The sequence below is a fragment of the Lunatimonas lonarensis genome (genome assembly GCF_000390185.1).
GTDB classification, from domain to species: Bacteria; Bacteroidota; Bacteroidia; order Cytophagales; family Cyclobacteriaceae; genus Lunatimonas; species Lunatimonas lonarensis.
Map to the genome: position 1 here is coordinate 1 of NZ_AQHR01000048.1, position 57,671 is coordinate 57,671.

Here is a 57,671-nt window from a genome sequence, read left to right on the forward strand (position 1 = left end):
TTAGTACCTGTAACTTTTGGTCCAACAAATGGGGAGTATTATAGGTTAAAGGGTGAGTCATTAAACATGCTCGCCATATTTGTCACCTTTCCTACATCCCAACTCCCTATGGGCTGGTTAAAAGAGGAACCCGAAAACATTGACCACATCAACGTAACTTTGCTTACATCCCAGTTTCCGATAGGTTGGTTGAATGGGGTGTTGGTAAACATTCCATACATTTCCGAAACGATGCTAACGTTCCAATACGTCAAAGACTGATTGAATTCAGAGTTGGAAAACATATTTGACATATTTGTCACATTTCCGACATCCCAATTCCCAATAGGTTGGTTGAAAGACGACAATTGAAACAGGGCATTCATATCCGTAACCAAGGAAGTACATAATTTCGTCATGTCAACTCCTTGATTTTTCCGTTGTCTCACCAGTGTGTTGTCAACCGCTTCATATTCAATCCCATTAATAAGCCCTTTATCACCAGGGCTTACTCCCTCACATTTGCAGGTGATGCCGTTTTCGGCTAGATAGAATCGGCTTGTTTTAGTGAATTTAACCATTACGGTCTTTTCTCCATCCACAATAATTCGCATGGGTATATCGCTTCCGCTTAAATCCCCGGCCCAACTATCAAATATCCAACCTTCGGCGGCGATGGGGGAAAGTTCCACGGTAGTACCGTGAGGATAGTCCCTGCCAGCTGGATTGGTAACGATAACCTCCTGCACAGTTCCCTCACCCTCAATGACAATATTGAGGGGATAATTTCTCTTCGAAAAAACGCCCGTTATGCTTTTGTTCGAATTCATCGTGAAGGTCAAAGGGGTTGAGTTCCCACTCGCATCACCCGACCATTGTTCGAAAACCCAATTTGGACTGGGCTGCGGGGTAAGGGTCACGGTTTGCCCCGCGGTGAAGCTGCTGGAAGAGGGAGAAAGGGTAATGGTTCCCCCGTCGGAAGGAGAGGTGGTGACAGATAGGGTATAGGTAGGTGTAGGTTCCCCTGTTTCTGTTTCACAGGAAACAAACGCAGCCAAAAAGAACAATAGAAAAAGGAACTGTGGTTGGATCGTTTTCATACTTGACCGGGAATTTAAATACAACAGGTAGGACAGCCTTCTTTGCTTAAGGAACGTTCAGCCCTAGTTTGCTTCCCCGGTTTTGGGGGAAAGGTCGTAAGGAACTTCCGTTGCGTCTTTTACAACGCCTATGGAGTTACCTTTCGTTTAGCTTAAGAACTCTGTTTACATCAGTTAATACAGCGTAGGCAGTAGGCTCATTTAGACCTCCCGCCAAGGGGATTGCTTTTCCGTTTGACTCCAGATCCACTCTGTAGGAAACATCAATGAGTTTTTGCCTCAGTTGCAAGCCTCTTGCGGTTGAGGCCGGGGCGTGATAGCTTTGATAATTGGAGACAAAGACGTATTGTTCGTCTACGTGATTACGTATAATCAGTCGGTGGATATTGTCCTTAGCATAAAAAACGCCATTGAGTTTTATTCCCTCGGGAGTGACGGAAAATCTGCTGGGTGTTCTATACTGGGTAACGTTTTTGCTGTTTTGGGAAAAATAGATCCAAGCACCTAGTATAGCTGTGGTGGCAAGGCCAAGCAGAAAGTCCAGTGCCCACATGATTAGATAAGGGATGCTAATTGGGATAATTAGCGATTTCAATAAGGAGGGGGCTTTTTCGGGGTTTACGTGGAATGTGGTTTCCCCTGCATTGGTTGATTTTTCGTACGGCATAACTATTGTTCGTTATGGATTTGTGTTGGTTTAAAGACTGGTTCAGTAACCCTTTTCGAAATACTGGGAGTCGAACCATCATCTTCAAAAAAATATCCGAATGCGTAAATATTTTATAATAAGAGCAAATCTAAGTCGTTTAAAAATGCTATCGGCCACCAATATTGGTGGTTTTGGTACTACCGTCTATAAATACGAATTTTTCTTCGGTTGTAAATTGAGTAAAAACCCATCTTCATAAAAAAAGCCAGAATACTACCCGTCCGGAAAAGTTAACGAAGGAGACAGAGCTATTTTAGGGTAACCGTGAGGTTGCCTAGAGTTGGAATCTCCCATTCCCTAAATTACCCTATCCTGGTACCGTTTTCTACCACCCGATCTACACTCAAGAGGGATACTTCTGAATTCATTCCCACCGCGCCCAATACCAGGCATTCACTGCGCATGTTGGCGATTTGTTTTGGGGCAAAGTTGACAACCGCAATTACCTGTTTGCCTATCAACTCCTGCGGATGGTACAGATCTGTGATCTGTGCCGAAGATCTTTTGATGCCCCAGGGGCCAAAATCAATATGCAGTTTATAGGCCGAATTTCTGGCTTCCGGAAACTCCTCCGCAGATATCACCGTCCCAACACGCATCTCTACTCGTTGGAACTCCTCCCACTTCAACGGCAGGTCGTTTGTCATCGTCTTATTCGATTATATCATCTAATCATACCCAATTTGCCGTGGTAACTAGTTGGCACCTATTTCCCTTTAGACTCCCAGAGTTAAGGTTTGTTTCTGTGTTTGCCTATTGCAGGCCACAGCCGCATCCGCTATGGGTAAATCCACGGATATGCTCGTGCCAGGGAAAGGCCTCGTGAAATAGACCGTTTTCCCAATAGAATGCCCCCCTATCCTTTGGTTCATTGCCTATTTCGTTCATGGTCGTGGTATCGTACAGCCTGCCATTTACCATGGTATGGGTGATGGATTCCGAGTGGCGGATATCCTCCAGTGGGTTTTTCTCCAAAACTATCAGGTCGGCCAACTTGCCGGCTTTTAGGGATCCAATGTCATTTCCCATACCGATGTACCTGGCGGCATGGATCGTAGCGGCCCGAAGTGCCTCGTGGTTGCCCATGCCCCCCTGCGCCAAACTCCAAAGTTCCCAGTGGGCGCCCAATCCCTGAAGTTGCCCGTGGGCGCCTAGGTTTACTTTTACGCCTTTTTCGGCAAGTTTGCTTACATAGGTGGACGTAAGTATGTGACCGTTTTCATACTCCTCGTCAGGTACCATGGTACGGTACCGGGAGCGGGCGTCCACCGTCCCCCTGGGGGTAAACTGGAGGAGCTTTTCGTTTTCCCAAACGTTCGTTTTTTGGTACCAATAGTATTCTGCATTTAGCCCTCCGTAATTTACGATCAGGGTGGGGGTATAGCCTACCTCCGTTTGACTCCATAATTCGAGCACATCTTTGTAGACAGGAGCCACCGGTATGTTGTGTTCGATGCCGGTGTGGCCGTCGATGACCATGGTCATGTTATGGAAGAACGTAGATCCTCCCTCTGGTACTACATTTACGCCTAGTTCACGGGCCGCCTGAAGCACCTGCTGGCGCTGGTCGCGTCGGGGCTGATTGTAGGATTTTACAGAAGTGGCTCCAAATGCCTTCGTTCTTCGGACGGACGATCTGGCATCATCTAAGTTGTTTATTACAGCTTTGAAATCGCCATCGGCACCATATAGGATAAAGCCTGTGCTGTAAACTCTCGGGCCGACCAACTTACCGGCTTTTACCATTTCAGAAAGGGTGAACACGGTCTCTGTATTGGCAGAGGGGTCGTGTGCCGTCGTCACGCCAAAGGCGAGGTTGGCGTAAAGCTGCCAGTTCTGCTGCACGGTTAGTCCTTCTCTAAAAGCACCCACATGCGCATGGGCATCTACCATTCCAGGCATAATGGTTTTTCCGCGCATGTCATAGGTTTTGGCATCAGCAGGGGCTTTTACGAGGGAGCTTGGCCCCACAGCCAAAATCTGGTCGCCCTCGATCAAAATGGTGCCGTCTTCGATAACTTGGTCTCCCTCCATGGTGATGATGCGGGCACCCTCCAATGCGATTTTTCCCTTTGGCTTATCCACGGTGGCCCGCAATCCGATGGGAGTTCCCATATCGTCTGAAACAGGTCTTCCTGCACCGGTTGCTTGGAAATCGAAGCGGTCACTGAGCTTTGTGGAGAAATACCGGTTGCCTAAGGTCCAATGGACTGTTTGACTGTCTTTTGACCAATGGAGGTTTATTCCTGCGTCCTTTGTCAATTGGGATACGGGAATGGATTTTGTTTGGTCATCCAAGTCAATGGGTTGCCCATTCATGACCAGTGGTGCTACGTAGGCTTTGTGTAGGTGGATAAAGGCGATCCACTTATTGTCCGGGCTGGGTACCAGTCGGTTTCCGTAGCTGGATCGGACATGAACCCGCTCATCATAGCCATTCAGGTCCAGGCTTTTTAATTCCTTGGTAATGCTGCCGAAAAAGGTGCCGCCCGTTTGATAAAAGATGCGGGATCCATCTGCGGTAAACTGGGGATGTATACCCTCACGGGTCAGCAGTTTGGCCTCAGGGCCATTTGCCTGCATCAGGTAGATGCCGGGGTTCTTTGAAAACGTTCTTCCCTGGTCAAGATTTCCGGGCTCTTTCCGGAATACGATGTGCTTTCCGTCGGGAGAATATGCGGGGGTACGGTAGATACCTTTTTCAGTGGTCAATTTGGATACACTCCCGGATTTTAGGTCGATTTCAGAAACGGTACCTTTGTCCAGGTCGTTCCAGGTAACAAAAAGAAGCTTGGTTCCGTCGGGAGAAAAGTGAGGTTCGGATTCAAAATCCATTTCGGAGGTTAGGCGTTTCGGCTTTCCATTGGGAAGCGCCTTTGTCCATATATAGCCCAAGGCGGTAAATGCGAGCAGTTTTCCATCAGGGGAGGTTACGGCGTGTTTGATCATTTTGGCATCAAAGGAATCCCGCTCGATGGGATGCTCCACGTACACCCGGTCGGCGACCTGAAGGTTCACGTCCACCGTGAAGGGTATGGTGCGATGTTCCAAGGTTTGGGTATTGATCCTTTGTAATTTGCCTTTTGCCCAGATCACAATGTCGCGGCTGTCCGGTAGCCAACTAAAGCCTGGATAGACCCCAAAGATCGCCCAAGCGGTTTGCTGATCGAGGTTAAGCTGTTCATAGACCGGCCATTCCTCTCCACTGGCCAGATCGTGCAGGTAGAGTACCGTTTTTGTGCGTACCCGTTTGATAAAGGCCAGTTTCTTCCCGTCCGGGGATACCTGTGGTCTGGCTGCCCCACCGGGGCCGCCCGTTACTATGCTGGTTTCCCCGGTGTTGAAATCATAGCGTTTGATGACATAGATCTGGTTATTGGGATCCCGATTGTATTCAAATACTCCTCCGGGAGCCATGTCTTCGCTGAAGTACAGGTACCGACCATCTCGGGATACGCTGGGTTCGTTAACATCCTGTTGGTCATTTTTGCGCTTGGTGAGTTGGAGCCCGGGGCCGCCATTGATATGATATTGCCACATCTCTCCGGCACCCAGCGATCGTCCGGAAGTAAAATGTTTTCGCGCGATCAGGTAGTTCCCATCTGGCATCCAGGTGGCATTGTTCAGGAGACGAAAGGTTTCTTTGGTTACCTGTCGGGCCTCGGTTCCGTCTTTTTTCATTACCCAAATATTGTCCCCGCCTCCGGCATCGGAGGTGAAGGCGATCCACTGGCCATCGTAGCTGAACCGGGGCTGGATCTCAAAGGGTAATCCTGTCCGTAGTGGTGTTGCCTTGCCTCCCGAGATCGGAAGGGAGTAAATATCGCCCATCAGGTCGAAAACAATGGATTGGCCATCAGGACTGACATCTAGGTTCATCCAGGTACCCTCATCGGTGCTGAATGCGATCGTTTTAAAACTCCAGTCGCCGGGAGGATTGGCAACGTCCCAATCATTGCTTTCTTGGGCTTTCACGCCAGGCAAGATGCAAAGAAACCCTAAACAAACTAAAGCTTTGAGAAATTTTATCATGACTAATCGGGCAAGTTATCAAGTAAGAAGTCAGGGGTTTTCGGGACTTGGAAAGGTTTTCCTTCTGGTTCCCTCGTACAATTCAAAATGGAGCAAGCGACAATCCAAGGTGCCGTTATAAAACGGTATTTTCCGCTTCGGTTTTAGGCCTATTTTTTTTCCCAAGTCCATATTTCCGGTAAACACCAAACCGGCATACCCTCCACACCGTTGTTTTAGAAAATCGCCGATGCGTTTGTAGGTCTTTTCAAGTTCGTCCAGTTCCCCGAGCCGTTGGCCATATTCGGGGTTCAAAAACACCGCACCTTTTCCCCCCTCGGGGATAGTCGTTTCGGCAAAATCTCCGGATTCAAAGGTTATGAGGTCTTCGACTCCGGCAGTTTCCGCATTCATTCTCGAGGCCGTAATAGCGCGTTCACTGATGTCTGACGCAATGATGGTTACGGGGATTTCCTTTATCTTTAGGTACAGATGTTTCTTGAGTTGCCGGTACGTTTTTTCGTCGTATCCGAGCAAATGCTGAAATGCGTAGTGGTCGCGGTAGATGCCGGGAAACCGATCCGTCGCCATCAGTGCAGCCTCTATAGCAACCGTACCAGCGCCACACATGGGGTTTATAAAAGGGGTGCTCCGATCCCACTCCGAGGCTAGAATGGTGGCCGCAGCGAGGGCCTCCATCATGGGCGCTTTGCCGGGTACCATGCGGTACCCATGCTTCACCAGTGTCTCTCCCGAAGTGTTCAAATAAAGAGAGGCTTGGTTGTTTTTCCAAAAAAGCTGGATTACCGCGCCCTTGTATTCCGATCCAGAATCTGGTCTAAGGTCAAATTTTTCACGGAAGCGATCCACGATGGCGTCCTTAACCGTGACATTTGCAAACATGGGATTGTCCACTGTTTCGTGGTCTACGGTACTGTTCACTGAGAAATACCCGTCCTTTGCCAAGTAGTTTTCCCAAGGCATGGATTTCACCTTGCCGTAGAGATCCTTTATATGATGTAGCGGGAAGTCGATCAAATGGTACAGCACATTGCTTGCCGTTCTCAGATGCATATTCAGCATCATGCAATCGGTCAGGGTGCCGTTCAGGGTGATGCGCGTACGGTAGGTTTCTGTGGGTGTATATCCCAAGCCGACGATTTCTTGTTCTAGGTAAGGGGCAAATCGGTCGAAGCAAGTGACTACGATCTTGCCTTTTCGTTCAAAATCCAACATAAGGCCAAATATACGTCGTTTATTTTAGAAGCTTTTTGATTTTGGCCAACGCAGCAGCGTACTCCTCCAGATTGTTGATGTTTTGAAGCAACGTTTCATCTTCCAGTTCGATGCGGGTTAGGCGCATTGCACTAAGTACACGTTGGGGTGAAAGGTTTCCTTTATTTACCTCCCCTAGAAGAAGGGAATAGGCAGCAGGTTCATAAATGGTGCAGACGGGCTCCGGAAGCCCGCTTGATCGAAGGACAAAGGCCGTTGCCAACATGTCGGGTTTTCTACTACGAACCAATAGCTCAAGAATCTCACGCGTCAAAAAGGGAAGGTCGCAGGCGACTACCAGCCACGCGGAGTCTGGGTGTTGCCCGAATGCAGACAAAATGCCCCCCATTGGCCCCATGCCTGCTCGGGTATCGATGATGGCAGGACGGTTGGCGGTGGGTGGGAGCACCTGTCCTTCCCGGCAAGAGAGGTACACCTCTTCACAAAAAGGGACTAAAAGTTCGCTTACATGCTTCCATTGGGGTTCGTGCCAATAGTGAAGTTGACTTTTGTCCTTTCCCATGCGGGCGCTTTTACCGCCCATCAAAAGCAGGCCGTTTGGTTTAGGTAGCTCGTTTGAAATCACGCTTTCCGCCTGTTTTTTCGGTAAGACCCAATTCTTTGATCAGAATGTCGTGCGAAAAACCTTTGCACATGTCATATATGGTCAGTGCGGCGACCGATGCCCCCGTGAGCGCCTCCATTTCTACCCCCGTCTTACCGGTGAGCGAGACTGTGCAGTGGATCAGTACGCTGGCATCCGACAGGGGATTGATCTGGATCTTGATGTTTTCCAAGGCGAGTGGGTGGCATAGCGGGATCAGATCAGCGGTTTTTTTGGCTGCCATGGTTCCTGCAATGATGGCCGTTTGGAAGACCGGTCCCTTTTTGGTGACAATATCTTTTTCTTCCAACAGCAGCTTCATAATGTCCACTCCCAATACTACCTCGCAGGAGGCGGTAGCCGAGCGCTTTGTTTCTACTTTGCCGCCGACGTCTACCATACTGGGATTCCCGGTTTTTTGGTCTAGGTGCGTGAAGTCTTTGTTGTTGGATTCCATGGTCAATGGGGTCTTTGTTGAAGTTTAGTGAGCGTGCGGGTGACATGCTGGATCGCGGAGGAGATATCATCTTCTGTAGTGCCCCTTCCGAGGGCAAAACGAACACTGGCTTTGCCGATTTCCTCAGGAATGCCCATGGCACGTAGCACATGGGAGGCCCGTTCGGTGATGCTGCTACAGGCAGATCCAGAGCTTACGGAAATTTTTTGATTGAGTGCAATAAGCCAGTGTTTTCCTTCCACTCCTTCGAAAGAAACATTGGTAACGTGGGGCAGCCGGTCGGTGGTACTGCCGTTTACTTGCGTGCCCGGAAGCTTCAGCAGTTCGGATTCCAGCCAATCGCGTAACCGAGCCAGTCGTATGGACTCAGACGGCATGTTCTTGGCGGCAATTTCACAGGCTTTTCCCAATCCCACAATTCCCGGTACGTTCAGCGTACCGCTGCGTAGGCCAAGCTCGTGGCCGCCGCCGGTAATTTGGGCTTGCAAGCGAAGGGGTGGCCGCTGTTTTCGGACATAGAGTGCACCGACGCCTTTTGGTCCGTAAATCTTATGGCCCGATAAGGCTGCAAGGTCAACGGGAAGCGGAGCCAGATTCAGCGGGATTTTCCCAACGGCCTGAACTGCATCTGTCAGGAAGGCCACGTTGTGCTGATGGGCCAGTTCGCCCAATGCTTGGATGGGTTGTAAAACACCCGTTTCATTGTTGGCGGCCATTACCACAAGCAGGGCGGTCTGTGACGTGAAGACCTCAGCCACCTTGTCCAACGGCACGATCCCGTCCTTTTCCACAGGAAGGTAGGTTGCACGAAAGCCCAATGTTTCCATGGATTGGATGGTGTCCAACACCGCAGAATGTTCGGTGGATACCGTGATCACATGATCCCGATTGTCTTCGGATCGTTTTGCCAGCAAAAAGCCACGGATGGCCAGGTTAATGGCTTCCGTGGCTCCACTGGTAAAGATAATTTCGGTGGGTTTTGCTCCGATCAACTGCGCTACCTGTTCCCTCGCCTGTTCTACTGCCTCTTCCGCCAACCACCCATAGGGGTGGTGTTTGCTGGAGGCATTTCCGAACTGGGTTTGAAAATACGGCATCATGGCCTCCAATACTTCCGGGTCACATGGGGTGGTAGCGTTATGGTCCAGGTAGATCGGAAGGTGCATATCGTTTATCTGGTCATGGATTCGGCCATCTGCAAGGCCCTGTAGGCATTTACCACCCCGCCAGTGCGGCTCAGCTTACCAAACGACACGGTTTCCTCGGCGCCAGGCTTATTGACTTCGAGGGCACTCTCATCGTGGACGGTGGATTTGAGGATTTGGCGGATCTGACTGGGTTTCAGCTGGGGGTAGTAGGCGAGTAACAGGGCGGCTACACCGGCCACAGTAGGGGCAGCCATGCTGGTACCGCTGTTTTTCTTGTATTCCCCCCCGGGCATAGTAGAGTAAATATCCACCCCGGGAGCGAAAAAATCCACACCTGTGTTGCTGAAGTTACTGAAGCTAGCAGGAAGGTCTTCGTTGGCCAACCAAGAGGAAGCACCGATTTCAAGCCAGTTGGAAGCCTCTCCTTTTTTCTCATAAAACCGGTTGGGGAAGTTGTTGGTGGGTGTTGTTTCTTTTGAACTGTTGCCTGCCGCATGGACAAGTACCACGCCCTTTCGTTCTGCATATTTGACGGCACGATCCACTGCTTTTTTTCCCGGCGAATAAGACTTGCCAAAACTCATGTTGATGACATGCGCTCCGTTATCTACGGCATATAAAATGGCATTCGCCACGTCTTTGTCACGCTCGTCGCCGTCCGGAACTGCCCGTATCGGCATGATGAGCACATGTTCGGCCACCCCTTTAATGCCGAGGTCGTTGTTGCGGTCGGCGGCAATGATACCTGCCACATGGGTTCCATGGCTTGAGTCCGGTCCGGTAGGGTCGTTGTTTCCGTAATTCCGGTCTTTGTAGTCTTCAGGGTCATCTCCCACGATATGTCTTGGATCAAAGTCTAGGTTGTAGGCGAAGTTCACCTGTGTTTCGAAATGCTGTCGTGCCTCCGCCAACTCAGAAATGACTTCGTTTACGCTCATTTCATCGTCTCGGATATTGTTGAATACCTGCATCAGCATCCCAACCGAGCTTTTCACTTTGCTGTCATCGGTTTCAATTTCCGACAGCTCGGCAGCACCAAAATCGTCCACAGAGAGGTACTCTTTTACGATGTCGGCAGCCTGATTGAACATGCCTTCCATATTTTGGAAAAAATTGAAATTCATTTCGGCTTCTGCCTTATCTGTTTCAAAATTCCGCTGTATACGTTGCCAGTAGGCAAACTCTTTTCGTTGCTTCTTTTTGACGTCGTCCTCTGTCAATCCGCCATAGATAGCCTTTAACCGTACGTATTCCCTGGTAAGTTCGTGTGAATCTTCTGCTACATGGGATCCGTCACTGCCTCCAATGAAATTCCAGCCGTGTACGTCATCCACGTAGCCATTCTTATCATCGTCTATTCCGTTGCCGGGGATTTCTCGGGTGTTAACCCAGATTTTTCCCTGCAAGTCCTCATGTGCTATGTCCACTCCGGAATCGATGACCGCTACTACCACGGTTTGTTTTGGCTGCTTGTTTTTAAGGAATTCATGGGCTTTTTGCGCGCTTGTACCAATAATGCCATCCTCTTGTGGATCCATCAAAAACCAGTCATTGGGGGCCTTGAGGCTATCGGCATGGGTAAAAACGGCCCCTGTAAAGGTGTAGGAATAGGCACTGGCCTGAAAGAAGCAGAGCAAGAGCCCAACAAAAATAGTCAAAGAAAATTTACGCATAGTCGATTGGGATAAATTGAAATAGTGCATGTTTTCGGAATATGACCAATCTAGGATTGGGTAACAATCGCTTTTTGATCAACAGTTGTAAATATGTTTGTAAGGTTTTTGTCTTGCAATATAGGATGCATTTAAAATACATAGCCCATTCTTAATTCAATATTTTCGGCTACGTGGCCGTGTGTTTTCATGGAAGCTCCTGCCCGTAGGTGCTTTGAAAGCCGATATAGAATGGCGTAGCGTTGATAAAACGATTTATCCGGCTGGTAGTTTTCGGGTTTCCGCAAATAGAAGGCCATCCGTTGACTAAAGTCAAAGCGTCCGAAAAGAAAGTGGTGGGCTACAAATACCCCGTGGTTGATCAAATCATCTTTTTCGGTACCTGCGGACAAGCTTTGGTCCCAGGTTCCTTCCCAGCCTCCTCCCAACGCATTGATGCCGGTAACTTTCCGGTAAGCTCCAATGGAGGTCCCCACGGCAGGACTTCGTGTGTTTGCGATTGGATTGTTTTTCATCGTAGCAAAGACCTCCAAGTAGGGATTCCACCTATTATTCAGCTCTTCTGGTAAGTAACCGGGAAATTCGGGGGTTTGGAGGTAATAATAGGCTCCTAAACCAAGCGTGGGGAAGTTCATGCCCCGGTTGGGTTGGCGCTGCCCGCCGTTGGAGATATGGTTGTAGTGGAAGGCGATATTGGCTGACCACTTCTCCGTTAGGGCATACTGGATATGTGGCGATACGAACAGCAAAAAGCTGATGGGAGCTGAGAAAAAGGTGTTTTCGGGGTTTGTGGTTTCGTTGTAAACGCGGTTTAAGTAACTGGCCCCCATTCCGCTGGCAAGGGAAACCTGCCATCGGGCAGCCCGAAACAAAATGGGTTCGAAGGAACCCGCAAGGGTAGTGGCGTGCCCCAGTACGTCCGGATTGCCAAACCGATGATGGGTCAGCCGTAGGCCAAGATAATGAAAGCAATTACAGGCATCCCAGCGTTTTTTGTCAAGGCGCATGCGGTCATATCGAAGACTCAAACCGACGGGGTTGGTTTGGGACACTGGCACTAGGTCAGAGGCGTGCGGAATAATGAATCCGTACTGGGCTTCTGACCCCATCCGGGTCACCGATTGTTGCGCCTGCACCGGCTGAAGTACCCACAGAAGAAAAAGCAACGAAGCGTATTTCAAGGTTGGTATGGTTGGATTTCTCTATCATAAGCACTGATTTGAGGGCGAAAGGTTTCGTTTTGACTGAAAATTATTCCAGTCGGTTCTTGTAATTTTTCCCAATACCAGCTTACTTTGCAGCGTCCTTTTACTTTTAGCGTAGCTGGATTTATACAGAAGAGGTGAGAGACAGGCTCGATGACCCTCTGGCAACCTGGAAAGACCAAGGTGCCAATTCCTGCCGGGAGACCAACATAGGATCCTGGAAATATAAAGTCTATGTATGAAAAAGAACCCCTTTACCATTTCCATTTCCCGCACATCCGAAAAATTTCCCGGTCCATGTTTGGTTTTTCCGTTAATTGACTGACTTGGTCAACGGAACGGGTAATATATTCGTAATTTCGGTAACTTAATGGGGTACTAACTAATAAACCTAAACTCACAAAAACATGTCAAAACAGTATCGATTCGAAACATTGCAGCTTCATGCCGGACAGGAGGCAGATCCAACCACCAACTCCCGTGCAGTGCCTATCTATCAGACAACCTCGTATGTGTTCAATTCGGCGGAACACGGAGCGAATTTATTTGCCCTTAAGGAATTCGGGAATATCTACACCCGGATCATGAATCCAACCACGGATGTGTTCGAGAAGAGACTGGCGGCATTGGAAGGTGGTGTTGCTGCGGTTGCAACTGCTTCCGGTCAGTCTGCCCAGTTTCTTGCCCTCAACAACTTCCTGACAGTTGGCGATAACTTTGTAACCTCGCCTTACCTGTACGGAGGTACTTATAACCAATTTAAGGTTGCCTTTAAGCGCTTGGGCATTGAAGCCCGATTTGCAAAAACCGATAAGGCAGCAGACCTGGAGGCGCAAATAGACGGAAACACCAAAGCGATCTACGTTGAAACAATCGGTAATCCCGAGTTTAACATCCCGGATTTTGAAGCAGTAGCCGCGGTGGCGCAAAAGTACGATATTCCGTTGGTCGTGGACAACACATTCGGAGCAGGGGGCTTTCTGTGCCAGCCAATCAAGCATGGTGCGAATATCGTCACCTCTTCTGCTACCAAATGGATCGGTGGACACGGCACGTCCATCGGGGGAATCATCGTAGATGGTGGAAATTACAATTGGGGCAACGGCAAGTTTCCTCAGTTTTCCCAGCCCTCAGACGGCTACCATGGGTTGGTTTTTTCGGATGTATTTGGCATCGATAATCCCCTCGGACTCCCCAATATCGCCTTTGCCATCCGCGTGAGGGTGGAAGGATTACGGGATTTTGGACCGGCGATCAGCCCATTCAATGCCTTTTTGTTGTTGCAGGGGTTGGAGACACTTTCGCTACGGGTACAACGAACTGTCGACAATGCGCTTGAGATAGCAAAATGGCTCGAAAGCCACCCACAGGTGAAAAAGGTAAATTATCCTGGCCTGGCTTCCAGTCCGTACCACGCAGTGGCCAAAAAGTACCTGGAACATGGCTTTGGCGGGGTTCTGAGTTTTGAAATTGAGGGTGAAAAGGAGACGGCCTCTACCTTCATCAACAACCTGAACCTGATTTCCCATTTAGCCAATGTGGGCGATGCGAAAACGCTGATCATCCAGCCGTCGGCAACTACCCATCAGCAGTTGACCGACGAAGAGCAGCTTGCGGCTGGAGTTACGCCCACCCTATTAAGGCTTTCTTTGGGGATAGAGCATATCGAAGACCTCAAGGACGACTTGCAGGGAGCCTTTGACAGCTTGAAATAATCAAAATGACCAGTCAGCAGTCGAACATATTCAGTGAAATGACCCAAGAAATTTTCAGTTGCGAAGAAGGGCTTATGTTGGAATCGGGGGAGCATCTCCCCCACTTCCAGCTAAGTTACACGACGCAAGGTCAACTCAATCCCGATCAGGACAACGTGGTTTGGGTGCTGCATGCCCTAACCGGCGATGCCAACGCCCATGAGTGGTGGTCCGGATTGATAGGAGAGGATAAATTCTTCGATCCCTCCAAGTATTTCATTGTATGTGCGAATCTATTGGGTTCCTGTTACGGATCTACCCAGCCGTTGAGTATCAATCCGAAGACCGGCGAACCTTACTATTACGATTTTCCAAATCTCACCACAAGGGATCTAGCGGCGTCATTTGATCTGCTCCGTCAGTATCTCGGTCTGGGGAAAATTCACACGCTGATCGGCGGCTCACTGGGTGGGCAGGTTGCGCTGGAATGGGCTTATACCCTGCAAAGACGACTGAAGCACGCCATTATCGTGGCATCGAATGCCAAAGCGTCTCCTTGGATCATCGGCTTTAACGAGTCCCAGCGCATGGCCATTGAATCCGACAGTACCTGGGGACAAAGAAGTACCGACGCCGGAAAGCGTGGATTGGAGGCGGCAAGAGCCATTGGAATGCTAAGCTACCGCCATCCCCAAACATTCATTCACAGCCAAAGTGATACCGAAGAAAAACGTGACAACTTCAGAATCAGCAGTTACCTACGCTACCAGGGAAAAAAACTGGCCAACCGTTTTAATGCGTTTTCCTATTGGGTGCTCAGCAAGGCCATGGATAGTCACGACGTGGGTAGGGGTAGGGGAGGCACAGTCAAGGCGCTTTCCCAAATTCCCTGCAAAGTGCTTGCCGTAGGTGTGGATTCGGACGTACTCTTTACAAGTGAGGAATCCCGCTTTATCAGTAGAAACGTGCCCAACGGCAACTACCGTGAAATTCACTCTATCTACGGACATGATGCTTTCTTGATCGAATTTGAGCAATTGAATTATATTCTCACCTCTTTTTTCTTGGAAAATATAAATTAGACACAAATCCTTCGGTTTGTCATCCATTGTACTTTTAGCGTAGGGTCCCGCAGCCTTTTCGGCCTCCTTCTGCCGAAAAATGAATTTTAGGCGTTTTGCGGTTGTTATGTGATATCAATTCGCTGCGTTTTCCCATGGATCAGACTTCTCTCTCCACCGCTGGATGGAATCTCCGGCAATCTTATGCCAATTTACCGAAGGAATTTTATTCCCATCAGAAACCCGATCCCGTAAAGGATCCCGGGATGGTTCTGCTGAATTCGCCGCTAGCCAGTACGCTGGGCTTGGACTTTGATGATTATGAAGAAAAGGTTCTGGCGAATCTGTTTTCAGGAAATGAGCTGCCTCCGGGGAGCGATCCGATTTCCCAAGCCTACGCCGGGCATCAGTTTGGAAGCTTTACCCTATTGGGAGATGGACGGGCCATTCTGTTGGGAGAACAGGTGACACCTGAGGGTAACTCTTTAGATGTACAGTTAAAAGGTGCGGGGCGTTCGTTGTATTCCCGCAGGGGCGATGGTCGTGCTACCCTTGCCTCCATGCTTCGTGAGTTTTTGGTTTCTGAGGCGATGCACGGATTGGGAATCCCGACCACTCGTTCGTTGGCAGTGGTAACAACCGGTGAACCCGTCTACCGGGAGCAGGTACAGGCAGGAGCAGTGCTAACCCGGGTAGCATCCAGCCATATCCGCGTCGGAACCTTTGAATACGCCAGCCAGTACCTGGGAAAAGAAAGCTTAAAGGCGTTACTGGATTACACGATACAGCGGCATTATCCGGAAGCGGCCCAGGATGAAAACCCAGGCTTGGCTTTTTTTCATCAGGTGCTTAACCAACAGGCTGCGTTGGTTGCCTCTTGGATGGGCGTGGGTTTTATACATGGAGTCATGAATACCGACAATATGAGCATTGCTGGAGAGACCATCGATTACGGCCCCTGTGCTTTTTTGAACACCTACGATCCTGGTACGGTATACAGTTCGATTGATGTACAGGGGCGGTATGCCTTTGGCAATCAACCTAAAATCGCACATTGGAACCTTTCGTGTCTGGCAAGTGCCCTTTTGCCGCTGTTTCATGAGGAGAAGGAAAAGGCCGTTTCCATAGCGCAGGATGCTTTAAATGCCTTTCCTTTCCGATTTAAAGAGCATTATGCCAAGGCAATGGGACGAAAACTTGGATTGAAGGAACGGAGGGATGGAGATGATTCGTTGATAAGCGATCTGTTGCAAATAGCAGAGGAGCAACGTTGGGATTATACGCACACCTTTCTTTTTTTACAAGGAGATATGCCGGGTGGGAAATTGCAGGGATCTGAATTACCGGCGTTTCAGGCTTGGTATCGACGATGGAATGCGCGTGTTACGGGAGATGGGATACCTCTGTCAGAAATCCAGCGGGCGATGCAATCCCATAATCCGAAGATCATCCCAAGGAACCATCTGGTGGAGGCAACCTTATCACAAGCGGTACAGGGGGATATTGGGTCTTTGTACCGGTTTTTAGAGGTTTGCCAAAACCCCTTTGAGACTGGTAAATATACCCGGTTGTTTCAGGAGGTTCCAGACTCGCAGTGGGAGCGGGGCTATCAGACCTTTTGTGGTACCTGATGGGTTATTTTGATCCAAGCTTGATCCGATCCTTCTTGCGTTGGGTGAATTGCTAGCAGATATGATCATAGAATTTATATAGGCGTGCCAAACAGCCGGTTGGAAAGCAAGGCTTCGTTTTGAGTAGCCCGATTATGTTTTCCAGTGATTCGTTATGGTTTCTACACACTGGCTTTTTCTTACCAAACCCATGAATATAAATTCCGATTTCTTAGCCTTTTCGCGATGATCTGCCTAATTTGCCCTTATTGTTTACATTCATAAACTGATTGAATCGATGATAGGAATGGATTTATCCGATATGTTTTCCCTTTCCCGGAAGGTGGCTATTGTGACTGGAGCCAGTAAAGGCATTGGCCTCGCAACTGCCGAGATTTTTGCCGCGGCGGGGGCGCGGGTTGTGATCAGTAGCCGAAAGCAGGCTACTCTTGATACCGTGGCAGGTCATCTAAAGGAGCGAGGGTACGACGTGATGGCGATCGCCTGCAATGTGGGTGACCCCGATGCCGTAAAAAATCTGGTGTCGGAAACTGTCGAAAGATATGGACAAATCGACATTTTGGTCAACAACGCTGCAACCAATCCAGTCTATGGGCCAATCAACGAGACCTCTTTGGACGCATACGACAAGATCATGAATGTAAATGTTCGGGCTCCTTTTCAGTTAATGAAACTTTGTTTTCCCTATTTGATAGCCTCAACCTCCGGTTCGGTTATCAATATCAGCTCGATTGGCGGGCTTTCTCCAGAGGATGGTCTCGGTATTTACAGTGTCAGTAAAGCGGCCTTGATATCCCTGACAAAGGCCTGTGCCAAAGAGTGGGCCGGCCACGGCATACGGGTCAATGCGATCTGCCCCGGATTGATCAAAACGAAATTTTCCCAAGCGTTGTGGAGCAATGAGGGAGTAATGGAGAGAATGATGGATCAACTGGCCCTTAAGCGGATCGGTGAATCTGAGGAAATAGGTGCAGCTGCCCTTTACCTGGCCTCAGATGCTTCGGCATACACTACGGGTGCTGTGTTGACTGTAGATGGGGGAGTTACGATCTAATGAACATGGAAATCCATACGGTAACGGTGGTAGGCGCAGGTACGCTGGGATCCCGGGTGGCATTGCAATGTGCCTTATCGGGTTATCGGGCAAAGGTTTATGATCTGGATGCTAGTATCTTAGAAACATCAAAGGCTACCATGCAAAAGTTGCTTCGGCAATTGCGAAAGCAGGGCAGCCTGCTTCCTGCACAAGAGGAGGGTTTGTCTGATAGATTACTTTTTACAGACAAGCTAGGCGAAGCCGTGGAGGATGCTGATCTGATCAACGAAAGCGTGACAGAGAATTTAGAAACAAAGCTTCAGGTATGGAAGCAAATCGACAACCTCGCGCCAGAGAAGACTATCTTTACCACCAATACCTCTTTTTTATTGCCTTCCAAAATCGCTGCGGCCATCGACAGACCCCAGCGATTTTGCGCACTTCATTTTCATGATGTTTTCTTTGCCCGGCTGTTGGATATCATGGCCCACAGCAAAACCGATCTCGCATTGATTCCGATTTTGGAGAAATTTGGCAGAAGCCTCAATCAAGTCCCGGTAGTCATACAAAAGGAGTATCCTGGTTATTTGTTCAATACGATGCTCATGTCCTTTATCCATGCTGCCGGAAAGCTTCTGACGAGGGGAGTCGGTTCTATTGAGGACATAGACCGGTCATGGATGGTAAATTTTCACATGGCGATCGGTCCTTTCGGGATATTGGACCAAATAGGCTTGGATACCGCATGGCACGTTACGCGCAACAATCCGGATAAATATACCCAGGCATTCGCCGACTTGCTGGCCGATTATATCAAGGAAGGGAAGTTAGGGGAGAAAGTGGGCGCGGGGTTTTATAGCTATCCCAATCCAAGGTATAGGGATCCCAATTTTTTGAAGTAGCGCTTTATTTAAGGCAAACTAACCTATAGATGGGGACGCTTCCTCTGATTTTTCTATTTTTACAGCCAGAAAAGAAAATCAACAAGAATTTATGAGAATTTTACGTAACCGAATTTTCGTTGTGCTTGCGGTCTTTTTTGTCGTTTCGGCCTGCGGAACGGACAAAACAATGAGTACTGATACAAGCCAAGGGCAGGCTTCCGGTGAGTTAACGCTTTCCCAATTGGAAAAGGAACATGTAACCGAGTTGGTAGCCTATGCAGACAGTGTAAATAGAGGCCTGAGGGAGGATACCGAGCGGGGCAGTGCCCGACTGGAGATCAGTGGCACCGTAGGCAACACAAAGGTTACGGTAAATCACGGTTCCCCGGGGGTGAGGGGCAGGGTGATTTGGAATGGTTTGGTTTCCTACGATCAGGTGTGGGTCAGCGGGTCCCATTGGGCCACAGCCGTTACCTTCAGCGATGCCGTAGTGGTGGCAGGAACCGAAATTCCTGCGGGAATGTATGCGTTTTTTACCATTCCGGGACGCGAGCAGTGGACATTGATCATCAACGAGCGATTCGATCAACATTTGGCAGAAGAATATAGTGAATCGGAAGATTTGGTGCGTATCAACGTAGATCCCATCCTTTTGGATCAAACCGTTCAGCGACTGACCTACCAAGTGGAGGCCCGTGGCCCGAAACAGGGGGTATTGGCGATGAGCTGGGAAAAAATACGCGTCGAGTTGCCATTTGAGACCCGATGATTCAAGTTTTTAGTTTATTGGATGCAAAATTATTGGGCTGAGGTAACGGGGAGAAATATGTTAGGTTGAACGCTTGAAGGGCTGATAGTAAGTCTGTCTGTATGTCTTATAAAAAATTCGATGCTGTTGTCGTAGGATCAGGCCCAAATGGGCTGGCAGCGGCGATCGTACTACAGCAACAGGGAGCGCAGGTCTTATTGATCGAGGGCAAGGATACCATCGGTGGCGGTATGCGGACCAAGGAGCTCACACTTCCCGGCTTCAGGCACGACGTCTGCTCGGCAATCCATCCCATGGCCGTAGCCACCCCCTTTTTTAAGAGTCTTCCCTTGGCCGATTTTGGACTTAGGTTCCTACACCCAGAAGTTTTGGCCGCACACCCGTTCCCGGAGGGTGACGAGGCAGCGGTTTTGTTGCATTCCATGGCTAAGACAGCCGAACGCCTCGGGAAAGACACCCATCGTTACCGGGCACTGATAGAGCCTATCGTGAGAGATTGGGCCAAATTGGCTCCTGACTTTTTAGCTCCTTTACAGATTCCTCGGCATCCTTTTTCCTTAGCAGCCTTCGGCTTCAAAGCCCTTCAGCCCGCCCGTTTTCTGGGAAGCTCCTTTCGGGAGAGAGAAACCAGAGGCTTATGGGCTGGTATGGCTGCCCATGGTATACAGCCACTGGAGAACATGGCGACTTCTGCGATTGCCCTCGTGTTGATGGCAGCCGGACACCATAGTGGATGGCCGGTGCTTGAAAGGGGATCCCAATCCTTGGCTGATGCGTTGGCGGGGTATTTTCAATCTCTCGGTGGAGTCGTTCAGACAGGGAACATGGTTCGTACATTGGCCGACCTTCCCGAGGCAAAGGCTTGGGTATTTGATTTGGGGCCTCGGCAGTTGTTGCAGTTGGCAGGGGATCGTTTTTCGTTGCTATACCGTTGGCAACTACGGCGGTATAAATACGGCATGGGAGTCTTCAAAATGGATTTTGCATTGGATGGACAAATCCCTTGGAAATCGGTGGAGGCAAGGAAAGCAGGAACAGTTCATTTGGGAGGGACTTTGGAAGCCATTTCCCACGCCGAACGCGTCATCTGGAAAGGTCAGTATCCCGAGCATCCCTATGTGTTGGTGGCCCAGCAAAGCTTGGTGGATAGTACCAGGGCTCCGGAAGGAAAGCACACGGCTTGGGCCTATTGCCATGTGCCCTTTGGTTCCTCTAAGGATATTTCTTCCGTGATTGAAAGCGAGATCGAAGGCTATGCTCCTGGTTTTAAAGACCTGATATTGGCAAAACATGCAATGAACAGTGCGGATATGGAGGCATACAATCCCAACTATGTGGGAGGGGATATCAACGCAGGGGTGCAGGACATCACCCAGATCTTCACGAGGCCTGCCTTGCGTGTTTCCCCTTATCGAACTTCCGCCAAAGGAATCTACCTTTGTTCCTCCTCCACTCCTCCTGGAGGCGGCGTACACGGGATGTGTGGGTATCATGCTGCCAGGCAGGTGATCAAAGATCTCTTTTAAGTGTTTTTTTACCATATTGCTCCATTTGATTTTCTACTTTTGAAGTTATTTTGGCTGATAATAACCAATTTACACTAAAAGTCTATAAAATCTATAGGGAATACACGTAAATAAAAATTTAATGTGTAAATTTGTAGTGTTGAATGAAACAATGCGATCAGATTTTCAGTACTAATAAACGTAAGTAACGATGCGAAGTAACTTGGCAACCTCAATTGATGATAACGGTAACTCTTTGAATCCTGGGCTATTCTTGGACAAAGAAGAGATGGAGCGGGAAGTGTTGTCTGCTGGAGAGGCACTTGAGCGACAAGGTGTCAGACTGCTTGGGCGGCAGGCGGCTGACAGGGGAAATTATTCTGAGGTAACCTTTGAGCTATCCGAGCGCTTCCAGTCATTGTATGGCGTATTGAGGGGGCTAAGCGAGCTTTACAGAAGCCCGGTCGCCTATATCCGCAGCAATCACAGCTACCATAATTTCACCTTACATTTCAAAGCAGAAGCTAAGCAGGAGGTAAAAGCCTTCTTGGAATTGGTGTTTACGGTATTGGAGAAGGAAATACATTTCAAGAAGGTGCTCCACAAGGTTATTTCCATTCAACGAAAACACGAGCAGGAAAACGAGCTGTTGTACAAGCAGTTGTATTGAGACGGCACGGGCATACTGATTGGGCCACGGCAAAGATTGCCGTGGTTTTTTTATTTAGGACGCTTTGCGTTTTGGGATAAGTACATTCTATTGGGGGAATTGGTAGGCGTTCGGTTTGATATTTCAATAATATGTGCAAATTTTGACCTTTGAACCGACTTTCACTTCGTAACAGCCAAACTACATGAACCAATACATCGATCTCATTAAGCAAACGTTTGATTTCCCTACCAAAGAATTTACCGTAGAAAACGATCAGTTGAAATTTAATGGGGTGGATCTGATGGAGATTATTCAGCAATATGGCACACCGTTGAAGTTGACCTACCTCCCTAAGATTTCCGAAAACATCCAAAACGCCAAGACCTACTTCAACAACGCCATTCAGGCGCACGATTACAAGGGGTCTTATACCTACTGCTACTGTACCAAGTCTTCCCATTTTAGCTTTGTCGTACACGAAGCGCTGAAGAACGACATACACATTGAAACCAGTTCCACCTTTGACATACCCCTGGTCCGAAGCCTGTATGAGGAGGGGAAAATCACCAAACAGACCTATATCGTCTGCAACGGATTCAAGAGAGACCTGTACAAGCAGTATATTGCCGAACTCCTCAACGATGGCTTTGTTAATTGCGTACCGGTTTTGGACAACCTGTCCGAAATTGACTACTACCTTGAGCATGTAAACGTTCCCTTTCAGGTGGGCATACGGATCGCTGCCGATGAGGAGCCCAAGTTTGGCTTTTATACCTCCCGGTTGGGCGTAAGGTACAACGACATCGTGCGTCTCTACGAGGAAAAGATCAAAGATAACCCGAAGGTATCGCTTAAGCTGTTGCATTTTTTCATCAATTCCGGCATACGTGACACCGCCTATTATTGGTCCGAGCTCACGCGCTTTATCCAGAAATACGTGGAGTTGAAGAAGATCGCTCCGGAATTGGACACCATGGACGTGGGCGGGGGTTGGCCCATCAAGACCAACGTTTTCTTTGATTACGATTACCAGTACATGGCCGATCAAATAGTGAAGAATATCAAATGGATGTGTGCCAAAAACAACACGGTAGAGCCGCATATTTTTACCGAATTTGGCAGCTATACCGTCGGAGAAAGCGGTGCGGTGCTTTACAGTGTACTGGCGGAAAAACTCCAAAATGACAAGGAACTCTGGTATATGATCGACGGATCCTTTATCACGCAGCTACCGGATAGCTGGGGACTTAACCAGAAATACATCATGCTGGCCGTCAACAACTGGAACGAGGAATACCACAACATCAACCTGGGTGGTCTGACCTGTGACAGTATGGACTACTACAACTCCGAAGCCCATCAGTTCAATATTTACCTTCCCAAGGTGGAAGAAGGGAAGAAGCAATACATTGGTTTTTTTCATACAGGAGCCTATCAGGAATCCTTGGGCGGATATGGGGGGATTCAGCATTGTTTGATTCCCGCTCCTAAGCACGTCATAATCGACCGGGATACGGATGGAAGCGTGAAGCACTGGCTTTTTGCACCCGAACAAAGCCATGAAAGCATGATGAAGACCTTGGGATATGTTTCCCCTACTGAGGGCAAATAGTCTTTCCAGGTGGGTGTCTCTTGGTGGGGTTGGATGGTGCTTGAGGCTATTGATTCCGCGCCTTTGGCGCTCGGGTGACGTGGTCCTATGCTGCCTTGGGCAGGTGCCCAAGGCTACTGATTTTGCGCCGTTGGTGCTGACAATAGCCAGTAGGTGTGCAATGGGCCCTAGTTTAGCCTACATGGCCGCCATGGCTATAGAAACATGTCACCGGATTTCCGCAACAACCGGGAGTGGTCATGCCTACGGCAGATAAATGTGAGAGCCTTACTATGAGTTATTTAGTTCAGGTCGGGCTCGATTGGCGGTTCGTTGTTGTCGCAATCTTATTATTTTAGTTTTTTTTATTGCTTTGCTTTCGGTCATAGATTTCATTTGTGTTATGGCAACTTTGTTGAGTTGAATTAGTCCGTCGCTTTGCGCTAACCCTTGTTCGATGAGCAAGGCATTGATACTCTCCATATTGCGCAATACAACCAACTGTTCCAATGTCGCATAATCTCTTATGTTTCCTGTTTTGTCGGGATTTTTATCTCTCCACTCTTTGGCTGTTATTCCGAAAAGTGCAACATTTAGTAGGTCAGCCTCATTTGCATAAACAAAACTTATTTGTTGTTTGGTAATTTCATTTGGTATCAGATTTTCCTTGATTGCGTCAGTATGAATTTGATAATTGATTTTGGAAATAGTTCGTTGTAAGTTCCATTCTAATTTCAGTCTGTTGTTTTGTCATCTTTCAGGCGTTGAAACTCTTTGATTACATAAAGTTTAAACTCTATGTAAATCCACGATGCATATTCCAAAGCAATGTCTTTATGTGCAAAAGTCCCTCCATATCCGCCTGATTTTTAAATAATTACTATGGAATTTGTATTTTCTATCCAACGTTTTGGCGTCATTACAAAACTGTTGAGTCCTGCTTGTTTTCTAAACCCCTCGAATTCGAGGGGTTTAAAATCTGGATTTTATATTGTTTCCCAAAACCCCAAAAGTTCAATGGTGTTTCGGTTTCTAATCCAATTCTGAATGATAGTATCCGTGTTTTTGGGGTCTTTGTGCCGTGCTAGCAGGAACAACGATAACCATGAGCAATTTTAAACAGATTATACTGCACCATGTCAACGAAGAGAGTAACCTATAGTCAAGGTTTTCACATTAAAAAAACCTGCGATTAGATTACTTCTGTATTTGGCATTGACCGCTGCTTATGTAGTACTTCCCCGAGGTTCCCTGTATCAAGGGTCTCAAAGAAACACCGCAGTGTGTCGTGGGAGGGAGTCCTTTTCCTGTAGGGAAAATAGCGTCGGAACCAATTGGGATTCTCCCTGCCAAAAAATCCGAAAATTTTTCTGCCATTACACCGGTAGAGACATCATCATCTAATATGTGTTTGTTACGGATGCTCTAATAGAAAAAAGCCATGCTTAAAAAAAATATAAATGGTTATCAATGATTTAGCGCCAATGTCGAAGATAGGAGAGCCGAACAATGGGACACTGATTCCGGCTTCTAAAAACTAAAATATTAATCCTAAAAATAAGGACGAGACATGGCAAGATGCTTCAGGGTATCTACTTTTTAGAATGATTTTAAACGCGATAGCCTTGGGATCCGAGCAAACTGGTTGGGGTATGGAAATAAATCCGTACATTCAACCTGTATTCCGGCCCGAAAATTTAGAAAGCTTCAAAACCACATGAACCACCTGTATACTTGGCTTTTTTTTGCCCTGTTTTTTTTCGCCTGTACCCGACCAACGGATCAGGGATTTGACCAAGCGGATTCCTTATCATTTGAAAAGGTGGATTCACTGGATCTCGCCATTCTGGGTGATCCGACACTGGTCGGAGTCAGTCCGACGATGAACCGACTGGCTTTTTATGATTTTCCGTCCAGAGAGTTTATTTTCACGGACCAAAGCGGCCAAGTGGTCAGCCGGTTTTCGAAAAAAGAGGATACACCCGATGCCTATGGTTTTCTGATGGAGTTCCCCTGTTTTTTATCGGACAGCCAAATCGCCTTAGCGGGGATGAAGGGGGTCTATGTATATGATCTGGAGGGAAAAATGATCACGAAGATGGCCCATCCGGAGTTGGTGGGCAGTGCGGGTTTCATGACGTTTCCGGGCAAGGGAATGAAGCACCTGAGCCTGGATGACCGTTCGTACCTCTTAACCAAATCGGTGCGAACAAGAAATACCTACCCCGGAGAGCAGGTATTTTACGACAGCTTTCGGGCCTTGGAACTTGTCGATTTGGAAGAGGAGCGTTTTTTGGAGATTGTTCCTTTTGAGGAGGGGAGTCAATTTCTCAATGGAAATGGCTATTATGAAAGTGATTACGCGCCGTCTTATTCGGTAATGGGGAGAAAACTGTACGTTGCGTTGGGCGGGGAGAATCGGCTGCGCGTGTACACGCTAAGCCCGGCCGGAGCCAGTCTGGATACTACCATCCATCTGCAGATCCCGGGCTTTGGTAAGCTTCCGGTAACCTCTCGGGAGGTGTTTTCCAAGGGATCCGTGATGATAAAGGGCAGTACCCCCGCCATTCGTAACATACATGTGGTGGACGGGAATCTAGCTATCCAGTACTATGGGGGTATCTCAGAGGAGACCATGGAGGAGTTAGAAGCGATATGGCTTTCCGGGGATGAAGAAAAGGCAGAGGAGCTGTATAGTGAAGCCGAAAAAGACGTCAATCAAGGAGTTTTGGTGTTGGATCAAGCAACCCTGATGCATAAGGGTATCCTTGAGTTTCCCGAGGGCACCAATAAGCGAGGCTTCGCATCGGGAGGAGGATATATTTGGATGGAAAGATTGCCCGATGAGGAAAACGAGGAGGATTTTTTGAGAATTTACAAGGTTAAAATCGCATCCAAATGAACATTTCCCTACCTCCCTCCGCAACGTTACTTGGATCGTTTTTGCAAAAAAAACATCCATTGGTTGGTCGAAATGGCCAATTTATGGGTAGATTTACTATATAATCATCAAACTTCTTCGGTTTTGGGTATATTGATCTTTTTGTCGTTGGTCTGCGGGTTTTATTTGGTGTTTCCATTTACCATTTCCTTGGTTTCCCTCTTTTTGCCAGATGAGGTAAAGCCCGACAGTTCTCAGGAATCCGTCAGCGATTTCGCCTGTATTATTACCGCTTACAAGGATATCGACATGGCTTGGCCGCTTGTCAGGTCATTGTTGGCGCAGCGGTACCCAAACTTTCACGTGTATTTGGTGGCAGATGCTGTACAGCATCCATTTCAGCAGATCTTTGACCCTAAATTCAGTCTCTTGGTGCCGCCGGCGGCGCTAAATAGCAAGGTAGCCTCCTTGGATTATGCGTTGAACCATTTGTTAGGCACACACACCCACGTGGTGGTGTTTGATCCCGACAATCTGGTTCCGGATCATTTTCTCGCTGTCATCGATCGGTATCATCAGGCTGGATTCGCACTGGTACAGGGAAAAAGGATAGCCAAAAACATCGACTCTACCTACGCTGCATTGGATGCGCTGGGAGAATATTATTATGATTATGCCGTTCGAAAGGCTCCTTACCTGATCGGGTCATCTTCTACGATCGCAGGATCGGGAATGTCCATACAAATGGATCTGTATAAAGAAAACATCGCGGGGGAGATGGAGGAGTTTAGACAAAAAGGGGTGGTGGTTTCCGAGGATAAATCGCTCCAACTTCAAATGGTGAATAGAGGGTATCGGATCGGGTATGCGGCGGCGGCCATTATTTTTGACGAAAAAATCAGGTCTTCGGAGCAGATAGGAAAACAACGGGGCAGGTGGTTAAACAGCTATTTTCGCCACAGCATTCAGGCACTCGGAGCGTTCGGAAGGGGCGTTCTTCGTGCAGATTGGAATGCCATGCTGTTTTCAGTGGCGGTATTGATGCCTCCGATGGTGGTACTGGTAGGTTTGTCTTTTTTGTTGATGTTTGTCGGTTTGTTTGTAAAAATTGCCGTTACCCTCTCGTTATTGGCGGCCCTGTCCACCTTTGTGGTTGGTTTTTTGGGGATTCTGTTGTTGAACAGGGCACCCCGACCTGTGCTTGCGGCAATACCACAGATTCCCCGCTTTGTGTTAGGCCAAATCTCCGGATTTTTGAATATCAAGCGCGCAAACAAAGATTTTATGGCCACCGAGCACACCTATAAGGTGGAAATCGAAGACGTTTGGCAGGCCCGAAGCAAGGAGTTTGGATACCTGGCCCGTTGGTGGAGAAAGTAGGTAAATAAGCAAGGAAAATGATCCTCATCCCGTGTTTTTCAATCCATTGGCGAGCGCAGTTGTGATTTCCAAAATGCGCGTCACCAGCAATTCGTCATTGATCCCCTTTTCAACTTGTTTTGTCCGCCATTCTTTCAGGTAATGAATTTGCATTTGATGAAGTAACCTTAAGGGAACAGCTCGCCTGTTCATGCTGTGAAGCTGGCCCTGCCGCCTGTGTTCACGCGGTGCAGGGAAAAGTCTATCCAATTCGGAGAGGCAGCGGGTGTGCTCTTCCAAAATCTCCGATAGAAGTTCTTTCCGAATCGCCTCGTCGCCGACCAGCTTGGCATATTCCTGCATAAGCGATGTATCGGCAGTCATTACGTTCGTTTCCAACTGGATAAGTACATACCGAAGAAAGGGCCACGAATCGGCCTGCTTTTTCAGCTCTTCGTATTGTCCAGAATGTTGCGTTCGCAGAGACATAAGGGCGGTTCCCAACCCGTACCAACCGGTCAGGTTAAACCGGGACTGGCTCCAGCTGAATACCCAGGGGATGGCCCGTAGGTCTGCTAACGTCCGCGTGCCGGTTCTACGGGCCGGCCTTGATCCTATCTTGCTTAGCTCTAGGGCATCGATGGGGGTAGCCTCACTATAAAATGCCAAAAAAGAAGGATGTTTGATCAGGTTGGTGTAATGTTCGTTCGAGAATTTTGCCAGTTGTCGGAGGGCTGACTCGGGAAAGTCTGCCGCTGCCGGAGGGAATAGGGTCATGCCCGTTTGGAGTGCGGTTCCGGAAAGCAGCATTTCCAGGTTGTAGGTGCCGTTTAGCAGGTTGGCAAATTGCTGTGCGATGGTTTCGCCCTGAACCGTCAGTTTCATCTCCCCCGACATGCTGCCCGGAGGCATGCTTTCCAGAAATCGGTGGTACTTGCCACCGCCTCTGCTTATGGTACCTCCAATGCCGTGAAAAAAGCAGAGTTGAACACCATGGCGCCTGCCCAGTGCCGAGAGTTTTTTCTCGGTGGTAAAGATATGCCACCTGCTGCTGATGATTCCACCGTCTTTGTTGCTGTCGCTATAGCCTAACATCACTTCTTGGGTGCTTGCCAGGTCTGCTAATTTGCGCTTGTGTAGCGGATGGGTCAAAAATTTATCCATCACCGCTTCGGAATGCGCTAGGTCCTCGATGGTTTCAAACAAAGGCACGATTCGGAAAGGTATGTCACTCAAGCCCACTTCTCTAAGAAACAAGTAAACGGTCAACAGATCACTCAGCGTCCTTGTCATACTGATGATGAATGACCCGACGCCGTCTTTCCCATAGTTTGCCACGTGTTGGGAGACGGCCCGGTAGCAGTCCAAGACCTTGTCCGCCTCCGGGCCAAAGGATTTGCCGGTTACGGCAAATGGCCTTTCCTGCTTCAATTCCCTGTTTATCCACTCCAGTCGTTCCTCCTCATTCCATTGTTGATAAGGCTTTGCCTCCGGCATCAATTTGGCGATGATCTGTCCGATGGCTTTTTCATGAAACTCGCTGTTTTGCCGGATATCCAATTTGGCCAAATGGAATCCAAAGCAAAAAACCTGACGCTCCAATGGAAAAATCAGCTCGCTTACCACCCGATGTGCATGGATTTTTTCCAAACTAATACGTAGGATGGCCAAATCTTCGAGCATCTCCTCGGGATCATTGTAACAAAACCCAGCGACTTCGCTCCCACCACGTTGTGTGTTTCGCAGAGCCAACAGCATCAGGTTGATGAATTGGCGCCAAGGCTCGTAGGAGTTTCGTTTTACGGCTTCTTCACCATCTGCTCCACTGGTTTTGAGTTTGGTTGCAATCGCATTTTCCAATACCCAAGGAACCGGGTTTCGGATTTCTGAAAAACTTAGACTGGAACCCAGATGAACCAATCCCTTCTCCAACAGGTTGATCGCGGCTTCTCGATGCGCAAGGAGGGTCTCTCCTGTCAATGTGGCCGTTACGTAGGGATGCCCATCCCGGTCACCGCCCACCCAACTTCCAAATTGAAGTCGGGGAAATGAGCGGAAATCAGACAGCAATGAACTGTCAAATCCCGCTTCTTTCCAGCTTTGCATCAATTGGTTGTCGGTTTTTTGCAATGCCTTCGAGAACACCTTGGTGAAGTAATGCATCACATTTCTCCGTTCAGTTGCCACTGTAGGTTTTTCGAGAGATACTTCGCCTGTTCGCCACCATCGCTCTATCAGGCATTTTATCTCTTCTTTTATTTGATCCTGTTCGGGACCTGTCCAGGTTTTATTTTCTTTTTTGACAAGTTGCAGGTACAATTCCCGGTGCATATCCAGTACAGAGGCCCGCTTTGCTTCGGTTGGGTGTGCTGTAAGCACCGGGGTGACCTTGACCCGTTGCAAAATGGTCATTATCTGTTCCGGGGTAAGACCCTGTTTCTTCCACCTGCCCAGCGTTTCACCCCAAGATCCTCGAATGGCACCGCTTCCACCTTGGTTTACCATTTCCCGCCTGAACTGAACTGCGGCATTTTCTTCCACCAAATTCATCAGCTGTAGGTAAATGCTAAGCAGTTGAATGTGTTTTTCCTTAAAATCCTGGGCGGACTGATCTTCAGGTAACTTCCAGGAATCCAAAAAATCCGCAAGTTCAGATTCCTGCGCATCATGTAGAACTTGGACGAAGCAGGAACGAAGGTATTCCATGTCCTGATTGATTTTACTGAATAGGTCGGTAGTGGCTAGTGTTTTGTTGGTCATGTCTCAAATCAGCTTGTGGGATGGGTAAATTTACAAGGTTGAGCGTCGAATAGCAACCCATTTTCAGAATTGAGTCGGAAAACAGCGTTGGTGGCACAGCGCTAAAGACGGTAGACGACTCTACTTTTTTAGCTTTGACCTTACCATTTTCCAAAGCTCGGGATAGTAGGTAATTCCAACGAAAAGCGCGTCCAGAAGACGGATCGGAAGAAATTTACCTAGTATAAATTGTTTGATTGCCGCCGTAATACCAAGTGCCAAGACCAATCCATAGGCGGCTCCCATAAGTCCAAAACTCTGTATAAACACATAGCTAAGAAGGGCTCCATAGACAAAGGTTCCAAGAACCATGACCATGTTGTAGAAGGGCTTTCCGATCGCATCCAAAAACACACCGGCTTGTCTATCAAAGGGTTTGATTAGGGCAATAAGTGCGACGATTCTCAAAAAGGGCACTGCTTCGAGATACTCCTCACCGGCAATGAAAAGAATGATGTAATCTGCGAGAAGCAGGTTAGCGATCCAGAAGGGGACAGTGATGCTCAGCATCATGCCGAGCGTCTTTACGTAAATCCCTGCCACCTCTTTGGCCTGTCCCCGATCGTGGGCTTCTGAGGCTTTCGGGTAGGAGATCGAGGCGATGGAATTGACCGGTATTTCTACCATATTCATTACTCGCCCGGCGGTGTTGGCCAGTGCGACCTGCACTGGTGACAGCAGCGCACCTAAAAGGAACTTGTCCAGACTATTGGTGAGCATGGAGATCAAATTGGTGCCGAAGACAAACTTCCCGAAATGAAAGATTTGGGTTGCCCATGCAGCATGCCAGCCCGGAGTAATCCGAAAATAGGCTTTCACCTGGTAAATGGACATAAGGGTAGCCAGTCCAAAGGTTAAATTTTGGATCCAGGCCAATCGGGTAAGGGAGAGTGACTCCGGGTTAAAGGAGAAATAAACAATGAATAGAAATAGGGGCAAACTTTTGCTGATCCCTGCAAAGAAATAGGCCTTGAAATCATAACTCGCCTGCATCAACACGAGGTTGTGGGTATGTAAAATCAAAACGGGAAGAAAATAGGCGTATATTTTTACGATCTCTGCCAGTCCTTCCGCATTGAAGATTCTTTCAGCCGTATCGGCAAATAGCAACAACAGCAGAACAAAGGCCAACGTCAGGATGCCATTCAGCCATAAAGACACCATTTGGATTTTTGCTTTGTTGCTCTCGGTTTGGTTGACCAGAAACTTGATCATGCCGTTTTGTAGGAAGCCATTCCTGGCCATATCCACGATGGCCGTAATCGTGATCAGCAATACCCACACCCCAAAGTCATTGGGAGAGAGGATGCGAACCAGCAGCATAAAACCTGCAAATCCCAATACAAAATCGACACCACGGTGCAGCATGGTGAAAAACCCCGAAGTTAGCCAGTATTTTCGTTCGCTCATGGTGCCTTTTTTACGGTTTGCTGATACATTTTCAGCACTTTTTCGGCCCCTTTTGCATAGCTAAACAGCGGCGGTCGTTGGATTCCTTTCGCGGAAAGTTCCGACCGCAAGGCATCGTTCTCCAGGAGCGTTCCCATAGCACCAGCCAGCTCCTTTGGTTCAAAGGGATCAATGAGAAGGGCGGCATCACCTGCTATTTCGGGCATGGAGGAGGTGTTGGAAGTGATTACTGGGCATCCACAGGCCATGGCTTCCAGGATGGGCAGTCCAAAGCTTTCCCTAAGGGAAGGATAGAGGAAAAAATGGGCCCTTGCGTAAATTGCCGGTAAGTCCTGATTTGGGATATAACCGGTAAGGTGTATTTTGTTTCGCATGGAGGAAGCGCCAATTCCTTCCAGTAAACTTGACAGTTCGCGTTCACCAAAATCAGGCATCACCAGCGGCAAGGTAAACTGCTTGTTCTGTTCCAGCATCCAAAGTGCATGGAGCACACCGATAAGGTTCTTTTTGGGGTCTGTATTTCCCAAAAAAAGTATAAACTGATTTGGAAGCCCGTATGCTACAATTTTCTTCGCTTGAATATCCTCGGGGACAGGCTTGAAATGCGGACTGACGCCATTATGTACTACCTGAATTCGTTCTTTTGGGATATTCGAAAAATGCGCTTGGATTCGTTGCTGTTCAAACTCGGATACCGTCAGGACAAAGGTACAGCGGGGTACGATAAAAGGTACGTTCCAGCGTCGGTAAAGATTCCCGAGTCGTTGGTACCAGGTGCCGGATCGGAGGCTGATCTTTTCTAGGTAGATGATGTCATGGAGCGTGAGTACCAAAGGCGTTTTTCCCCAAATCGGCGCCGTATTGCTGGTGCAGTGCAGTACATCGAGCTTAAATCTGCGGGCGGCCCGTGGCAGATGCCATTGCTCCCAGATAGGATAGGGGCTTTCCGGAAGTTTTATTACCTTAAAGTTGGGGGTTTCCTGAATACAGGAATCATCCTCCACTTGATTGACAAAAATAAAATATTCGTTCGACTTATCGGCCTCTTGAAGGTGGCGGATCAATTCTACCGCTACCATATCCATCCCGTGGCGTTTTTTTCGAAATATCCGTTGGGCTTCGATTCCTATCCTCATTTTTTTAGCGGTTTTAGCTCCGGGTTTGCATGTAAATCGTTGATGGAAAAGGTATTGAAAAGGCCCTTTGCATAGGCTTTGGCATGGTCTGTTTCTCCTTTAAAAAGAAAAAACAGTATGTTTTTGGGCACAGCGATCAGGAAGTAATACACCATGGTGATGGCAAAGATAGGCCACTCAATGTTTCGCCGTAGAAATACCCAACGGTTTCTGCTCATGTAAAAGGTTTTGAGAAGCGAGTTCTTTCCTACGCTCATCGACTCCTTATGAAGGATCGTGGATGCCGGTTCATACCAAATCTCGTAGCCCGCTTTTTTGATTCGTACACAGTAATCCAGTTCCTCGTAGTAGAGAAAATACAACTCTGCCATCATGCCAACATCTTCGACAACGCGCCTGGGTATAAACATCGCCGCACCGTGGGCCAGGGAGGTGGTTCGGGCAGTTTGGTGTTGCCCTTTGTCCTTTTCCATGTATCCGATTGCCTTGCCGCGTCCAGTAAAAGGGCTTATGGGGGTATACCCCGCAAACTGGATGATGGTGGGGTCATCGTAATACAGGATTTTGGGGCAGACCAAACCCACAGCGTTGCTCGACTGGGCACATTTCAACAAGGGATCGAGGCAGTTTGGATTTACTTCCGTATCGTTATTGATCAAGTAAAAGTAGTCACCTTTGGCTACCTCCATGCCCCGGTTGTTGCCACCGGCAAAGCCCTCGTTTATGGGGTTACGAACCAACACCACATTTGGGTAGGCTGTTTCTATCGGAGTGGGATCTTCTTTCGAGGCATTGTCTACCACGATGATCTCGAGATTTGCATAATTGATCGTCTGAAATGACTTGAGCATTCCAAGGGTATGCTCTAGACCATTGTAGTTAATGGTGATGATGGAGATAAGCGGCAGAGTCATGGTTGGTGATTTTTTTTGTGTTCTTATCCTGTAATTCGTTGTCAAGTTCTTCTGCAAGAAAAAAGTAGGCCCAGCTCATGTATATGATGATCCCCGTGGGCATTTGCCCTAGAATAGGGTTTCCATAACTGGCTACGATGATTCCAAAATTTCCGCCAAACAAGGCCAGAAGCTTCTGCCGTAGCCGTGGATCTTTTACTTTCCAGATTTTCAAAAGCCCCATGAGAGATATGTAGGCCAGGATACCCAGATGTAGGGAAAGACCTACGATGCCCATTTCAGCCCAGATTTTTACATACCAGCTGTCGTTGGGTGTTTCGGCAAGAAATGTTCCGGGACTAAACCGCTGGCCCCAAGAGCCCGAGGTGCCTATCCCTCCTCCAAATGGTCTGGTAGAAAGGTAGATTTTGAACCGTTCCTGGTTTAGTTTTCGGACTGTCAGGGAGGCGTCCTCAGGATCCAGGGCCGATCGCATCCGCCGGACTTGGTAATTGTCATTTGCGATGGTGGTGAATTTTAAGAAGAAAATCAAGGCTCCCAAAACTACTATGCCCACGGTCATCGTCGAGAAGTTTTTCGACGCAAATAAATAGGCCATAGCGCCAGCGACTGGAACAAATAGTGCCCCCCGTGTGCCGGATATTACGAGGAGGTAAAGAAAGAGGATAGCCAGCAACGCAAATATCAGCCGATTTCGGATGGAGAACGGCCCTGCTGCCAGAATGGCGGCCATCAGGCCTGCATGCCCGATTCCCGCACCAAACTGGCCGGCATCGGAGAAAAAAGAAAAGACCCTGAGGTTTCCAAACAGGATGTGGGTGGTTCTGGGGCCGGTGTTTAACCATCGTTCTTCCGCGGCGTCCACACCAAAAATGTATTGTCTCAGACCCCAAATGGAAGCAAGCACCGAAAAGAAGAAGATCAATTCAAAAAAGCGGGTAAGGTCTTTGTTCGTTCGGGCATAGAGTAGGGTGAGCGGTATGGTAAGAACCATGTACAATGCTGTTCCCCGTACGGCATATACCCAAGCTGCTACACTACGGGCCTCGGGGTTGGCGATTTGGGCTACATTGTACAATAGCCAGATGACGGTTACGACAATAAGGCCGTTTTCAAGAATTTTGAAGTCGGTTTTTAGGTTGGTATGGAATATCGCCGCTACAATAGCTAGTATCAGGGCAAAGTCTACCGTAAGGCCTAAAGGGAGGTCTGGCACATACCTGATCAGCCCTATTGCCAAAAAAGCGCAGGCAATGGTAAACGTGAGGGCATTTCGAGGATGTTGAAAAACCCAGAAAAAAAAAGCTATGGCGACGGGTATAGCGATTAGGGCGGCGATCCCCAACAGGTCCAGGTAGCTGACCATAGTCAACGCAGTGAAGACTGCCACTACCACCATCAAAAACGCCTTTGTCCTTCCCTCCTGTTCCATACGGTCGACTGCTAGGAAATCAGGCTTTTTGCCCAGCGACGGATTTTGGTTCTCTTTTTCGGGATTTCGCCATGCAGGTCCTCTAATTCGTCCGTTGTCATCCTGTTTAACCAAACGAGATGGGGAGAGGTGATCGCCTCCCGTATCACTGCCAAAGCTGTCTGCTTTCCTTCCGGGAACGATTGCGCTGCACTCAGCACCAGAATACAGGTTTCCGACAGGTTCATGAGTTCGTAGTTTGCGTCAAATTCCGACAGGTTCGGTAGTTCCAGAAAAAAGTAGTCGCTACCGCAGTTGTCCACCCGGGATTTCCAGCGTTGCGTTTGCCCAGCCAGCAAATCGACACTAGGATCATAGGGTTGTTGCTCGTTGGTGCGAGTGGTTGCTGGAGTTGTATCGGGCGAATAATAGGTCACTGTCTGATTCAAAGACCGTATCTTTTCGATGTAATGATTGATCAGGAAGGTTTTTCCGCTGCCATCCGATAGGCTATAAAAAACAATCAGGTGCGGTTTGCTGGAGTGATCCAAAAACCGATTTAGGTGGTTGCGGAATTGGGTAATTAATTGGTTACGCATGGTTTCTTTCATTACCGATCTTGGAAGCAGTTTTTCGTTTGCCCAGCCTCCGGCGACTTTTAACCCGGTCAGTTTTTCGGCATGTTTGGCCGATTTTACAGTAGGATCCAGGAAGAAAAACAAAACGACCAAAGAGGCAGTGAAAAACCCGCTTCCAAACATGCCACCTACTACCAAAAAGAGTTTTTTGGATGGCAGGGGCTTTTTGGGGAAGAAGGGCTCATCAATAAGCTTCTGGGGAGAAGTCATTTCAAGGTCGTATTTTTTCAGGTAGGCCATATTCAGGCCATGTAAGATGGACAAGTATTGGCTTTCGCTTACACTTACCTCCCGTTCCAACCGCTTAAGTTCAGCACCCAATGGGGCAAATTCATCGATTTTGTCCTGTAGGTACTGCTTTCGTTCCTGCATTACGTCGAGTGCTTGAACCTGTTCCTCGTAAGTGAGTTTGAGCTTCAGCCACTCGTCGAGGGCTTCTCTTCGTTGCAGGCCTTCCAAAGAGATACTGTTGTTAAACAGTAAGGTAGACTTCTCCTCGATTTTTTTCTGTAGCTGGTTTATTTCGCCGGTCAACTGCTGCCTTAGATCCTGTCCGTTTCTGCTCAGTTGTGCCCCTTCCAGTTCGAGTTGCTTGGAAACGATTTCCTTTTGTGTTTCGCTGATTTCATTGATAATAGACTGTCGTTGGTCAAACCCATCGAAAAGTCCTTCTATTTTGGCAAGATTCGCCATGGTACCTGAGAGAATTCTCCTGGAGCGCTCTTCATCCTGCTCGTGTTCCAACTTGGCTATATCAAGGTATTTGCCCTGTTCATAATAGTTTAGGATCCGGTGTTCGGTCATAAAATCCTTTAATTCGGCTTCTGCGTTTCTAAGCTTCATCTGTGCTATGCGAAGCTGGTCTTCAAAATAAAGGATGGAATTGATGTTTTCGGCCTCTTTGATGCCCGAATACCGCTCCATAAAGGCCTCGGTAATGAATTTAAGGGTGTAATAACAGTTGGCAGCGTCATCGGTACGATAGGTGACCTCCATCATATCCGATGAAGCTTTACGGGCCACGAAAAGCTCTTTTATGATATTGGAAACGCCGTAGTGGGGGTGTTCACGAAGCAGGTATTCGACCGGAGAGGAGGGGTTTGCCTGTAGGTGCTCGCTGATCCGCAAATGGGTTTTGTTCAGATCGTTGGGTACCACCAGCTTGCTTCGAAGATCATCATCTATGTGTTTTTTCAGTTCTTCGAAATTTTCCATGGACAGCACCTCTTCATCGGGTTGCTTCTGGATAAGGTGCAGCGCAAGTAGGCGTAGGGACGCTTGGGTTACGGTCTCCCTTGATCTAAGCAGCAGCGTTAGGTTATCGAAAAGGTTGTTGGAGGTGTAGAAGTCCATCCGTATGGCACCGCCATCATTCACACCTCGGTCTGAGGTGGGGTTGGTAAATACGATGGCAGAACTTTCAAACCTCATCGGCAGGTTTTTTGCCAAGAAATAGACACCTACAGCCACCACTAGTGGTACCAGGATGATCAACCAAAAATTTTTCAGCAGGAGCCGAATCATCTGTTTCAACGACATAGTTATCTCAAAATTTCACTTATCGGTATACCGATCAACACCTCTAGCTTCTGGATTGACCGCATAAAGTTCATCCGCGCGCTTTCGTATTCGGATTGGGCGATGGCAAATATTTCAGCGTTTCGGACATAGGCAGTACCATCGATGGCACCGCTGGCGTATTCGAGTTCCAGTTGAAGTAAATTGCTTTTGGCTTTTTGTTGCATATCGAACCGGATGTTCATCATACGCTGTGCAGAAATGGCCATGTTGTATTCTTCTATCACCTGATTGGCTATGGTTAGCTCCATTTCCTTTGTCTTGTAATAGGTGGCTTGAAGCTCATGCTCTTGAAGCTTGATCCGATCCCGCCGTGTATAAATCTCCGAGAGTGGTATGCTTAGATTGGCCCCTGCCCGGTAGCCGTTGGCAATGTTGGATAAATCACCACCTTGAGGGCCTGTGGCTATGATCGCTTGGTTGCCATATCCGTAATCAAAGTAGCCACGAACCAGCGAGGACCAAGATTTCTTTGCCAGCCGCACACGGGCCTCTGCCGAACCGATAAGCTCTTCATTCAGTTTAACGGTGGGATGGTTCATTAGAGCTAAATCAATCAGTGAATCCAAGGAAGGAAGTTGTTCCTCCAGTTTTTGGTTAAGGTCAAAATACGAGTACCCACCCAATTGGTCTTGGGCGGACAGATTTTGCGAAATGGAAACAACCAGCACGATCGTCACAATCCTCAAAAAATGTGCAATTGGAAAGAAGTGTCGAACCAAATGCATTTTTTTATGCGTTAAAATCATTATTTATTATATATTAATTAATTCATCTTTTGAATTTGTTTTAATGTATCTGTAATTACAGCTTTTATATTATTCCTTTTTTTGAAATTAATATTTCTCGTCATATATTCAAATGAAGGTTACTAATAAATTATGCTGAAAGATAAAATAAAAGAAAAGGTTGATGAAAAAAGTTACGAGTTATTTGGGCGATTAAGCACAACTAATAGGGAGCGGCTAAAAGTATATTGGCAGGTCTTCCCGGTATTGTATGCTTCCTTATGGCGATTGATAAATGCCAGAATTCGTTTGAGAAACTGCGAGCTGGGAAAGTTGGTGGCACTTCGGGGTGCGCCCCGTGTTGAGGGGAGCGGAAAGATTAAGCTTCATGACAGGGTGCGCATATGGGCACATATGGGTGAAACGCAATTGTATGCAGGAAAAAATGCCGTGTTAGAGATTGGAAGCAATACGTTCGTGAACACCGGTACCATTCTTTCGGCAAGTAAGCATATCTCCATTGGGTCGAATGTACAGATAGCCAATCAGGTCATCATAATGGACGGGGATTTTCACAAGGCGGGAAACAGCAAGGAGCCCGGCAAGAGTGAGAGAATAACCATCGAGGATGACGTATGGATAGCAACTCGTGCGATGGTGTTAAAAGGTGTGAGGATAGGAAGAGGAGCGACGGTGGCTGCGGGGGCAGTGGTGACGAGGGACGTGCCTGCGTACACATTAGTAGGAGGGGTCCCGGCAAAAGAAATTAGAAAATTAAGCGGTTACTAAGGAAAAAGACATAGAATTTTCTCTATTTTTCACGAATAATAACTATCTGAATGCTGAATTGTGTTGTAATTGACGATGATCCGGCCTCCATTGAGGTGTTGTCTTTCTATCTTTCCAAAACCAAAGGAACCGAATTAAAGGCCTCGTTTACAGATGCCATTGAGGGATTAAACTACTTGATCGAAAACAAATCGGGGATAGATTTGATCTTTCTGGACATAGAACTTCCCGAGATGAATGGATTTGAATTGCTGAAGCACAGTCAGTACACGGGGTCCCTGATCATCATTTCAGCAAATCACCAAAACGCGATTTCTGCTTTCGAAACCAACGCATGCTTTTATTTGCCTAAGCCATTCAGCTACGATCATTTTCTAAAAGGCATTGAGAAATGCAAGGAAACATCCATGAGAGTAGATCCCGACTCCTTTTCTGGTGATTTTATTTTTGTAAAGGACGATCGGATATTCAAAAAGGTATTGTTTTCAGATATTCACTACTGTGAAGGGAAAGGTGATTATATCAACATAAAGTGTTCCAATCAATCATTCGTGATCAAATCCACCATTTCCAATTTCCTCGACAAGTTAATCGGCCACTCGGAATTTATCCAAGTACATCGATCTTGGGTGATCAATTTGAAGTTTTTGACAGATTTTGATAACGATACGGCAGTTGTCTCCGGAAAGATCGTGCCTATAGGTGCCAAATACCGAGATCAGCTAAAAAACAGTGTTAAGTTTCTATAAACCGACTTCTGTGGCCTAGGCGGTTTTCTGAAGGTAATCCTGAATTAATTCCTGAACTGTTTTTAATTCTTCTTTAAACCCGTTTAGGGCTTTCTCGGCATCCGAAAGCGATTGGTCCGAATTCTCAAATACCAAGGCGAAATCAAGCATAGTATCTAATCCGGCTGTCAGTGCCGATCCCTTGAGCTTATGTCCTTCGGCTCTCACTTGAAGGTAGTCTTTCCGGGCGATTGCATCGCTAAGTTTGGATTCTGACAGGTTTATTTCCTGAATGGTGAGACGTAGAACTTCCCGAATAAGTACATGGTTATCTCCCATGTATTCCACGAGCTTATCTATGTTAAAGTGTTTTTTGTTCTTTTCGTCTGCTGTTGGGAAAGCCTCCGCCTTTACATTTCCTTCATTACGCGCCAACCCATTCTCTGCCGGAAGCCATTTTTCGAATACCCCCCGTATACTGGCTTCTACGATCGGTTTAGGGACAAAATCCACCATCCCAATTTCCAGGCAGTGTTCCCGCTCTCCTTTGATATTACCTGCTGTAACGGCCACGATGGGTATCTTGATCAGGTCTGCATGTTTCCGAATGGCCTGAGTCGCTTCATGCCCACTCATTTCCGGCATCTGAATGTCCATCAAGATGATGTCTGGTATCTCCTTTTTGGCAAGCTCTACTGCTTCCTTTCCATTTCGGGCCTCAATTATCTCTGCATTAGGGGAAATCTTCTTGACGATTGTTTTTGCCAAAAACATGTTGATCGTATTGTCCTCGGCGATCAATACTTTGAAGGATCGGACCATGGCCGGGTCGCGTTCCACTAACTGAACATGTGGATTGGTCTGGTTTTTCGGGTTTACTTTGCCCAATGTTTTCAGTAAATCGGTCAGCTTGATGGGTTTGGCAAGCTTTCCGGCAACGCGCAACTTTCTGCAGGCATCGTGAATGAACTCATCGTCTGCGGAGCTATGTAGCAGTAAGACAGGGATTTCTGACACGTGGGTAGGAAAACTCTCCCTTATTTTTTTGATGGTTTCCAGGCCATCCATGTAAGGCATGTTGTAGTCCATCAGTACGAGGTCAAACGCAGGAAAGCTTTCCAGCTTTTCGAGTGCCTCATACCCGTTTTGGGCCTCTATTACCTGAATGTTCTTGCTGATGAGAAACTCCCGTAGGATCAAACGGTTGTTTACGTTATCATCGACGACAAGGACGTTTTCCAGGAAAGAAAGGTCCTCCAAATCCAATTTCTCGCCTTCCTCGGTTTCTAGATTCAAATCAAAAAAGAAGGTGCTCCCTTTTCCCAGCTCACTAAGTAGATGAAGTTCGGTTCCCATCATGCGGAGTAGTTTGTTCGAGATCGTCAGGCCTAGCCCTGTGCCACCGTATTTCTTTGTGGTGGAATTGTCCTCTTGGGAAAAAGCATCAAAAATTTTCAGTTGCTTGTCTTTGCTAATTCCTATACCAGTATCTCGAACCTCAAATCGAAGAACGTGGGACTTGGGGCCGGTTTGGCTAACCATATAGATTTTTAGTTCTATTTCGCCTTTTTCGGTAAACTTAACTGCGTTCCCCAGTAGATTGATAAGAATTTGTTTTAGGCGAATCTCGTCGATATAAATGTATCGAGGTAAGTTAAGGGAAAGATTAAGGAGCATTTCCACTCCTTTGTTTTGGGCCTGGAAGGAAATCACGTCGGTGGCCTGTCCTGCCAGATCATAGATATCGGCTTTGCTTACGTCTAGTTCAAGTTTGCCGGCTTCGATTTTCGAAAAATCAAGGATATCATTGATGATATTCAAAAGTGTATTGGCGGATTGGTTGACGATGTTGACATACTGAAGCTGGGAGTCGTTCATCTCGGTTTTGGCCAGTAGGTCGGTAAATCCAATGATGCCGTTGAGAGGAGTGCGGATCTCATGGCTCATATTCGCCAGGAATTCGGACTTTGCAACACTGGCTTTTTCAGCCATTTCCTTTGAACTTCTCAGTCTTTCCTCGAGGTTTTTCCGATCGATGGCATTCCCGATGGAGTTTGCGAAGCTCTTCAATAGAGATAATTCAGCTTCCGACCAGATCCGGTCAAATTTGCACTCGTCGTAGCCGATGAATCCCCAAAACTCTCCGCTGTTGAAAATGGGAATCGTAAGAATTGAGCGGATCATCTGTGATTCCAAAAACTTTCGGGTCTCGTTTTCCTCCGGAAGAGATGAAATAATGGCGGAAAATGGCTGCCCCTTTTCCATAGGTTTATAAAAATCACTGAAAAATTCGATGGGAATATGCTGAAGATCAGGGTTGTTGAGCATGGGCACAGCCTCCTCGGAGCTCCACTCAAAGCGCTGCGACGTACTGTTGTTGCCCTCCTCGTCCGTACCGTTTTCGAAGAAATAGGTTCTATCTACATTTACCGCTTTACCAATGATTTCCAACGAGTTGGCGATGGCCTCAAATAGGTTGGAGTTGGAAAGCAACTCGTCGGTCGCAATGGAAATAGCCTGCAACATCTGTTCCTTTTGCTGGATTATTTCCACGCTTTTTACCTGATCGTCTATGTCCTGAATAGTGCCGTATAGATGCGTGATTACTCCCTCCTCAACATTGGCCTCCCCGATGATACGTACCCAAATCTCTTTGCCCTGCGCGGTAATCAACTTGAGCTTTTCATCCCATGGCTTGCCATATTCGGTCGCCAATTCGATGATCTCCCTCATTCTTTCCCGGTCCTTTCCTTCTTTGAAGAATGCTATTGCCGGCTCCAATTGAGGGATATATTCCTCGCCTACACCATGTATGCTTTTGGTGATTTCCGTCCAGTGGATTTCGTTTTTTGTCAGGTCATACTTCCAACCCCCGACCCGCGCCATCATGTGGGTTTGGGTAAGGAGTTCTTTGGCGTTTTGGATGCTTTTTTCCAGTCTCAGACGTTCGGTCACGTCAATGGAGTTGCCTATCACGTACGGCTGACCCGAAATATCTTCCTCCCTGGTATTGCTATAAAGCCAAACTTTGTAGGTCCCGCTAGACCCTCTTGTGGTCATAAGCCCTTTGGCTATTCCCTGTTCTTTGATGTCTTTAAAGTAGCGGTCTATTTCGTTGTGGTACTTGTTCGGTATGATGTCCCATAGGGATTTTTCCAAAATTTCTTCCACACTGTAGCCCAAAAGCCTAGCTCCCAGGTTGTTGATGCTAAGGAATTTACCATCCATGTCATGGGTAAGCATCAGGCCTTGGCTATTCTCAAAAAATGACCTGAACTTGTTTTCGCTTTGCTTCAGCTGTTCCTCCTTTGCCCGCTCATCGGTTATGTCCCTTCCGATTGCGAATAGCCACTTATTGACTTTATCTACTGCTCCTGTCCATGAAAAACTGCGATATACACCATTTTTTGTTTTCAGCCTATGGCTAAACTGGGTGGAAGGATTTCCGGCTATTAGCGATTTTATGTGCGTTTCGGTTTCGAGCATATCATCCGGGTGGACCATGTCCTCCATAGAAATCTCAAACAGCTCCGACTCACTGTAGCCCAACACGCGGCTAAAGGCGTTGTTTACCCGTGAAAACCTGCCGTCAAAACGTAGGACGCAGATTAGGTCCTGCGACAGCTCCAGCGCCTTACTCAGTAGTTTTTCGTCAAAAGCCCGGTTTTTTTCCAATATTGCGTCAAATACCTGTTCTCCCAACAACTTCAGGGTCTTTTTCTGGGTGGGATTCAACCCAATGGAGGTAGGGTGAACAAACGCCATTACACCCAAAATTTCACCTTCTTCCTGTAAGATCGGAACACCAAGCCAGAAAACTGGAGGTTGCCCTTGTATCAAAAAATCAGACACTGGGAACGCCGATTCATATAGCGTTAAGTCTTTTAGCTCGCGGTGCAAAACACCCGCTTCCGGTCCCAGCTGAATGTCAGAGGCCTCGATGCCAAACACCGATTTAAACCACCATTCGGATTTTTCCAAAAACGCAATGTATCCGTAACTGCAGTCAGCGGTCGTGCAGCCTATTTTTAATATTCTGTCAAGTGTGGCATTTTTTACGCCCCTTCCCAAATAATAGTTTCTGGAGCCTCTCAACTCACTCTTCCCTCCCAGACTATGACCAAAATCGTTCATCTATCAAAGTTACTAATCTTCCACTACAAAAATGACGAATGTTTAACAGCGATAAAAATAAAAGGAAAATTGTGTTTTCCACTCGTTTCTGAAATCATTTTTTGGTGAAACAAAATCCAACATGGAAATAATTTATATTTTTACCGGCAGTAGTTGTCGCCAACATTTTGTAAACGGATAGGGGAGTAAGTAGAAATAGCTTGTTTTATGGAAGTTGTGTTTTGGATTAGTCTTGCAATTATTTTTTATGCATTTGTCGGATATGGAATGGTTTTATTGCCATTGATAAAGCTCAAGCGCATGGTATCCAAGAATGAGGATGCCAACAACACGAAGGTTTCTTACCAACCTGAAGTGAGTTTGGTAATACCCTGTTATAACGAAGCGGACATCATCCGTGAAAAGGCGATCAACTGCTTGGCGCTGGATTATAATGCCGATAGGCTCAAAGTGTTTTTCATCACTGACGGTTCCACCGACGGATTTAGGGAGGTCCTCAAGGAATTTCCTCAGATCACCCTTCTCCATGAGGATCGCCGGGCCGGCAAGACCGCAGCTGAAAACAGGGCCATGACCATGATTCGTACTCCCATTGTGGTCTTTTCTGATGCCAATACCTTGCTCAATACGGACGCCATCACAAACATCGTACGGCATTTCGGTGACGAATCCGTAGGGTGCGTATCGGGGGAGAAGCGCGTCTATACCGCTGAAACAGACAATGCCAGCGGGGCGGGAGAAGGGTTTTATTGGAAGTACGAATCCTTTCTGAAAAAGCTGGATTCAGAGCTTTACAGCGCGGTAGGAGCGGCAGGGGAGTTGGTGGCTTTTCGATCCGATTTGTACGAGGTGTTGCCGGAGGATACCATTCTGGATGATTTTATGCAGTCTCTCCTTATCGCTTCCAAAGGCTATCGTATTGTATATGAGCCGGATGCGTACGCCATGGAAACGGGATCGGCATCGGTAGAGGAGGAATTAAAGCGAAAGATCCGCATTAGTGCAGGTGGTTGGCAATCGATGCATAGACTCCTTGACAAGATCACCCCTTTTAAACAACCGGTGTTGTTTTTTCAGTACCTCTCCCACCGGGTGCTTCGATGGACGATTACACCTTTTTTATTGATTCTCGTCTTTTTTATGAATTTTGCACTTTTGGACAACGGCTGGGTATACCAAGCCCTTTTTGTAGCCCAACTGGCCTTCTATTGTGCGGCAATGCTGGGTTATATTCTCGAAAACAAGCAGATTAGGTTCAAAATACTTTTTGTTCCCTATTATTTTTGTGTCATGAACTATGCGGTGATCGCTGGACTGATTCGCTTCCTGAGAGGAGGCCAAAAAGGTGCTTGGGAAAAAGCCAAAAGAAAGGAACTTCGCTCCTAACCTATATAATCCAAATGGAGGTCTAGGTTTTTCGTTTGACTCCTCTGACAGCTTCGGCGGTAAATGGATCTTCCGGCCAGTAATGTTTGGGATATCTTCTACGTAGTTCCTTACGAACTTCGAAATAGGCCGTTTTCCAGAAGCTGGTCAGGTCAGTTGTAACCTGTACCGGTTTGTAGCCCGGAGATAACAGGTGAACGACTACCGGGTTTCTTCCGGCATTTACGGTTGGGGATTGGGTCAAACCAAACAGCTCTTGCAGTCGGACAGAGAGTATGGGAGATTCCCCGTCTGATCTGTACTCAAGCTGGATTTTCGATCCGCTGGGTACTTCGATATAGGAGGGTGCCAGCGTTTCGGCGAGCTGTGCCTTTTCAAAGGAAAGACTGTGCTTTAGTACCTCAAGTAGGTTGATTTTTTTCAGATCGGATTTCGATTTTGCACCCTCCAGGTAAGGGGTCAGCCAAATGGGGCAGCTGTTGAGAAGCGCCGCGGTACTTACATCCGGAAAGTCAGCGTCAGGGTTCCATGTTTTCAAACTCATGATCCGATGCTGCCATTGCCTAACCTCCGGCGTATAATCCAGCAGATCCAATCCTTCCCGCCTAATGGCCTGTAGAATTGCTTGTTTCATCCGTTCTGGATCGGGGTTTTGCAAGGGAAGGGTTTGGAGCACAATTTGCCCAATCCGCCATTCTTCTTGGCAGATGAGCCCACCTTTTTCCGTATCCCAAGCGATTTTTTCGGTCTTTTTCACCAGAGGTTTCAGGTCGGTTGGATCCAAGGCCGCAGCCAGAAAGACCTTTCCCATCTTTTCCCTGTCATCTAGGTGGGCGATGGCCAGCCAGGCAGTATGGGCCAGGTCGTCGCGGTGGCTGATGGAGGCCAACTTGCCATTGGCAAGTTGAAATTGGGCACCATTTCCGGGCCGGGCGGCGGCTATACGCTCGGGATAGGCATAAGCAAGCAGCAACCCACTGGCAAAGGGATCGGTCCGCTCGGAGGCGGGCGGAATACCCAGCATTTTTCGGTATACATCGGCCACCTTTTCGATTTTGGCGGCAGATTTGTGGCTGGAGGATCCAGCCCTATATCGGGCCAAAAGCTCCACGCGTAGGTTGATATCCACTCCGGCCTGTTCGTCTAGGGGATCTTTTTCCTCTAAAATGGCAGCCAGATCAGCGGCTAATACACCCGATCCACACTCTTTTCCCATCAGAAGCATGTGCGCAATGCGGGGATGGCAGGGGAGCCGGTACATGTGTTCGCCATGGGCCGTAAGCCTGCCATTATCAAGGGCTCCGAGGCTTTCCAGAAGTTCCTCTGCTTGTGCACGGGCACCGGTAGGAGGAGGACTGATCCAAGTCAACTGGTTTACATCGCTATCTCCCCACTTGGCAAGTTCTAATACGAGGGGACACAAATCCGCTTCCAGTATTTCCGGCGTTCGGAAAGAGGGACGTGCCAGGTGGGAGGCTTTGCTCCAAAGCCGGTAGCAAACACCTTCAGAAAGCCGCCCTGCTCGTCCGGCACGCTGATCAGCGGCATCCAAGGTAACAGGGAGGGTTACCAGCTTGGTCATGCCGGATTTTGGGTCGAATTTAGCGCTACGGGAGAACCCGGCATCAATTACCACCTGTATGCCTTCGATGGTAAGACTCGTTTCCGCGATGGAGGTAGCTAAGACCACTTTCCGTCGGCCTGACCTGTCAGGTACTATAGCGGCCTGTTGGCGATGGTGGGGTAGGTTTCCATAGAGCAGATGCACCGAAACATCCGGACGTACCGAACCCAATAACTCGGCGGTTTTTTTGATTTCTCCCTGCCCGGGAAGGAACACGAGAATATCTCCCTGCGTCTCCTTAAGTGCCCTACGTACAGCCTGTGCACAGCTCTCCGGAATAACCCGCACATCCACATCACCTAGGTAGTGGATTGTGATGGGGAATAATCTGCCCTCGCTTTTTACTACTGGGGCGGCCAGCAGACGGGCCAGTGGATCTGTATCCAGCGTTGCGGACATGATCAATATCTTTAGATCTGGGCGCAAAATCTGCTGGATTTCCCGGCACAGGGCCAACCCCAAATCTGAATGAAGGTTGCGCTCGTGGAACTCATCGAAAATAACCAATCCTACACCTTCAAGCGCATTGTCGCCCTGCATCATACGGGTTAGGATACCCTCCGTGATTACCTCCAGTTGGGTTTTGGCCGTAACGCGGCTTTCGAAGCGGATCCTGTAGCCGATCCGGTTGCCGATAGGTTCATCCAACATGGCTGCCATACGGTGTGCGATGCTGCTGGCTGCTAACCTCCTCGGTTCCAACAGGAGAATTTTCTTTCCCTCCAGCCAAGGTTCATCCAGCAGTGCCAACGGCAGGAGGGTGCTTTTTCCTGCTCCCGGGGGTGCATGCACGATAAGCGTATTGTGTTGGGCAAGAGCATCTTTTACGTCGGGAATAGCCTCACCGATCGGTAGCTCTCGATAATATCGTTCCAATGGCATAGGGGGCGAAAGTACTGTTTTGGGTAGGTAAATCCAAGGGTTGGCATGGTCTATTCATTCGGCTTCCTTAGGCATCACCCGCCATTGAGAAAGAGGAGGCAACAAAAAAAGCCACCCCATATTCAGGAGCAGCTTTTGTTCTTTTTGAAACTGGAAGTGTTTATTCAATCTTCACTTTAGCTCGGCCGTATTCCCATTTCACTTCCATTCCATCCGGATGGATCTCGTAGGTGAGGTTTTCCGTCAATGTAGACGTCTGACCTGAGGCTACATTTACCCGCAGTGCATCCTGGCTTTGGTCGTATTGGGTGCCCCATTGTCCGGTTTGCTTGTTGAAGATAAAGGTGCTGGTGCTTTCGTTCGGGATGATAAAGAAGCTGTATTTTCCAGCTGGCAACTCCTGTCCCTGAACTTTGATCGCCTTTGAGGTTTCAAAAATGGTCGCCTCGTTGGCACCTGCCCGCCATACCTTGCCCAGCGGTACCAATTCACCAAAAATGGTTCTTCCTTTCACCGCGGGACTGCCGTAATTAACGGTAATGTTGGCTCCGTTGATCGTTCCTTCGGCCTTCTTTGGAGGACTGGTGCGCTCTTGGCAGAAGGACATGAATACTACCGTAATCATGAGAAGGGAGGATAGCCCGAGAGATTTTAGCGTAATTGTTTTCATGGGTTTTTAATTGGTTTAAGTGATGTAAAAACACCAGGCAAGCGAATAATGTGCTTCATTAGACGCCTTTCGGCTTGCCTGATGTTTTAAAAATTTGTCAGAAAGGATTTTTATGCGAATGTTATAATCAAACGGAATAAAGGGTAGATAGGTTTAACTACTTAGATTTTTATCCACGCTTGTTTCCGGTGACTTTCGATAATCCGCTCACAGATCAACAATTCCCGGTAACCGTCTTCGAAGGTAGGGAAGGTTGGGTTTTCGGGTTGCTTGCCAGCTTCGATCGCCGCATACACCTCCCTAAACATCTGCTTGGAAGTATCCGGGAATCCTTCATTGTGTCCCCCGGGGAAGCTGATCAGTTTGGCCGCCTCGGGGGTGAAAAGGGACGGATCCTTCATCAGATGCTGGTTGGCGGTTTCCCGTTTGCCGATCCACAGTTCATTGGGTCGTTCGGAGCAAAACTCAAAGTTTGCCTTGGATCCGGCGATCTCGATGTTGAGCCTGTTTTTGCGTCCTGCATTTACCTGGCTTACCGTTACCGAGCCTTTGTTGCCATTGTCAAAGCGCAGCATGACGGTGGCGTGGTCTTCGGTATTGATGGGTACTTCTTCGTAGTCCGAGGCTTGCAGCATCTTTCCGCTGTAGGTTTCTATGGCCTTGAGTGGCTTTAAGCGGGTTTTATGGACGGTCGAAAAGTCTGCCATTACCTCGGTCACTTTAAGTCCGGTCACGTACTCGGTCAGGTCGAGGAGGTGAGAACCGATATCGGCAATTGCGCGGGAGTCACCTGATTTGTCGGGTTCCAGTCTCCAGTTGTAATCGGTCTGCAGGAAAAGCCAGTCCTGAAGATAGGATCCCATGATAGAATATATCTCTCCGAGTTCTCCGGATTCGCGCATGGTCTTCATTTGGCGAACCATTGGATAATACCGTAGGTTGAAATGGACGGCATTCACCAAGCCGGATTTTTTTGCCAGAGCGACGAGTTCTTCCGCTTCCTCAATTTTGGTGGCCAGGGGTTTTTCACAGATTACATGCTTGCCTGCTTCGAGTACAGCCTTGGACTGGGCATAGTGCAGAAAGTTGGGAGTGCAGATATGCACGGCCTTGATCTCTTGGTCTTTCAGCATGTCGTCGAATAGCTGGGCTTTCTCTATCCCCAACAGGGCGGCCTTTTGTTCCGCGAGTTCCTGCGTCACTTCACATAGGGTGCTTACTTCGATGTTGGGAATTCTGCGGAGGGCTTCAATGTGGGCAGGTCCGATAAAGCCGGTACCTACTACGGCTACCTTAATTTTTTCCATAGGGTATACTGTTCTGATACGATTAAAAGATACGCCCTAAAGATAGAGCCTTGTTTTTTATTTTTCAACGTTCCCACTCGTAACTTCTTGAATAGCGTTTTTGGAAGCACATGCACCAAAATGTCAGGGAAATGGAGGCGGAATGCATTGATATGTACAGCTAAAAAGGGCAAGTAAACGTTGATTTCCTCTAACGTCTGCTGATTTTTTGATAAAATTTGTGCTATTTTAGGCTTTCCATGATCCCAAACCTACTGATGAAGAATCGAACATTAAACCCAAGAATATGTTTTGCGCTGCTTGCGGCAGGGTTGCTCCACGTACTTCTTTTCATTGCACCAACCCATGGACAAACCGTGGTGGCCTTGGATGACGGCATGGAGCGAATCGTCGATAAAAATGCGAAAATAGAAAAGCTGGCCTCCGGTTTTGCCTTCACGGAAGGCCCGGTATGGAATTCCTCCGAAAATTACCTGCTCTTCAGCGATATCCCCGCGAATACCGTCAACAAGTGGACACCAGATGGGAAGGTAACCCCCTTTCGCCAGCCGAGCAACAACTCGAATGGACTGACCTACGACCGGGTCGGCAACCTGTTATTGGCCGAGCATAGCGGTAGAAAAATCGGCATGCTACGACCGGATGGCACCTATTCGACCCTCGTGGATCGGTATCAAGGTATTCGGTTCAATAGTCCGAACGACGTGATCGTTGACCGAAAGGGAGCGGTGTACTTTACCGATCCGCCCTACGGGCTGGACAAGGCTGCGACGGATACCTTGGGCTTCAATGGAATCTATCGCTTCCACAAGGGCAAACTCACGTTGATTGCGGATGATCTTTTCCGACCCAACGGCCTTGCCCTGTCCCCGGATGGGAAGACCCTGTATTTGGCAAACTCAGATCGCCCCAAAAAATACATGAAATACCCGGTAGCCAAAAATGGCAAGGTAGGGCAAGGACAGCTGTTTTTTGATGCTACTTCTTTGCAGGGGGCCGGATCCCCGGATGGGATCAAAGTGGATGTAGAAGGAAATGTATACGCCACGGGGCCGGGAGGAGTATTGGTCATCAACCCACAAGGTAAGCATCTTGGCACCATCGTTTTTCCGGAGGTACCCGCCAATTTGGCCTTTGGAGGGAAAGATGGGAAAACGCTGTTTGTAACGGCAAGGACTGGTCTGTACGCGGTGGAGGTTAAGATAGAAGGACTTCGGTAAGCACCATGAACAAAGGAAGAAGAACATTTATCCAAAAGGCATCCTTGGCAGGATTGGGTGGGGCGGCATTGGTCGGAAATGCGGCATGGGCAGCATCTGACCAAAGAGATCCCGACCTGTCTGATTTGGATGAAATCCTGTCCACGCCGGTGCTGAACACCGGTCGCTTTGACCGACCCATCATTGTCAAAAGCATTGAACTCCTACGGTTTGGTGACAACTTTCTGTGCAGAGTTAGGTCTACGGATGGGGCAGAGGGTATTTCCGTAAGCAACAACATGGTCATGACCCACCTATATCCGATTTTTGTCCGCAGGATTCAGCCCTTTTTCATAGGAAAGGACTTGCGGGATTGGGAAAACCTATTGGAGGAGGTGTATGTCCATGATTCCAACTACAAGATGCAAAATTTGGCATTTTGGGTTCCCTTGGCGACGTTGGAGTTTGCGGTATTGGATCTGATGGGCAGGATGTCGGGACTTTCGATGGGACAGCTGCTCGGAGAGGTCCACCACCCACGGATTGCGGTGTACCAAGCAAATAATTACCGGGGCAGGTCTGCCGAGGAATCCATCGACTTGATCGAACGAAATGTCAGAGAAACCCATGCCAAAGCCTTGAAATTCAAGGTAGGAGGACGAATGAGCAATAACCGTGATTTTCCTCCGGGGCGAACCGAAAAGCTGATTCCCCTGGTGCGGGAGCGTTTTGGTGACGAGATGGTCATATACGCCGATTCGAATGGATCTTACACAGCAGAAGAAGCTATACGTATCGGTAAATTGATGGAGACCTACCGATACGACTTTTACGAGGAGCCCGTGCCCTTTGACTGGTACCCTGAAACCTTGGAGGTGGCCCGAGCACTAAGCATTCCCATCGCCGGAGGGGAGCAGGAACCGAGTATGCGCAATTTCCGCTGGCTGATCGGCCATAATGCGCTTCAGATTGTACAGCCTGATATTTTTTATTTCGGAGGTATGATCCGCTCGATGAAAGTCGCCCGCATGGCAGCGGCGCGGGGCATGGAATGTACTCCCCACATCTCCGGGTCGGGATTGGGTTACTTGTATATGATGCATTTTGTGTCGGCCGTGCCCAACGCAGGTCCCTACCACGAGTTCAAAGGATTCAACAAAGAGATACCACTGGAGTGTGCCACCTCCTCCCTCAGTAGTGAGGACGGGGTGGTTCAGGTTCCCTCGGGGTCCGGGTTGGGCGTTGAGATTGATCCGGACTATGTAAAAAAACACACCTTAGTGAGTGCCTAATTTCAAAACCTACCTAACAAATGAAGTCTTTCTTTAATCTAGCTGTAATCTTTCTCATACTATCTGTTATTGCCTGTGGCGAAAAAGCTGAAGAACAGGCCGTAAAACCGCCGAACATTATCTACATCCTTGCGGATGACCTTGGTTATGGTGACGTGGGTTTCCAGGGCCAGGAGATCATAAAAACACCAAACATTGACCGGCTCGCCAAAGAGGGCTTGGTATTTACCCAACATTATTCCGGTTCCACGGTTTGTGCGCCCTCGCGAAGCACCCTGGTGTCTGGGCTGCACACGGGCAGGGCACCCGTGCGAGGCAACTACGAAATCCAACCGGAGGGACAGTATCCCCTACCGGATTCGGTCAAGACCATCTTTGAGCATGTGAAGGAGGCGGGATACGCCACGGGGGCATTTGGAAAGTGGGGATTGGGGTATCCGCGCTCCGAGGGAGATCCCAACAACCAAGGAGTGGACGTCTTTTATGGGTATAATTGCCAGCGAATTGGCCATAACTACTATCCCTTCCACCTGTGGCATAACCAAGATTCGATAGTATTTGCCGAAAATGCCGGCACCAATCTGGGGGTGTATGGCCCGGAGGTAATACATAGGGAGACGCTGAAATTTATAGAGGATCACCAGGATCGGCCTTTCTTTCTGTATGTGCCCACCATCATTCCCCATGCGGAGCTGATCGCACCGGATGCCTACATGGAGAAGCACCTGGGAAGGTTTGAGGAAACACCTTGGAAGGGAGTGGATGAGGGTCCGACCTATAAAATAGGGGGATACATGTCGCAGGAAAATCCGAGGGCTGCCTTTGTCGCCATGGTAGAGATGCTCGACGAACAGGTGGGCGAGATAGTCGCCAAACTGGAGGAGTTGGGTTTACGGGAAAACACGCTGATTATTTTCACTTCCGACAATGGGCCCCATCGGGAGGGAGGTGCCGATCCGGTGTTTTTCAACAGCAACGGACCTCTGCGTGGATTTAAGCGGGATTTGTACGAGGGAGGCATACGGGTGCCTATGGTTGCCAACTGGCCGGGCAGGATCACCCCTGGGTCTACCGATCATATTTCGGCTTTCTGGGATGTATACCCCACCGTAGCTGAACTCATAGGGCGTCCGGTAGACCATAATATGGATGGCATTTCCTTTGTCCCTACGCTGCTGGGTGAAAATGAGCGGCAGGAACAGCATCCATACCTGTATTGGGAGTTTATAGAGCAGGGAGGCAAACAGGCCATTCGGATGGGCGATTGGAAAGCCGTCCGGTTGAACCTTAATCGGGACGACGATCCGCCCATCGAATTGTATAATCTGGCCGACGATCTGGGTGAAACCCAGGATATCGCCGTCGATCATCCAGATATGGTTGCGCAAATGAAGGAGCTAATGCGCACTAGCCGGATCGCCAATCCGGTTTTTAAGCTCTATTTATCGGAAATAAACCAAGGCAACTAATGAAATATGCTATCGTTTTTACCTTTCTAGGGGTTATTGCTTCGGTTTTTTCCTGCGGGCAAAGAGAGCAGGAACCTCTTAATGTGCTGTTTATCTTGGTCGACGATCTGGGATATGCCGATCTAGGGTTTATGGGAAGTTCTTACTACGAGACCCCCAACCTCGACAAGCTTTCAGAGGATAGCTGGATATTTACCCATGGATACTCCGGCAGCAGGGTTTGTAGCCCCGCCCGCGCAACGATCATGACCGGTCAATTCACCGCAAGGCATGGTATCACCGATTGGATTGGGGCCAAGGAAGGGGAGGAATGGAGGGACCAAAACCGCTTTGATCCCATGCTGCCCGCCTATTACCGTCACGGCTTGGATTCGGCCCATACTACGTTGGCGGAGGCTTTCAAAGCGAAAGGATTTCGAACGTTTTACGCAGGGAAGTGGCATTTGGGCGATGAGGGATCCTATCCTGAGGATCATGGATTTGACCGAAATGTAGGAGGTTGGGAAAAAGGATCACCTATGGGTGGTTTTTTTTCGCCTTATCAAAACCCCAAGATCACGGATGGTCCTCCGGGTGAAAATCTGACGACCCGTCTGGCAAGCGAAGTAGCCGCGTTTATGAAGGAAGAAGGAGACAGTCCGTTTTTCGCGATGCTGTCTTTTTATGCCGTGCATGCTCCCATTCAGACTACGGAAGAGAAATGGGCTAAGTACCGGGAGAAGGCCCATAAAATGGGTATCGCGGAGAAGGGGTTTGAAATGGGCGAGAAGCTTCCTTTCCGAATAGTACAGGACAATCCCGTCTATGCGGGTCTGGTGGAGACGATGGATGATGCGGTCGGTATCGTAGTAGACCAATTGAAGGCACTCGGCCTCTATGAAAGGACCATCATTGTGTTTACCTCCGATAACGGCGGAGTGGTGGCCGGGGATGCCTTTGCGACCAGCAATCTGCTTGTTAAGGGCGGAAAAGGGCAGCATTGGGAGGGAGGCTTTCGGGTTCCCTATCTGATTCGTGTCCCACATCTCAAGCCAACTGAAAGGATCAGCTACCCGGTAACCGGTGCGGATTTTTTTCCAACCTTGCTGGATTTGGCCGGACTGCCGCTGTTGCCTATGCAACATATGGATGGAGTGAGTTTGAAGCCCTTGATGGAAGGGTATGAGTTGCCCGATCGCGCACTGGTTTGGCATTACCCTCACTATGGTAATCAGGGCGGTGTGCCCTCCAGTGTGATCCGTAAGGGACCTTGGAAGCTGATTCATCACTGGGAATCCAATAAGCAGTCACTGTATTTTCTTCCGGACGACCCATGGGAGGAGGAAGACGTTGCCCTAGCGCACAACGACATTCGGGTTATGCTGCAAACAGAGCTTTCCCATTATTTGGAGCAGACCAACGCCAGCCTTCCGGAGCCGGATCCGTTGTTTGATGAAGAAAAGTACAACAATAGGCTGGCGGATATGAGGGATAGGGTTTTGCCCAACCTGGAAAAGCAACGGCTTGATTTTCTGGATCCCAATTGGCAACCAAATCCGGATTGGTGGGGAAGCCAGCCCCTTACCCTTGACTAATTCAGCTGCCAAAAGGCGGCCATATTAGGAGAATCATCGGAATAGCAACCGCGATGATCAATATCGTCAGTGGTAGACCCAGTTTCCAGTAGTCGCCAAATCGATATCCGCCGGGACTCATCACCAAGGTATTGGATTGGTGACCGATGGGGGTAAGGAATGCTGCCGATCCACCGATGGCTATGGCCATCAGAAAGGGATCCGGTGACGCATCGATGGCCAGTGCGATCTTTAAGCCTATGGGTGCCATTAGCAATACCGTAGCAGCATTGTTGATTACTGCCGAAAGCAGCATGGTTACAAACAGGAGGATTGTCAGCAGGCCCCATACGGGGAAATCGGTTCCCAGCTTCATCAACTGGCTGGTGATGGAGGCTGCGGCTCCGCTGGTTTCGAAGGCGATTCCAACCGGAATCATGGCTCCCAGCAGTACAATGATCGGCCAGTCAATCGCCAGGTACAGATCGCGAATGGGAAGGATCTTACCTGTAATCAGTAGAAATGCCGCCAGGATAAAGGCGATTTCCACGGGAATCAATTCGCTGACGATGGCAGCAATGGTAATCACAAATACAGCCAATGCAAAAATCGTCCTTCGGGGTTTGCCTATTTCCAGGCCGCGCTTGGCAAGGGGATAGCAACCTATGTTTTGGAAAATACCGGACATTTCGGATGCCAGCCCCTGTAGAAGCAGCACGTCTCCGGACTGAAACCGCACATGATCAATGCGTTGCCTTAACGTACGGTTGCTTCGTGCGAGGGCCAATAGGTTTACTCCATAGCGGCTTCGCATATGCAAGCTGGCGGCTGTTTCTCCGATAAGCGGGGAGTTTTCGCGGATAATTCCTTCGGCAACCTGAATCTCATTGCTTCCTTCTGCTTTCAAGAAGACCTTCTCATCCCCAACCAACTCTGCCTTGGTATCCTCCAGAAACTTGGTCAGCACCTCCGTATCGCTTTCCAACAAGAGTATGTCGCCCTCACGGAGCTTAAGCCAGGTGTTGGGTGCGTGGATGCGTTGCCCATCCCGAACCAAGCCAAGCACACTGATTTCGTTTTCGTCCCGTATTTCAATGTGCCGTACCCTTTCTCCGATCAAGGTACATCCGGGGACTACCATCACTTCGGTGATGTAGTTATTGATTTCAAACAGGCTTTCCTCGTCGCTGGCAGACTGCCTTTTGGGTAGTAGCCGCCATCCAATCAGGGAAATAAAAAGCAGCCCCACCACAGTAACCGATGCGCCCACCGGGCTAAAGTCGAACATACGATAGGGAGCGTCCAATGCATCTGCCCTAAATGCTGAAATGATGATGTTTGGCGGCGTACCGATCAGCGTGTTCATACCACCCAGCAAAGAGGCAAAGGCAATGGGCATGAGGATCGAAGAGGGTGAGTAGTTGTTTTTTCGGGCGAGTTGGATGGCGACCGGCATCAGGATGGCCAACGCGCCAATGTTGTTCATAAACCCGGAAGCAATGGCCACGACTGTACACAGGATACCGACCTGAAGTGGGACGGAAGCCCCCACCTTATCCATGAGTTGCACAATGATATTGACCAGCCCGGAATTTTCCACGGCCTTGCTAACCACCAAAACGGCGGCTACGGTGATCACAGCGGTATGGCCAAACCCAAGGAAGGCATCTTCCTTGGGTATGACACCGCAAAGGGTCAAAAAAACCAATGCCAGCAACGCCACGATGTCGTACCTGGGTCTGCCCCAAATAAAGAGAACTAAGGCTACGACCAAGGTCCCAAAGACGAGGTACTCCTCCATCTAGGCTTGCGTAGGGTTTGTAAGGATGGGAGCGGCCAGACAGGACTCAGGGATATCAAAGGCATTTACCAAAGGCACGGCATCCCTTCGTATTTCCCAACAAAGTTGATTGATCAGTTTCCGGATGGCCTTAGTTTTTACTCCCTCCATGTAGCCCTGTTCCAGGTACCAGCCCTTGTTTTCTTCCATGGTATGCAGCGCATAGAGGTCACAGAGTTTTTTGAGTACCTCACCATACGATTCTTTTTGGGCAGTTTTTGCCGCTTCGATGAATTGTTCCAGTACCACTTTTTCGATAAAGGCCTTTCCCACATTTACGAAGTGATGCTGGCACACGTTGAACGCATCGAAGGGATCCATGCCTTCACTTATCAGTCTTCGCATGCGTCTTGCCGCAGAATCCACCAATCCATTTGCCCGGTATTCAAAGGCATTTAGCTGAAAATCGGGATCTGTGAGGTGCGATTCGTCGGTATTGCGGACGATCAGCGGATTTTTTTCAGTAAGGGATGTTTTGGTTTTTGATGCCACGTAGTTGACGATGGTGAAGAAGTTCATGTTTTCAAACTGCTCCCGGTAGGCGCTTAGCCGGCTTTTGGCCACGAGCTGCATCAATACCGTATTGTCTCCTTCAAAGGTCGTATAGATATCCGTATCGTTTTTTAGGGCATCGATTCGGTTTTCCGAAAGGTAGCCTTTTCCTCCGCAGGCTTCCCGGCATTCCTGTAGCGTAGCAGTCGTATTCCAGGTAATGTAGGATTTCAGACCGGCTGCCAGGGCCTCCAATTCCTGCATTTCGGATTCTTTGCGGTTCATAAAATGTCTGGTCATATACTGCATGGCAAAATGTCCTGCGTAGGTTTTGGCCAAAAGGGGCATCAGCCTACGTTGATGCATGCGGTAATTGAGGATGGGTACTTCCTCTCCGCCCTCCGGGCCAAACTGCCTACGCTGATCCCCATAGCGGATAGCTATGGCCAAGCCACTTTTGGAGGCTGC

At 48.4% G+C, this 57,671-nt stretch carries 43 protein-coding genes and 1 riboswitch (1 of these 44 running past the window's edge); of the genes, 18 read left to right on the forward strand and 25 right to left on the reverse strand.

The genetic code is table 11. The features are described 5' to 3' along the window. Nucleotides 1–38: 38 nt before the first annotated feature. From ADIS_RS22245 to ADIS_RS07210, 10 genes are all read right to left on the reverse strand, one after another. Nucleotides 39–1,079: a BspA family leucine-rich repeat surface protein gene (locus ADIS_RS22245; protein WP_051113283.1), complete on the reverse strand. Its 1,041-nt coding sequence runs from the start codon at nucleotides 1,077–1,079 to the stop codon at nucleotides 39–41. 136 nt (nucleotides 1,080–1,215) lie between these two features. Beyond that, nucleotides 1,216–1,746: a hypothetical protein gene (locus ADIS_RS07170; RefSeq protein ID WP_035805079.1), complete on the reverse strand. Its 531-nt coding sequence runs from the start codon at nucleotides 1,744–1,746 to the stop codon at nucleotides 1,216–1,218. Between the two features lie 344 nt (nucleotides 1,747–2,090). After that, complete coding sequence (locus tag ADIS_RS07175; protein ID WP_010853733.1) at nucleotides 2,091–2,435, reverse strand: tRNA-binding protein; 345 nt, start codon at nucleotides 2,433–2,435, stop codon at nucleotides 2,091–2,093. A 106-nt stretch (nucleotides 2,436–2,541) separates the two neighbouring features. Further along, a complete protein-coding gene (locus ADIS_RS07180) occupies nucleotides 2,542–5,820 on the reverse strand; it encodes an amidohydrolase family protein (protein WP_035805082.1) in 3,279 nt (1,092 codons plus the stop codon). Between the two features lie 30 nt (nucleotides 5,821–5,850). Continuing rightward, nucleotides 5,851–7,035: a THUMP domain-containing class I SAM-dependent RNA methyltransferase gene (locus tag ADIS_RS07185; RefSeq protein WP_010853735.1), complete on the reverse strand. Its 1,185-nt coding sequence runs from the start codon at nucleotides 7,033–7,035 to the stop codon at nucleotides 5,851–5,853. Nucleotides 7,036–7,054: 19 nt separating this feature from the next. Next, nucleotides 7,055–7,618, reverse strand: coding sequence for an NTP transferase domain-containing protein (locus ADIS_RS07190; protein ID WP_051113284.1), 564 nt, complete (start codon nucleotides 7,616–7,618; stop codon nucleotides 7,055–7,057). A 19-nt stretch (nucleotides 7,619–7,637) separates the two neighbouring features. Then, nucleotides 7,638–8,135: a cyclic pyranopterin monophosphate synthase MoaC gene (gene moaC, locus ADIS_RS07195; protein ID WP_035805086.1), complete on the reverse strand. Its 498-nt coding sequence runs from the start codon at nucleotides 8,133–8,135 to the stop codon at nucleotides 7,638–7,640. 2 nt (nucleotides 8,136–8,137) lie between these two features. After that, the gene (locus ADIS_RS07200) at nucleotides 8,138–9,301 is read right to left on the reverse strand and encodes a cysteine desulfurase family protein (RefSeq protein ID WP_010853738.1); all 1,164 of its coding nucleotides are present in this window, start codon (nucleotides 9,299–9,301) and stop codon (nucleotides 8,138–8,140) included. Between the two features lie 5 nt (nucleotides 9,302–9,306). After that, a complete protein-coding gene (locus tag ADIS_RS07205; RefSeq protein ID WP_010853739.1) occupies nucleotides 9,307–10,956 on the reverse strand; it encodes a S8 family peptidase in 1,650 nt (549 codons plus the stop codon). 131 nt (nucleotides 10,957–11,087) lie between these two features. Then, entirely contained in the window at nucleotides 11,088–12,137 is a 1,050-nt protein-coding gene (locus ADIS_RS07210) for an acyloxyacyl hydrolase (RefSeq protein ID WP_035805090.1), read from the reverse strand. Nucleotides 12,138–12,282: 145 nt separating this feature from the next. Beyond that, a riboswitch (SAM riboswitch) is annotated at nucleotides 12,283–12,393 on the forward strand. A 175-nt stretch (nucleotides 12,394–12,568) separates the two neighbouring features. Between ADIS_RS07210 and ADIS_RS07215 the strand changes: the two genes are divergently transcribed. From ADIS_RS07215 to ADIS_RS07255, 9 genes are all read left to right on the forward strand, one after another. Continuing rightward, nucleotides 12,569–13,876: an O-acetylhomoserine aminocarboxypropyltransferase/cysteine synthase family protein gene (locus tag ADIS_RS07215; RefSeq protein WP_035805093.1), complete on the forward strand. Its 1,308-nt coding sequence runs from the start codon at nucleotides 12,569–12,571 to the stop codon at nucleotides 13,874–13,876. Nucleotides 13,877–13,914: 38 nt separating this feature from the next. Then, nucleotides 13,915–14,937, forward strand: coding sequence for a homoserine O-acetyltransferase family protein (locus tag ADIS_RS07220; protein WP_155907238.1), 1,023 nt, complete (start codon nucleotides 13,915–13,917; stop codon nucleotides 14,935–14,937). 134 nt (nucleotides 14,938–15,071) lie between these two features. Next, a complete protein-coding gene (locus ADIS_RS07225; protein WP_010853744.1) occupies nucleotides 15,072–16,547 on the forward strand; it encodes a protein adenylyltransferase SelO in 1,476 nt (491 codons plus the stop codon). Between the two features lie 286 nt (nucleotides 16,548–16,833). Further along, entirely contained in the window at nucleotides 16,834–17,601 is a 768-nt protein-coding gene (locus tag ADIS_RS07230; RefSeq protein ID WP_035805111.1) for an SDR family NAD(P)-dependent oxidoreductase, read from the forward strand. Then, entirely contained in the window at nucleotides 17,601–18,485 is an 885-nt protein-coding gene (locus tag ADIS_RS07235; protein WP_010853746.1) for a 3-hydroxyacyl-CoA dehydrogenase NAD-binding domain-containing protein, read from the forward strand. Before ADIS_RS07230 ends, ADIS_RS07235 begins: the two co-directional genes overlap by 1 nt. A 169-nt stretch (nucleotides 18,486–18,654) precedes the next feature. Next, nucleotides 18,655–19,236, forward strand: a complete 582-nt coding sequence (locus ADIS_RS07240; protein WP_155907240.1) for a DUF2911 domain-containing protein — start codon at nucleotides 18,655–18,657, stop codon at nucleotides 19,234–19,236. Nucleotides 19,237–19,337: 101 nt separating this feature from the next. After that, nucleotides 19,338–20,762 carry a phytoene desaturase family protein gene (locus ADIS_RS07245; protein WP_010853748.1) on the forward strand — a complete coding sequence of 475 codons (1,425 nt, stop codon included), beginning with the start codon at nucleotides 19,338–19,340 and terminating at the stop codon, nucleotides 20,760–20,762. A gap of 190 nt (nucleotides 20,763–20,952) precedes the next feature. Continuing rightward, nucleotides 20,953–21,411, forward strand: a complete 459-nt coding sequence (locus ADIS_RS07250; protein ID WP_010853749.1) for a hypothetical protein — start codon at nucleotides 20,953–20,955, stop codon at nucleotides 21,409–21,411. Between the two features lie 184 nt (nucleotides 21,412–21,595). After that, nucleotides 21,596–23,005, forward strand: coding sequence for an arginine decarboxylase (locus tag ADIS_RS07255; protein ID WP_010853751.1), 1,410 nt, complete (start codon nucleotides 21,596–21,598; stop codon nucleotides 23,003–23,005). A gap of 713 nt (nucleotides 23,006–23,718) precedes the next feature. Here the strand turns inward: ADIS_RS07255 and ADIS_RS23685 are convergent. Both ADIS_RS23685 and ADIS_RS23690 read right to left on the reverse strand, forming a co-directional pair. After that, the gene (locus tag ADIS_RS23685; protein ID WP_238325403.1) at nucleotides 23,719–23,808 is read right to left on the reverse strand and encodes a KilA-N domain-containing protein; all 90 of its coding nucleotides are present in this window, start codon (nucleotides 23,806–23,808) and stop codon (nucleotides 23,719–23,721) included. Between the two features lie 368 nt (nucleotides 23,809–24,176). Then, entirely contained in the window at nucleotides 24,177–24,350 is a 174-nt protein-coding gene (locus ADIS_RS23690) for a transposase family protein (RefSeq protein ID WP_155907247.1), read from the reverse strand. 351 nt (nucleotides 24,351–24,701) lie between these two features. Here ADIS_RS23690 and ADIS_RS07265 point away from each other — a divergent pair, with 351 nt between their 5' ends. After that, nucleotides 24,702–25,886 (forward strand): hypothetical protein, encoded by a 1,185-nt coding sequence (locus tag ADIS_RS07265; protein ID WP_035805098.1) that lies wholly within the window; start codon nucleotides 24,702–24,704, stop codon nucleotides 25,884–25,886. A 123-nt stretch (nucleotides 25,887–26,009) separates the two neighbouring features. Continuing rightward, nucleotides 26,010–27,245 carry a glycosyltransferase gene (locus ADIS_RS07270; protein WP_155907243.1) on the forward strand — a complete coding sequence of 412 codons (1,236 nt, stop codon included), beginning with the start codon at nucleotides 26,010–26,012 and terminating at the stop codon, nucleotides 27,243–27,245. Nucleotides 27,246–27,269: 24 nt separating this feature from the next. Here ADIS_RS07270 and ADIS_RS07275 read toward each other — a convergent pair whose 3' ends face one another. The 7 genes from ADIS_RS07275 to ADIS_RS07305 form a co-directional block, all read right to left on the reverse strand. Beyond that, complete coding sequence (locus ADIS_RS07275) at nucleotides 27,270–29,984, reverse strand: phosphoenolpyruvate carboxylase (RefSeq protein ID WP_010853755.1); 2,715 nt, start codon at nucleotides 29,982–29,984, stop codon at nucleotides 27,270–27,272. A 120-nt stretch (nucleotides 29,985–30,104) separates the two neighbouring features. Next, a complete protein-coding gene (locus tag ADIS_RS07280) occupies nucleotides 30,105–31,433 on the reverse strand; it encodes an oligosaccharide flippase family protein (RefSeq protein ID WP_010853756.1) in 1,329 nt (442 codons plus the stop codon). Next, entirely contained in the window at nucleotides 31,430–32,569 is a 1,140-nt protein-coding gene (locus ADIS_RS07285) for a glycosyltransferase family 4 protein (RefSeq protein WP_035805102.1), read from the reverse strand. The genes ADIS_RS07280 and ADIS_RS07285 overlap by 4 nt, the downstream gene beginning before the upstream one ends. Beyond that, entirely contained in the window at nucleotides 32,566–33,483 is a 918-nt protein-coding gene (locus ADIS_RS07290) for a glycosyltransferase family 2 protein (protein WP_010853758.1), read from the reverse strand. The genes ADIS_RS07285 and ADIS_RS07290 overlap by 4 nt, the downstream gene beginning before the upstream one ends. Further along, nucleotides 33,449–34,915 (reverse strand): O-antigen ligase family protein, encoded by a 1,467-nt coding sequence (locus ADIS_RS07295; protein WP_010853759.1) that lies wholly within the window; start codon nucleotides 34,913–34,915, stop codon nucleotides 33,449–33,451. The genes ADIS_RS07290 and ADIS_RS07295 overlap by 35 nt, the downstream gene beginning before the upstream one ends. 11 nt (nucleotides 34,916–34,926) lie before the next feature. Continuing rightward, entirely contained in the window at nucleotides 34,927–37,071 is a 2,145-nt protein-coding gene (locus ADIS_RS07300) for a GumC family protein (protein WP_010853760.1), read from the reverse strand. Nucleotides 37,072–37,073: 2 nt separating this feature from the next. Further along, the gene (locus ADIS_RS07305; RefSeq protein WP_155907245.1) at nucleotides 37,074–37,838 is read right to left on the reverse strand and encodes a TolC family protein; all 765 of its coding nucleotides are present in this window, start codon (nucleotides 37,836–37,838) and stop codon (nucleotides 37,074–37,076) included. Nucleotides 37,839–37,991: 153 nt separating this feature from the next. On the opposite strand from ADIS_RS07305, the gene ADIS_RS07310 reads away from it, so the two are divergent. Beyond that, entirely contained in the window at nucleotides 37,992–38,627 is a 636-nt protein-coding gene (locus ADIS_RS07310; protein ID WP_010853762.1) for an acyltransferase, read from the forward strand. 50 nt (nucleotides 38,628–38,677) lie between these two features. Continuing rightward, nucleotides 38,678–39,376 carry a LytR/AlgR family response regulator transcription factor gene (locus ADIS_RS07315; protein WP_010853763.1) on the forward strand — a complete coding sequence of 233 codons (699 nt, stop codon included), beginning with the start codon at nucleotides 38,678–38,680 and terminating at the stop codon, nucleotides 39,374–39,376. Between the two features lie 15 nt (nucleotides 39,377–39,391). Here ADIS_RS07315 and ADIS_RS22260 read toward each other — a convergent pair whose 3' ends face one another. Continuing rightward, on the reverse strand, nucleotides 39,392–43,489 hold the full coding sequence (locus ADIS_RS22260; protein WP_010853764.1) for a response regulator: 4,098 nt from the start codon (nucleotides 43,487–43,489) through the stop codon (nucleotides 39,392–39,394). Between the two features lie 207 nt (nucleotides 43,490–43,696). Here ADIS_RS22260 and ADIS_RS07325 point away from each other — a divergent pair, with 207 nt between their 5' ends. After that, nucleotides 43,697–44,875 (forward strand): glycosyltransferase family 2 protein, encoded by a 1,179-nt coding sequence (locus tag ADIS_RS07325; RefSeq protein ID WP_010853765.1) that lies wholly within the window; start codon nucleotides 43,697–43,699, stop codon nucleotides 44,873–44,875. A gap of 22 nt (nucleotides 44,876–44,897) precedes the next feature. On the opposite strand, the gene hrpB is transcribed toward ADIS_RS07325, so the two are convergent. From hrpB to ADIS_RS07340, 3 genes are all read right to left on the reverse strand, one after another. Beyond that, the gene (gene hrpB, locus ADIS_RS07330) at nucleotides 44,898–47,381 is read right to left on the reverse strand and encodes an ATP-dependent helicase HrpB (RefSeq protein ID WP_010853766.1); all 2,484 of its coding nucleotides are present in this window, start codon (nucleotides 47,379–47,381) and stop codon (nucleotides 44,898–44,900) included. A gap of 160 nt (nucleotides 47,382–47,541) precedes the next feature. Continuing rightward, nucleotides 47,542–48,051 carry a DUF2911 domain-containing protein gene (locus ADIS_RS07335; RefSeq protein ID WP_035805107.1) on the reverse strand — a complete coding sequence of 170 codons (510 nt, stop codon included), beginning with the start codon at nucleotides 48,049–48,051 and terminating at the stop codon, nucleotides 47,542–47,544. 161 nt (nucleotides 48,052–48,212) lie between these two features. Beyond that, the gene (locus ADIS_RS07340) at nucleotides 48,213–49,358 is read right to left on the reverse strand and encodes a Gfo/Idh/MocA family protein (protein WP_010853770.1); all 1,146 of its coding nucleotides are present in this window, start codon (nucleotides 49,356–49,358) and stop codon (nucleotides 48,213–48,215) included. A 257-nt stretch (nucleotides 49,359–49,615) separates the two neighbouring features. On the opposite strand from ADIS_RS07340, the gene ADIS_RS07345 reads away from it, so the two are divergent. From ADIS_RS07345 to ADIS_RS07360, 4 genes are read left to right on the forward strand one after another with little or no spacing between them, the layout of a single operon-like run. Next, entirely contained in the window at nucleotides 49,616–50,578 is a 963-nt protein-coding gene (locus tag ADIS_RS07345; protein WP_202900559.1) for an SMP-30/gluconolactonase/LRE family protein, read from the forward strand. A 5-nt stretch (nucleotides 50,579–50,583) separates the two neighbouring features. Continuing rightward, nucleotides 50,584–51,849 (forward strand): mandelate racemase/muconate lactonizing enzyme family protein, encoded by a 1,266-nt coding sequence (locus ADIS_RS07350; RefSeq protein ID WP_010853772.1) that lies wholly within the window; start codon nucleotides 50,584–50,586, stop codon nucleotides 51,847–51,849. A gap of 20 nt (nucleotides 51,850–51,869) precedes the next feature. Next, on the forward strand, nucleotides 51,870–53,318 hold the full coding sequence (locus ADIS_RS07355; RefSeq protein ID WP_010853773.1) for an arylsulfatase: 1,449 nt from the start codon (nucleotides 51,870–51,872) through the stop codon (nucleotides 53,316–53,318). Further along, on the forward strand, nucleotides 53,318–54,892 hold the full coding sequence (locus ADIS_RS07360) for a sulfatase (protein ID WP_010853774.1): 1,575 nt from the start codon (nucleotides 53,318–53,320) through the stop codon (nucleotides 54,890–54,892). The genes ADIS_RS07355 and ADIS_RS07360 overlap by 1 nt, the downstream gene beginning before the upstream one ends. Nucleotide 54,893: 1 nt before the next feature. On the opposite strand, the gene ADIS_RS07365 is transcribed toward ADIS_RS07360, so the two are convergent. Both ADIS_RS07365 and ADIS_RS07370 read right to left on the reverse strand, forming a co-directional pair. Then, a complete protein-coding gene (locus ADIS_RS07365; protein ID WP_010853775.1) occupies nucleotides 54,894–56,672 on the reverse strand; it encodes an SLC13 family permease in 1,779 nt (592 codons plus the stop codon). Continuing rightward, on the reverse strand, nucleotides 56,673–57,671 hold the end of the coding sequence (locus ADIS_RS07370) for an acyl-CoA dehydrogenase family protein (protein ID WP_010853776.1). The gene runs 1,308 nt beyond the window's last position; the window shows 999 of its 2,307 coding nt (coding positions 1,309–2,307); its start codon lies off the right edge, out of view — the gene reads right to left on this strand; it ends in the stop codon at nucleotides 56,673–56,675.

What these genes read in the sequence shown, in the direction of transcription:
- ADIS_RS22245 (WP_051113283.1), bottom strand. Translation starts at nt 1,079, where the DNA reads ATGAAAACGATCCAACCACAGTTCCTTTTTCTATTGTTCTTTTTGGCT.
- ADIS_RS07170 (WP_035805079.1), bottom strand. Translation starts at nt 1,746, where the DNA reads ATGCCGTACGAAAAATCAACCAATGCAGGGGAAACCACATTCCACGTA.
- ADIS_RS07175 (WP_010853733.1), bottom strand. Translation starts at nt 2,435, where the DNA reads ATGACAAACGACCTGCCGTTGAAGTGGGAGGAGTTCCAACGAGTAGAG.
- ADIS_RS07180 (WP_035805082.1), bottom strand. Translation starts at nt 5,820, where the DNA reads ATGATAAAATTTCTCAAAGCTTTAGTTTGTTTAGGGTTTCTTTGCATC.
- ADIS_RS07185 (WP_010853735.1), bottom strand. Translation starts at nt 7,035, where the DNA reads ATGTTGGATTTTGAACGAAAAGGCAAGATCGTAGTCACTTGCTTCGAC.
- ADIS_RS07190 (WP_051113284.1), bottom strand. Translation starts at nt 7,618, where the DNA reads ATGGGCGGTAAAAGCGCCCGCATGGGAAAGGACAAAAGTCAACTTCAC.
- moaC (WP_035805086.1), bottom strand. Translation starts at nt 8,135, where the DNA reads ATGGAATCCAACAACAAAGACTTCACGCACCTAGACCAAAAAACCGGG.
- ADIS_RS07200 (WP_010853738.1), bottom strand. Translation starts at nt 9,301, where the DNA reads ATGCACCTTCCGATCTACCTGGACCATAACGCTACCACCCCATGTGAC.
- ADIS_RS07205 (WP_010853739.1), bottom strand. Translation starts at nt 10,956, where the DNA reads ATGCGTAAATTTTCTTTGACTATTTTTGTTGGGCTCTTGCTCTGCTTC.
- ADIS_RS07215 (WP_035805093.1), top strand. Translation starts at nt 12,569, where the DNA reads ATGTCAAAACAGTATCGATTCGAAACATTGCAGCTTCATGCCGGACAG.
- ADIS_RS07220 (WP_155907238.1), top strand. Translation starts at nt 13,915, where the DNA reads ATGACCCAAGAAATTTTCAGTTGCGAAGAAGGGCTTATGTTGGAATCG.
- ADIS_RS07225 (WP_010853744.1), top strand. Translation starts at nt 15,072, where the DNA reads ATGGATCAGACTTCTCTCTCCACCGCTGGATGGAATCTCCGGCAATCT.
- ADIS_RS07230 (WP_035805111.1), top strand. Translation starts at nt 16,834, where the DNA reads ATGGATTTATCCGATATGTTTTCCCTTTCCCGGAAGGTGGCTATTGTG.
- ADIS_RS07235 (WP_010853746.1), top strand. Translation starts at nt 17,601, where the DNA reads ATGAACATGGAAATCCATACGGTAACGGTGGTAGGCGCAGGTACGCTG.
- ADIS_RS07240 (WP_155907240.1), top strand. Translation starts at nt 18,655, where the DNA reads ATGAGTACTGATACAAGCCAAGGGCAGGCTTCCGGTGAGTTAACGCTT.
- ADIS_RS07245 (WP_010853748.1), top strand. Translation starts at nt 19,338, where the DNA reads ATGTCTTATAAAAAATTCGATGCTGTTGTCGTAGGATCAGGCCCAAAT.
- ADIS_RS07250 (WP_010853749.1), top strand. Translation starts at nt 20,953, where the DNA reads ATGCGAAGTAACTTGGCAACCTCAATTGATGATAACGGTAACTCTTTG.
- ADIS_RS07255 (WP_010853751.1), top strand. Translation starts at nt 21,596, where the DNA reads ATGAACCAATACATCGATCTCATTAAGCAAACGTTTGATTTCCCTACC.
- ADIS_RS07265 (WP_035805098.1), top strand. Translation starts at nt 24,702, where the DNA reads ATGAACCACCTGTATACTTGGCTTTTTTTTGCCCTGTTTTTTTTCGCC.
- ADIS_RS07275 (WP_010853755.1), bottom strand. Translation starts at nt 29,984, where the DNA reads ATGACCAACAAAACACTAGCCACTACCGACCTATTCAGTAAAATCAAT.
- ADIS_RS07280 (WP_010853756.1), bottom strand. Translation starts at nt 31,433, where the DNA reads ATGAGCGAACGAAAATACTGGCTAACTTCGGGGTTTTTCACCATGCTG.
- ADIS_RS07285 (WP_035805102.1), bottom strand. Translation starts at nt 32,569, where the DNA reads ATGAGGATAGGAATCGAAGCCCAACGGATATTTCGAAAAAAACGCCAC.
- ADIS_RS07290 (WP_010853758.1), bottom strand. Translation starts at nt 33,483, where the DNA reads ATGACTCTGCCGCTTATCTCCATCATCACCATTAACTACAATGGTCTA.
- ADIS_RS07295 (WP_010853759.1), bottom strand. Translation starts at nt 34,915, where the DNA reads ATGGAACAGGAGGGAAGGACAAAGGCGTTTTTGATGGTGGTAGTGGCA.
- ADIS_RS07300 (WP_010853760.1), bottom strand. Translation starts at nt 37,071, where the DNA reads ATGTCGTTGAAACAGATGATTCGGCTCCTGCTGAAAAATTTTTGGTTG.
- ADIS_RS07305 (WP_155907245.1), bottom strand. Translation starts at nt 37,838, where the DNA reads ATGCATTTGGTTCGACACTTCTTTCCAATTGCACATTTTTTGAGGATT.
- ADIS_RS07310 (WP_010853762.1), top strand. Translation starts at nt 37,992, where the DNA reads ATGCTGAAAGATAAAATAAAAGAAAAGGTTGATGAAAAAAGTTACGAG.
- ADIS_RS07315 (WP_010853763.1), top strand. Translation starts at nt 38,678, where the DNA reads ATGCTGAATTGTGTTGTAATTGACGATGATCCGGCCTCCATTGAGGTG.
- ADIS_RS22260 (WP_010853764.1), bottom strand. Translation starts at nt 43,489, where the DNA reads ATGAACGATTTTGGTCATAGTCTGGGAGGGAAGAGTGAGTTGAGAGGC.
- ADIS_RS07325 (WP_010853765.1), top strand. Translation starts at nt 43,697, where the DNA reads ATGGAAGTTGTGTTTTGGATTAGTCTTGCAATTATTTTTTATGCATTT.
- hrpB (WP_010853766.1), bottom strand. Translation starts at nt 47,381, where the DNA reads ATGCCATTGGAACGATATTATCGAGAGCTACCGATCGGTGAGGCTATT.
- ADIS_RS07335 (WP_035805107.1), bottom strand. Translation starts at nt 48,051, where the DNA reads ATGAAAACAATTACGCTAAAATCTCTCGGGCTATCCTCCCTTCTCATG.
- ADIS_RS07340 (WP_010853770.1), bottom strand. Translation starts at nt 49,358, where the DNA reads ATGGAAAAAATTAAGGTAGCCGTAGTAGGTACCGGCTTTATCGGACCT.
- ADIS_RS07345 (WP_202900559.1), top strand. Translation starts at nt 49,616, where the DNA reads ATGAAGAATCGAACATTAAACCCAAGAATATGTTTTGCGCTGCTTGCG.
- ADIS_RS07350 (WP_010853772.1), top strand. Translation starts at nt 50,584, where the DNA reads ATGAACAAAGGAAGAAGAACATTTATCCAAAAGGCATCCTTGGCAGGA.
- ADIS_RS07355 (WP_010853773.1), top strand. Translation starts at nt 51,870, where the DNA reads ATGAAGTCTTTCTTTAATCTAGCTGTAATCTTTCTCATACTATCTGTT.
- ADIS_RS07360 (WP_010853774.1), top strand. Translation starts at nt 53,318, where the DNA reads ATGAAATATGCTATCGTTTTTACCTTTCTAGGGGTTATTGCTTCGGTT.
- ADIS_RS07365 (WP_010853775.1), bottom strand. Translation starts at nt 56,672, where the DNA reads ATGGAGGAGTACCTCGTCTTTGGGACCTTGGTCGTAGCCTTAGTTCTC.